Genomic DNA, 57,671 nt, shown 5'->3' with positions numbered 1-57,671 from the left:
GAGTAGAAGACATGTTTAGTTGGGAATCAATTGCAAAAAAGACTTATGACCTTTACAAAAATGTCATCGAAAATTACAAAAAATAAATTGATTTTTTGAGAGCCTAAAGGCTCTTTTTTATTGTGCCATTTACTTTTAAATTTTGCGATAAAGTTGTATACTATTATTAGAAATTTTTGATTGGAAGGTAATTATGGAGAACACTAATATCTTATACAGCTTAATAATAGATTACGGTTACTTGGCATTGTTTCTGTCATTGTTGGTTGAAGGCACTGGGATGCCGGGACCTGTGGAGATACTTTTTCTTGCGGCGGGTTACCTTATATCAAGAGGACAGATGAGCTTTTTGGCTGTAGTTTTGATTGCAGCATTAGGGAATGTGTCAGGTAATGTATTAGCGTACATAATAGGTGCCAAATCAGGCAGGACTTTTGTAGAAAAGTATGGCCATTTTTTAAAGATAACTGTTAAAGACTTAGAAGGTATGGATCGGTGGTTTTCGAAGTATGGTGGTGTTACTAACCTTTTAGGGCGCCTCATAGGGCTGCCAAGGACGCCTGCTATCTGGGCTTCAGGCATAACAAGGATGGATTTCAAGTCGTTTTTTGTGTTTTCTGCCATTGGCGATCTTTTATGGTCACTTTTTTGGACGTCTGTTTCGTATTTAGTGTCGATGCAGATTTTGAAGATAGATTTAATCGGCAGGACGTACCCATGGTGGAGTTATTTGTTAATGCTTGTAGGCTTTATCCTATTTATGTACGTCGTTTGGAGGATATTTTTATGGATGAAAGAAAGATACTTGACATAGAGATAAAGATAGTGAGGGACGTAAAGACTCTTTTAAGCATCAAGGATATATGGCATCAACTGGAGGAGAATTCTAAGGTGTACCCTTTCAACACTTTTGAATGGGTCGTGAATTGGTGGAAGTATTTTGGCGGCGGCAAAAAACTGTGGATTCTTTTGGTGGTTGGCGATCAAGGCCCTATTGGAATAGCTCCTTTTATGATTACATTTGGTGAGATGGGACTTCCTATAAAGAGGATAAAATTCATAGGCTCTAATAACAGCGATTACCTTGACTTTATAGTGAAATACGGATATGAAGATATTTTTTATCGTTCACTTATAAAGTATCTGGAGTCTGCGATAGATAGATTTACGGTATTAGACTTGGAGCACCTTCCAGAAAGCAGCGGCATATATCCGTATATAATGGATAGCTGGCTTTACTACGATTACGATATTCAAGATGTATGCCCATATATAAAGTTGCCGGCAACGTGGGATGAATACTTAAGCACTCTTGACGGCAAATTTAGAAGAAATATAAAGTATGAGATCAAGAGATTTTTCACAAAGTGCGATGGAAGTTTTATGAGCGTCGCAGATGAAAATGATATAGACGATTCAATGGATAGACTAATAGAGCTGCATCAGGCAAGGTGGAGAAAAAGACATATGCCGGGTGCATTTTATTCTAAAAGGGTTAGGGATTTTCATAAGGCTTTGGCATTTGACTTTTTCAATAGGGGTATTTTAAGCTTGTTTGAATTAAAAGACGGCGATAAAATCGTAGCGAGCTTATTAAGTTACCATGTAGGTGGAAAAAGGTATTACTACATAAGTGGATATGATTTGGATTACAGCAGATTAAGCGTTGGTGCTGTAACATTAGGTTTATCGATAAAGCGCTCAATAGAAGTCGGAGATGAAGTCTACGACTTTTTAAGAGGAGACGAAAAGTACAAAGAAGATTGGACTAAGGATAAAAAGAGGAACATGAGGCTTGTTGCTTCATACCCTTCTGTTGCAGGCAGGTTTTACCTTTACTATATCATCGCTGAAAATAAAATAATAAACAAGATAAAAGATAGGTTCAGTCATGACTGAACCTATCTTAATAAAATGTATTAAGGTAAGAGGCAAAGTTAATTTGTCGCTTTAGCGTATTTTAAGCTTATGGGATCTGTGTAGGCAGGGACTACGATGTTTTTAGATGTCTGTATGTCCACTTTTATCCCATAGTATTTAAGAGTGTCTACAATGCCACCTTTAAGGTTTAGTGAAGCTTCTAATGTGTCAGGATTTCCAATTGCTTTTATGACGTATGGAGGGGCATATCTTGTAGAATTTATGTTGATGGTAGGTCCTACACACCTTATTTCAGATGTAGCTATAAGCCTTTGGTCATTTATAGATATGGCTTCAGCACCACCTGCTTTTAGCTCGTTTACTACTTTTATCAGGTCTTCATCGTGTACCAAAAACATATTTGGATCTTCTCCATCTTTTGGCTGAAGGTCGCTGTCGTTTAAAGTGACTATGACTCCTGGACCTGTCATGGCAGTAAAACCTGCAAGCTCTTTATACTTTTCTACATCTTGTGACAGAGCATTTAGAGTCGCTTCGTATTTTGAAGATGAGCTGTTTAATTCATCAAGCTTTTGATTAAGATCTGCCACTTGCTGCTTTAAGGCATTTCTTTCGTCAGTCATGTTTTGCAGTTCGCTGCTTAGCTCATCAACATTTACGCTGCTTCCGCGAGATGTATCTGCTGCAGTCTTTACACTGCCTTGTATTGTCTTAAATTCCATTGATATCATAAAGCCCATCATTAAAAACACCATGACAAAAGAAACAACCTGAAAAACCTTACCCTTCATTTTTTCATCCTCCCCATGGGCTGATACATCAATTTATGAAAACTTCATTTTCATTCTATATATAATAATATCACGTATAAAGATAAAATTTATTAAAAAAATATTAATATTGTGTAACACATCGGTAACAAAAATTTATTTTTATGAAAATTATTGCTTTTGTTCGTTTAACTTATTTTCTTCAGTCGTATTTTTTAAAGCCAATATCTCCTCTAAATCTTTGTTGTACTTGTCGATTTTAAGCATAGTGCTTTTGTATGCCAATATGTCTTCTTCGTTTTTCTGTATGCATTTTATCAAAGATTTTTTCACGCTATCAAAGAGAGTGTCGTAGCTCATATAGTCGTGAATGTCTAAATCCTCTATTTTTTCTGTCACCAACTGGTCATTTTCTACTTTATAAAGGTAAAAGCTTCCGTCTGATTTTAAGATTATTTTTTCGTCTATGCCTCTATCGTAGATTATGATTCCTTCCCCGGTGGTGAATGTTTTGCCGCTGTAGCTTCTTAATGTTACATTTTCATTAGCTATGTATTTTTTTAATGTCAGCAGTATTTCTTTTACCTCTCTAATGGATTTGCTTAATACTTCCTGCATCTTTTTGCTGGCTTCCTCTTTGTCTTTTTCGCTTTCTGTAAGTCTTTCCATCAATTTTTTTATCTCATCTATATCGCTCATTTAAACTCAATCCTTTCACAAAGCATTCATATACTTACTTCTAATATTCCACTTGTGTTTATTTTTAAACCAATAATATTTCAAAGCAATAAGGACAAAATAAGATTAAAATTTAGACAATTTCACCAAAACTATGTTATAATATTATTAAGAGAAAATACATATTATTTAGGAGGCGATTTCATGAGTAAGGTAGCGATAATAGGATCTGGTTTCGTCGGTGCAACATCGGCATTTACGTTGGCATTAAGTGGGACTGTAACAGATATCGTATTGGTAGATTTGAATAAGGACAAGGCTATAGGTGATGCACTGGACATAAGCCACGGCATACCGCTAATACAACCAGTAAATGTGTATGCTGGCGACTACAAAGATGTGGAAGGGGCAGATGTAATAGTTGTGACAGCAGGTGCTGCTCAAAAACCGGGAGAGACGCGGCTTGACCTGGTGAAGAAAAATACTGCTATATTTAAGTCTATGATACCTGAGCTTTTAAAGCACAATGACAAGGCTATATATTTGATTGTGACAAATCCTGTAGATATACTTACGTACGTTACATACAAGATTTCTGGACTTCCATGGGGTAGAGTTTTCGGTTCTGGCACTGTTCTTGATAGCTCGAGGTTTAGGTATCTATTAAGTAAGCACTGCAATATAGATCCAAGAAATGTCCACGGAAGGATAATCGGTGAGCATGGAGATAGCGAGTTTGCGGCATGGAGCATAACAAACATATCTGGAATATCATTTAATGAATACTGCAGCATATGTGGTCGCGTTTGCAATACGAATTTTAGGAAAGAAGTAGAAGATGAGGTCGTAAACGCTGCTTACAAGATAATAGACAAAAAAGGTGCTACATACTATGCTGTCGCAGTTGCAGTGAGAAGGATTGTTGAGTGCATCTTAAGAGATGAAAATTCCATCCTCACAGTATCATCTCCATTAAATGGACAGTACGGCGTGAAAGATGTTTCATTAAGCTTGCCGTCTATCGTAGGCAGGAATGGTGTCGCAAGGATTTTGGACTTGCCTTTATCTGACGAAGAAGTGGAGAAGTTTAGGCATTCGGCAAATGTCATGGCAGATGTCATAAAGCAATTGGATATATGATTAAATATTTTTTGAGGCTTCACATATATGTGGTGAGGCCTCTTTTTATGTATATAAGGGATGCAATATGGAAAATCTAATAACGGTGATGCAAAATGCAGAATATGAGCCCACAGGAGATAATATCGAGTACCTTTAAAAAGGCTAAAAATTACGAAAATGTGATACACAAAAAGGCAAAAGATTACGGCAAAAACATACCAGATAGTCAAGTTAAAGGAGTATTAAAGCAGATAGAGATTACTGCTTTAAACCATGTGGACAAGATAGTCGCTGCTGAAAAGACGATGCGGATAGATTCCCTTGTGAAGAAAAATATGTCTTATGATATGATGGACGCTTTGCAAGATATAGAGAAGGATCTAATAAATCAGCAAATGTTTTACAACGAGAATCTCATAAGCATAACTAATCCATACGTAAGGCAGATATTCACCCAGATGAGGGATGATGAGATGCGATTTATCACTATCATACAGCAGAACATAGAATCGTTAAAGTCAAAGCCGACTGAGCCCAACAGCATAGTATATACGACGCCGAGGGAAAATAAATGAAAGTAGCTATTATAGGTGCAGGTTCAGCAGGCTTAACTGCAGCCATAAGGCTTGAATCTTATGGGATAAAGCCTGATATATTTGAGAGAAAATCGAAAGTCGGCGATGCTTTTAACCATGTAGCAGGACTTTTAAATGTCATAAATAGGCCAATAAACGATCCTTTGGAATACTTAAAGAATAACTTTGATGTAGCTATTGCACCGCTTAACAACATAGACAAGATTGTAATGCACGGGCCAAATGTCACTCGCACTATTAAAGGCAGAAGGCTGGGATACTTTATGCTGAAAGGGCAAGGAGAATTGTCTGTAGAAAGTCAGCTATACAAGAATTTAAAGACGAATGTCAACTTTAATGTCCATGCAGACTACAAGAATCTAAAGGAAGTTTATGATTATGTCATTGTAGCGACTGGAAATCATCAGATACCAAATGAATTAGGATGTTGGCAGACGCTGGTTGATACAAGGCTTAAAATAGCTGAGGTAATCGGTAAATTCGATCCAAATGCACTTATAATGTGGATGAACACAGTCTACTGCAAAAGCGGTTATGTATACCTTGCACCTTTTGACGATAAAAGGGCAGTTTTAGCACTCATAGTTCCTTACATCACAAAGGAAGAAATAGACAAATACTGGGAGATGTTTTTAAAAATAGAGAAGATTAGTTATGATGTGGTAAGCGTGTACGACTATGAACACATATCAGGCAATGCATTTCCACATACATATGAAAACATGTACTTTGTGGGAAACGCAGGAGGCGCCATTGAGCCATTCTTGGGTTTTGGTCAATTTGCATCAATTTTAGGTGGCGCATTAGCAGCAAAAAGCATTGCAACAGGCTGTAACTTTGAAAATGAAATGGCGTATCTTTCAAATGCAAATTTGAAGCTTTTAGAGTTCAGGAAAGCCATTGACACTGTAGATAACGATAAGATAGACAGGCTTATAAAGTTTTTGACAACGCCACTCATAAAGCAGCTTATTTACGATACAAATTTTAACATAGTAAAGTATTCTTCATTCATAATACGATACGCCGTCAATGAATTATTTAAGTTTTGATGTTGATAAAAACTACATGAAAGGAATTTTATGCTATGAAGGTTGCCATAATAGGAGCGGGAATATCAGGACTTGCATGTGCTCATGAGCTTGAAAGGCTTGGAATAACGTGTGTGATTTTTGAGAGAAAAAATGCTATAGGGACGATTCAGCCTAACATCGGTTCATTTTTAAACATGGAAGATAGGCCGATTAAAGATCCTGTCTATTACTTTAGGCGTACTTATGGCATATCATTGACGCCTGTTGAGAAGATGACAAAAATCATCATGCATTCTCCAATGTACACTTCAGCAGTAAAAGGAAATCATGGATATTTCGTCTTAAGAAGCAAAGATGCGGATTCACTTGACAATCAGTTGGCGATGGGAGTAAAGTCAAAGATAAACTTTAATGCAGACCCTGATTACAAAGAGCTATCAAGAGAATTTGACTTTGTAGTTGTAGCTACTGGAAATTCCGGGATACTGGAGAATCTTACAGAGTGGAGGACTACTGTTACGACGTGGATAAAAGGTGCCACAATCTTAGGAAATTTTGAACCACATACGGCAGAGATGTGGTTTAACATTGATTACGCAAGATCTGGGTACGGATACATCATGCCCTTTGATAAAACCAAAGCATCTTTAGGACTTATAACAACCTATGCACAGCACGGCGAGATAGACAGTTTATGGCAGCTTTTTCTAAAAACCGAGAAATTTAGTTATGAGATGGTGGAAACCTATGAATTGGAACTTAACGCAGGTATTGCTAAAGAGCACAAAATCGACAATGTATATTTCGTTGGAAATGCCGCTGGATTTTTAGATCCACTTTTAGGGCTTGGAGCATTTCACGCTTTAGAAAGCGGCATTTACGCTGCAAGATCAATTGCAACAGGCGAAGACTATGAAAAAATGGTCAAAACTATAACTGATAAGGTACAAATGCTTTCAGATTACAGAGATAAACTGGATAAATTCAGTAACAGCGATTATGACAGGATGGTTAAGATATTAGGCATGCCGCTTATTAGGCATATAGTGTATAACACAAATATAGACGTGATAAAATACGGACACACGATGCTAAAGTTTATAAAGTAAAAGCTTAAAAGGCGTTAAAAACCTTTTAAGCTTTTTTTCATAGATTCCAAAGAGATAATCCGGTGTAGTCATCATCGACTCTTTCTAAGTTGTTTTCGCCATAGTCTACGATGACAAATTCAGCAGCAAATATTTTTGTGCCTTCCATGAGATGACCGCCAAAGGCATTTCCGTTTTCGTCAGCAAGAATTATATGTACGTGTGGAAACGGCTTGCCATCTTTTAAGGATATATTTCCTATGGCACTCAGTATTTCCATGTGCTCATTTTTCTCGATAAATTTGTATTCCTTTGTAGATTGGTTAAAGTAGCCGAACCGGGCCTTTTTTACTGCACCTATAATCCTTATCTCGCCAGATCTTATATTCTCATTTGTTATGAAAGTCGTTATCTCCTGCAAAAGATCGTTATCGTACTTAAACCTGCCCATAAACCTTCTTTTCACATCTATATTAATATGACCCATACAAAAACCTCCTCGATTGTATTTATGTGAGCGTTTTTATTGTATCAATTCTTATACATATTATACCACAGCGTATTCTGAAAAAATATGTCAACGGGCTTTTTTGTGAATATAATGGTAAAAAATTAAATGAAAGGTTGTGTTACAATGCCATATTGTCCATCGGGAAGGTATTACACTGTAGAGCCAGGGGATACGTTGTGGCTCATATCTCAGAAAATCAATAGGCCTGTAGACGACATTATAAGAGTGAACCCTGGAATAGATCCAAATAGATTGATGGTAGGACAAGTAATATGTTTGCCGCCAATAATACCTTATGGCAAAACGACAGAATGTCCAACAGGTATATATTGGGAAGTAGCACCTGGTGATACGCTTTATAAAGTTGCAAAAACCGTAGGAACTACTGTCGATAAGATTATTGAATTAAACCCGTATATAGATCCAAATAACCTTGTGGTAGGACAGGTGATATGCTTGCCTTCACCTGGATAAAATTACCCTGTTAAAAGCAGGGTAATTTAAAGCAAAAAAATTTTTAACATTAACTTGACAATCTCCGTTGGCAGTAATATAATTAAATTAAACAAATGTTAACGTGAACAAAATTTCGTGGGAGAGCTGATTTTATGAAGAATTTTATGGATGACGATTTTCTGTTAAACAACGAAGTTGCTGTTAAACTATTTCATGAATATGCATCAAAGATGCCTATATTTGATTTTCACTGTCATTTGAATCCTAAAGATATTTACGAAGACAAGAAATTCAAAAACATCACGGAAGTTTGGCTATATGGTGATCACTATAAGTGGAGGCTTATGAGAAGCAATGGCGTCGATGAGAAGTACATTACAGGCGATGCTGATGATTACAGCAAATTTTTAGAGTTTGCAAAGACTATGCCTATGGCTATTGGCAATCCTGTTTTTCATTGGACACATTTGGAGCTTCAAAGGTACTTTGGTGTTAATGAGCTTCTAAATGAGAAAACAGCTCCAATGATATGGGAAAAAGTCAATTCAGTATTAAGTAGCAGCGAATTCAGCGTCAGAAACATCATTAAGAAGTCAAACGTAAAGATACTGTGCACAACAGATGATCCTACAGATAGCCTTGAGTATCACAAGCTTTTGAGGGATGATGAAAGCTTTGGTGTAAAGGTTTTGCCTGCATTTAGACCAGACAAAGGTATAAATATTGAAAGAGACGATTTTAGAGATTGGGTCAAAAAGTTTGGAGAAGTAAGTGGGAAGACTATTGAAGATTACGAAGATTACTTAGATGCCTTAAATTCAAGAATAGAGTACTTTGACAGCTTAGGCTGCAGATTGTCAGATCACGCCCTTGACTTTGTGTTTTATGAGGAAAGCACAAAGGGCAAAGTGGATGAAATATTCAAGAAAGCTTTAGAAGGCGAAGAACTTTCTGAATTTGAAATTGACCAATACAAGACAAGTGTTCTTCAGTTTTTGGCAAGAAAGTATAAGGAATTAGGATGGGCTATGCAGCTTCACATTGCAGCTTTAAGAAACACAAATACCAGGATGTTTAGAAAGTTAGGGCCTGATACTGGATATGATGCAATAAATGATGTAGATATAGCACAAAAACTGGCGAAGCTTTTAGATTCATTAGATTTAACTGGCTCATTGCCGAAGACTATATTGTACACGCTAAACCCCAAAGATAACTATGTTTTAGCTACAATTATGGGGTGTTTCCAAGGTGAAGGGATTCCAGGCAAAATGCAATTTGGCTCTGCATGGTGGTTCAATGACAACATCGACGGAATGAGAGAGCAGATGAAGACGCTGGCAAATGTAGGGCTTTTAAGCAAATTTGTTGGAATGGTTACAGATTCAAGGAGTTTTCTTTCGTATCCAAGGCACGAATACTTCAGAAGGATACTGTGCAATTTGATTGGCGAATGGGTAGATAGAGGCGAGGTGCCTTACGATATAGACTTATTAGGAAAGATAGTTCAGGACATATCCTACAATAATGCAGTCAATTATTTTGGAGTATAGTCTTCTATAATGAATGTGGAAGGTGTTTGAGATGAGCGTTACAATAAAGGATATAGCAAAACTTGCAAATGTATCACATACTACAGTTTCCAGAGCTTTAAACGACAGTCCGCAGATAAAAGAGGAGACGAAAGAGAAGATAAAAGAAATCGCAAAAAAGCTTAATTACGTGCCTAATTACAACGCTAAAAGTCTTGTTCTCAATAAATCATATAATATCGGTTTGTTCTTTTCTACAATCTTCAAAGGAACATCTCCCAGTTTCTTCTATGAGACTGTAAGGGGTGTAAACAGTGCAATCAAAAAAAATTACAATCTCATCATAAGAGGGATAGACGAGTACAAGGACTACTCGTCTATCGAGAAAAACCGTTTTGACGGAATCGTACTTACAAGCCAAAGCGAAAGCGATAATGAATTTATGTACTACGTCATGAGAAAAGGTATACCACTGGTTGTCCTAAATAGGGAAGTCAACGAAAAATCTGTCGTAAATATACTAAGTGAAGAAAAGACGGGAGCTTACAATGCAGTGAAGTACCTGATTGAAAATGGACATAGGGATATAGCCATAATTGAAGGCAAAGAAGGCTTCAAATCGACTGTGGATAGAAAAGACGGATTTTTGAAGGCACTTATTGAAAGCAAGATTTTGATAAACAATGATTACATCGTAAGCGGGGAGTACGACATAGAAAGTGGCTACAGTGCCATGAACAAGCTTTTGAAGCTAAAGAAAAAACCGACAGCCGTATTTTGTTCAAATGATGACATGGCTGTAGGTGCTATAAAGGCTATATATGAAAAAGGTCTTAAAGTTCCTGATGACATTTCAGTAGTGGGCTTTGATGACAGTGAATTTTGCAGGTATTATATACCTGCTCTTACAACAGTGAGAAAGCCTATAAAAGATGTTAGCCAAAAAGGTGCAGAAATATTGATGAACATGATTGAAAATGACGAAAACAGCGGAGAAAAGATATACGTACCTACAAAGTTAAAGATAAGAGATTCTGTAATGGCAATAAAATAATTTTTGCATAAATCCAGTTAACGTGTGCAAAGCAGTTTAAATGAAAAGCTTTAATCGAAAATTGTCGCTGGAAATTGAAAAATCATTTGGAGGATTGAAAGCTTTGAACAAAGTTGAGAAATTTATAGATGGCTACATTAAAGATTACAAAAGCTACAAGCCATCGTGGAATTACGAAGATGGATGTGTACTAAAAGGCGCACTTGATCTGTACAGTGCAACAGATGATGAAAAGTATAAAGCATTTGTATTGAAATACCTCGATGAATTTATAGAAAAAGACGGAGAGATAAAAGGCTACAACATGGAAAATCATCATTTAGACGATATAAATTCGGGCAAAGTGCTATTTGATGTTTATAAAATGACAGGTGATGATAAGTACAAGAAAGCCATAGAGACGATTTTTACTCAAGTTAAGACACAACCAAGGACAAACGAAGGAAATTTCTGGCACAAAGATATATATCCATATCAAGTATGGCTCGATGGATTGTATATGGTGATGCCTTTCTACATTAAATACATCAAAAATTTTGGCAACATTAATGACTTATCTGATATTGTGAATCAGTTTGTTAATGTGAGAAAGCATATGTATGACACCCAAAAAAAGCTTTACTACCATGGGTACGACGAAAGCAGAAAAGAAGCCTGGGCAGATAAAAAAACTGGTGTATCCCCGAATTTTTGGGGAAGAGCTGAAGGCTGGTTTGTCATGGCCCTTGTTGATGTGCTGGAAGAGATGGACGAGAGAATGAAGCCTGAAAAAGATGCCATTATTAAGATATTTAATGAAGCAATAGATGGACTTTTAATTTACCAAGATGAAGAAAAAGGCATGTGGTACCAAGTTTTAGATAAGAAAAATGAGAGAGGAAATTATCAGGAGACATCTGCCACGCTGATGATTTCATACAGCATACTTAAAGGTGTAAGATTAAATCTTTTGCCACAAAAATATAAAGAGCATGGGGTAAAGGCATTTGAAGGTACAGTCAATAAATACCTTGTAGAAGATGAAGGGAAATTGATGCTTGGAGGTATATGTTCTGTTGCGGGATTAGGCAATACTCCATACAGAGATGGAAGTTACGACTACTATATATCAGAAAAGGTTGTTTATGACGATCCTAAAGGCGTAGGAGCATTAATGATGGCATACAGTGAAATAATTAAAATACAATAAATTATGCATTTGAAAGGGGTGATAAAGGGAGGTCAAATTCAACATCTTTGTACATGCAAAAATAAAAAAATTTTTAAGGAGGATCATCTATGAAAAAACTAGTAGCATTAGCACTTGCGGCAGCTCTAGGTATTTCCACATTACTTACAGGATGTGGCTCATCAAACAATTCAACGAGCCAGAAAAATACAAATAGCAGTACAAAGACATCCGAAAGTCAGCCAGCAAAACAAGTAACGCTGAGATTTTCATGGTGGGGCGATGACACAAGGCATCAGGCAACATTAAATGCTATAAAGCTCTTTGAGCAGAAATACCCAAATATAAAGATACAAGCAGAATATGCTGGTTGGGATGGATACCTTGACAAACAGACAACACAAATGGCAGGTGGCACTGCTGCAGACATAATGCAGATAAACTGGAACTGGTTGCCACTATTTTCTAAAGACGGTAATGGTTTTTACGATTTAAACAAGCTGTCAAGCGAACTGGGATTAGACAATTATTCTAAAGATATTTTGGCTACAGGAACTGTTAACGGTAAACTGAATGGCATACCAGTAGCTATGACTGGAAGAGTGCTGTACGTAAATAAGACGATGTACGACAAATACGGTGCAACGATACCTAAAACATGGGATGACCTTATTAATGATGCTTCAAAGTTCCCGAAAGGCAGTTACCCAATCGTAACAGGTTCTTATGATTCTTGGCTTTTATCTATGACTTACGCAGAGCAGGAGACAGGAAAACCATTCCTCACAACAGATGGCAAGCTTAATTTCACTCAAGACGATATAAAGACAGCATTATCGTTCTACAAGACTTTATTAGACAAAAAAGTTACTACTCCAATTCAGTCAATAGCTGCAGAAGGCGGCAATGGGCTTGCACCAATAGCACAGCTTCCAAGCTTCTTAAATGGCAAATTTGCAGGCTTGTTTGAATGGACAAGTGCAATATCAAAAGAAGCAACTCCAATAAAGCAAAACAACATGGAACTTGTGACAGCAGGACTTCCTATGAATTCTGATGCTAAGACATCAGCGGCTATATTAAAGCCATCAATGCTTTTTGCCATCAATAAAGACTGCAAATATCCAAAAGAAGCAGCTACATTCTTGAATTTCATCTTGAATGATCCACAAGGCGTAGAAGCAATGGGTACCAGCAGAGGAATACCTGTAAGTAAATCCGCTGTAGATACACTTAAAAAGGACGGAAAAATATCAGGATTAGAGTATGAAGGTTTGCAGATATTGGAGTCAAATCCAGGTTTGCCATTAAGCCCATATCTGGAAGATCCAAAGCTTCAACAAGTATATGATCAGACTATAGACAAGATTTCATACAACCAAGAAACGGTTGATCAAGCCGCAAAAGAGATGTATACAAATCTTCAGAATGTGCTAAGTCAAATAACAAAATAAAACACTGTGGTCAATTTGTGGAACTACAGAGAGAAAACTGTAGTTCCACGCATTTAATTAATTGCATCCACTTTGTATTGATAGGAGGGTTCTGATGGAAAACAGGCGCATAGGGCTTTTATATATACTGCCGTGGCTTATTGGACTTTTGATATTTACCATATATCCGTTTGTGACATCTTTAATATTGAGTTTTACAAATTACAATATTATTAATGCACCGCAATTTATTGGTATTCAAAATTACGTCAATATGTTTCATGACAGCACATTCTGGACGTCATTTACTGCAACACTGGAGTATGTTGTAATTACAGTACCGCTAAAGCTTATATTCTCGCTTTTTATAGCTTTTATCTTGAATTACAAGCTAAGAGGAATAAATTTTTACCGTACAGCGTATTATGTCCCATCGATTCTCGGCGGAAATATTGCTATAGCTGTTTTGTGGAAGTTTGTATTTGCAAATACAGGGCTTGTAAATCAGGTTTTGGGGGTATTTGGCATAAAACCAGTAGGTTGGTTTTCCACAGGTTTAGGAGCAATATTCACCATAAGCGCTTTAAGAGTATGGGAATTTGGCTCTACCATGGTTATTTTCTTGGCAGGTTTAAAAGACATACCGCAAGAGCTTTATGAGGCAGCTGCAGTTGACGGTGCAGGCAAGATCAAAACATTCTTTAAAGTCACCATACCGCTTTTGACACCTATAATATTTTTCAACTTGGTAATGCAGCTAATACAAGCTTTCCAAGAATTCAACGGACCTTACATGATAACGCAAGGTGGTCCTTTGTATAAGACGTATCTTTTGCCAATGATGATTTACGACAATTCATTTAAGTTCTTCAATATGGGATATGGCAGCGCTATATCATGGTTCCTCTTCATAATAATAATGATATTTACAATGTTCGTATTTTCATCGTCGAAGTACTGGGTGTTTTATTCAGATGAAGGAGGAGGCGAGTCATAATGAACAATGAGACAGCATTCAACAATGTAAACCTTAGGATGGATAAGGGGTATAGAAAGAGAGAGTTTAGGAGGAAAGTTAACTTAGCTGTGAGATATGCGATACTGACAATTGGCGCAATTATAATGCTGTACCCCATTGTCTGGCTTGTAGGAGCGTCATTTAAGACCAACAGCGAAATCTTTTCGTCAATAAGCTTCATACCAAAAAGGATAGATTTTACGCCGTATATAAAAGGATGGATAACAGGCACTCAGTACACATTTGCAACGTACTACTTGAATACTTTTAAGTACGTCATTCCTAAAGTGGTGTTTACAGTAATTTCATCTGTATTGACAGCATATGGTTTTTCGAGGTTTGATTTTCCGTTTAAAAAGCCTTTGTTTGCGATACTGATTTCAACGATGTTTTTGCCACAGATCGTTTTAAGGATACCCCTTTATCTGTTTTGGAAGCAATTGCATCTGCTGGATACATTTATTCCGCTGTACGCCAATGACATATTTGCAGCAGAAGCGTTTTTCGTGTTCATGATTATACAGTTTATGAGGGGAATACCAAAGGAGCTTGATGAAGCCGCCAAAATCGACGGATGCAATTCATTTACCATATTGACGAGGATATTGCTGCCGGTGATAACGCCAGCCATTGTGTCTGTAACCATATTTCAATTTATGTGGTCTATGAATGACTTCATGGGACCTCTTATCTATATCTCGACTGTCAGCAAGTACCCTGTCTCAATAGCTTTAAAGATGGCTATGGATGCTACGTCAGGCAACTTTGAATGGAACAAGATAATCGCAATGTCGGTTATAGCTCTTATACCTTCAATCGTAGTATTTTTCTCGGCTCAAAAGTACTTTGTTGAAGGTATATCTACAAGCGGATTAAAAGGATGATTCTTTAAAGAAAGAGTGATTCGATTGGAAGAATTAAAAGTAATATCAACTACATCTACCACAATTTCATTTGAATTGAAAAGTTCAAAGCCTTATTATTTAGAGAAAAAGTATCAGTTGTACGTTAATTCAGATTATATGGGCGATGTCGATAGGAGTGTGTGGACGGTAAAAAATTTACAGCCGAGCGGACAGTATGAAATTACACTAAAGAATGAAAAAACAGGAGAAAGATTAACTGTATTCCAACAGACAAAACCAGAGACAGCGTATATTAATGTAAAGGACTTTGGTGCTGTTGGTGACGGAAAGCGTCTTGATACTTTTTCTATACAAGCAGCCATAATGGCGTGTCCTGATGGAGGAAGGGTGTATTTTCCTGAAGGTGTTTACTTGATATACCCGATTTTTTTAAAAAGCAATATAACTATAGAATTAGGTAAAGGTGCTGTGTTATTAGGAGCAAAAGAGAGGGAAATGTACCCTATCCTTCCAGGGGAGATAGATAGCCAAGAATTTAAAAATGGCTATTTGGGATCTTGGGAAGGCGAAACAAATAATATGTTTGCAAGCCTCATAACTGGCATTTCTGTGGAAAATGTTAATGTAATAGGCGATGGTATTATAGACGGCAATTCCAGTTTTGATACATGGTGGTACGACGCAAAGGTTAAGAGAATCGCATGGAGACCGAGAACAGTTTATTTAAACAAGTGCAAAAACGTATTGATAGAAGGCATCACAATAAAGAATTCGCCGTCGTGGACGATACATCCTTTGATGTCACAAAACCTTAAATTTGTGAATTTGAACATTGAAAATCCGAAAGATGCACCAAATACTGATGGTCTCGATCCTGAGTCATGTAAAGATGTTCTCATTGTAGGCACCAGATTTTCCGTTGGTGATGACTGCATTGCCATAAAATCAGGAAAGTTGTCTGTAAGCCAAAAGCTTCCTATGCCATCGGAAAATCTTATCATAAGAAACTGTCTTATGGAATACGGTCACGGTGCTGTCGTAATAGGAAGCGAGATGTCAGGCGGTGTAAAAAATGTCCATGTAGAGAATTGTATATTTAGAAAGACTGACCGTGGCATACGCATAAAGACCAGAAGAGGCAGAGGTAAGACTGGAGTCATCGATGAGATACACGCTTCCAATATTAGAATGGAAGGAGTTTTGACGCCTTTTACAATAAATAGCTTTTATTTTTGCGATGCTGATGGCAATACTGAATACGTGTGGAGCAAGGAAAAGCTTCCTGTAGATGACAGGACGCCGTATGTCGGCAATATTTATTTAAAAGACATAACATGCATTGATACTCAGGTTGCAGCAGGATACATGTACGGGCTTCCTGAGAGAAAAATTGAAAGAGTAGATATGGAGAATATTTATGTAAACTTTGACTCGAATGCGAAGCCTGATTATCCTGAGATGCTTAGCTTTGTAGAAGAAATGTGTAGAAATGGATTTTACTTAAACAATATTAAAAAGTTGAAATTAAAAAATGTAATAGTAGAAAATGCGGCGACAGAGCCTTTTATAAAGTTAAATATCGATGAAGAATATGTAGAGTAAATATCAAAGAAAAGGGGCATTTTGATGAGGTATGTTGATGATAAAGCAGTAGATTTAAAGATAGCATACATTGGCGGTGGTTCTAAAGAATGGGCTAGAAAATTAATGTCTGACCTTGCACTTGAGGAGTCTTTGGAAGGAACAGTGTATTTATATGATATAGATGTGGAATCAGCCAGATTGAATGAGGCTATTGGAAACAAGTTAAACAGCCAGTGGAAATATAAATGCGTTTTAAGCATCGAAGAAGCTCTGAAAGATGCTGACTTTGTAGTCATATCAATACTTCCCGGTACGTTTAACGAAATGATGTCAGATGTTCATGCACCTGAAAAATATGGAATATATCAATCTGTTGGAGATACAACTGGTCCAGGTGGATTGTTTAGGGCTTTAAGAACGATACCTATATATGTTGATTTTGCTAACAAAATCAAGGAGTATTGTTCAAATGCTTGGGTAATTAATTATACAAATCCAATGGCGTTGTGCGTCAGAACACTTTATGAGACTTTTCCAGACATAAAAGCTTTTGGTTGCTGTCATGAAGTTTTTTCAACACAGTCTCTTATTACTAAGGCTCTTAAGGAAATGGAAGGAATAGAGTGCAAAAGAGATGACATCTATACAAATGTATTAGGAATTAATCACTTTACTTGGATAACAAAGGCCCATTATAAAGGGATAGATTTATTTCCTGTATATAGGAAGTTTGTAGAAAAGCATAAAGACGATGGATATGAAGACAGGGGCGATTGGCAAGACAGCTATTTTAATTCAGCAAATTTAGTTAAATTTGATTTGTTTGATAAATACGGTTTCATAGCAGCTGCAGGTGACAGGCACCTTGCAGAATTTACTCCTAAGGACTATTTAAAAGATCCAGAGACAGTGGAAAAGTGGAAATTTCACTTGACACCTGTATCATGGAGGATAAAGAATAGAGAAAATCTTATAGAAAAAAGTAGAAGAATTGCGAAAGGGGAAGAAGAATTTAAGGCTGTTCCTTCAGGTGAAGAAGGAGTGAAACAAATAAAAGCACTTTTAGGACTAGGCGACCTTATTACAAATGTAAATATTCCTAATAGAGGACAGATTGGAAATGTCGATTTTAATACAGTTGTAGAGACAAACTCTTTGTTTACGAAAGACGGAGTATACCCTATATTTGCTGGGAATATTCCCGATAGAGTAAAACTACTCATGGGACCTCATATATTGAATCAAAAGATGATTTTTGAAGCGGCAGTAAAGAAAGATAAAGATTTGGCGCTTCAGGCTATGCTAAATGATCCTATTGTCAATTTAACATATGAAGATGGTAAAAAGTTGTTTGATGAGATGATGGATAACACGAGGGAATATTTAAAGGATTGGCATTGATATAATATTAGAATTTTCATGGCATACACGACAGTATATTTTTTTTAAAGTAAAATGTTCACGTGTGCTAAAAATCGAACTAAGGAGGAAGAAAATGATGAGGTTATCGTCGAAGGTATATAAGGATTATAAAAGATACCCAGAGAAAGTCGTACAGTTTGGAGAAGGGAATTTTCTAAGGGCGTTTGCGGACTGGATGATTGATGAGATGAACGAAAAAGGTGTTTTTAATGGAAGCGTCGTCGTTGTGCAGCCTTTAAGAGGTGGATTGGTGGATAAATTAAATGAGCAGGATGGACTTTACACCCTCATACTTCAAGGAATAAAGGATGGAAAGGCTGAAAGGTCTTATAAGGTTGTAAACAGCATAAGTAGAGGTATTAATCCCTATGATGACTACGAGGCGTTTTTAAAGGTGGCTGAATCAGAAACGATAAGATTTGTGATATCCAATACTACAGAGGCAGGCATTGCATTTGATGAAAATGATACGTTTGATGCTATCCCACACAACAGTTTTCCTGCAAAACTCACTGCTTTCATGTACAGAAGGTATAAATATTTTAATGGCGGCAGTGATAAAGGGCTTATAATTTTTCCTTGTGAGCTTATTGACAGAAACGGTGAAAAGCTAAAAGAGATGGTTCTTAAGTATGTAGATTATTGGAATCTTGAAAAAGGATTTGCCGACTGGGTTTTGGAGAGGAACGTTTTCTGCACGACTCTTGTAGACAGGATTGTGACAGGATACCCAAAAGAAGATGCTTTAGAGATTGAAAAAGAGCTTTGCTATGAAGACAGCTTGATTGATGTAGGAGAGATATTTCACCTGTGGGTTATAGAGGGACCAAAATGGATTGAAAAAGAGTTTCCTGCGGGGGAGATAGGCTTAAATGTAAGATTTGTTGATGATGTGACCCCATATCGCGACAGAAAAGTGAGGATATTAAATGGACTTCACACTGCTATGGTGCCTGTGGCGTACCTTTATGGAATTGATACTGTTGGAGAAGCCATGGAGGATGATGTTGTAGGAAAATTCATTAAAGGTGTGGCTTACGATGAGATCATGAAGACATTGGATTTGCCGGAAGATGAAGTTAAAAAATTCATTGAAGAAGTGTTTGATAGGTTTAAAAATCCTTACGTTAAGCACTACCTTATGAGCATTGCTTTAAATTCCATGTCAAAGTTTGAGACGAGGGTCTTGCCTTCACTTCTTCAGTACGTAAAAGCATATGGAGAACTGCCTAAAAAACTGGTATTTTCCCTTTCTGCATATATAGAGTTTTACAAAGGGCAAAGGGGCAGTGAAGTTATACCATTAAGCGACGATCCTGACATTCTAAAGATGTATCAAGATCTGTGGAAAGACTTTGATGGCAGTTATGATGGAATAAAAAACATTGTAACAAATGTTTTAGCGTACGATAAGGTGTGGAAGATGGATCTAAACGGTGTAACTGGGCTAAATGATGCTGTTACTGAGTATCTGTATTCGATTGAGAAGAATGGCATAAAAGAGTCTTTAAAAGAGGTGCTGAAATAAATTATGAAAGATTTCATAAAAATAAATTCTTCAGACAATGTGGCTGTTGCTTTGAGAAATTTGAAAAAAGGCGATGTTATTCCGTTAGGCGATAAGGCATTAGTTATCGTTGATGATGTGCCAAAAGGTCATAAATTTGCTTTAAAGGAGATTAAAAAAAGACATGATGTTGTAAAGTACGGTTACTCTATAGGGCATGCACTTTCAGATATACCTGAAGGTGCATGGGTTCATACCCACAATATTAAAACTAACTTAGGGGATATTTTGAACTACGTTTATGACAAAAAAGAAGCTGTTGTGGCTAAAGAGCATGAAGAAACCATGACATTTAAAGGGTACAAAAGGAAAAGTGGCGATATTGGCATAAGAAATGAGCTTTGGATCGTACCTACGGTAGGCTGTGTAAATGGCATAGGAGAGATGATAATAGAAAGATTTAAAAGAGAAGTCAAAGTTGAAGGAATCGATGATATTCAGATATTTAAACACAGCTATGGATGCTCCCAGTTGGGAGATGACCATATAAATACCAGAAAAATTTTATCAGATATAGTGAAGCATCCAAATGCCGGCGGTGTCTTAGTCTTGGGTTTAGGCTGTGAAAACAACAACATACCTTCTTTTAAGGAAAATTTGGGCCAATACGATGAGGAAAGGGTGAAGTTTCTCATTGCCCAAGAAGTTGATGATGAGATCGAAGAAGGAGTGAGGCTCTTAAAAGAGCTGTATCAGAAGATGAAAGGCGATGTAAGAGTCGATATAGACATAAGTCAGTTGGTTGTTGGGCTTAAATGTGGCGGCTCTGATGGATTTTCAGGTATAACTGCGAATCCATTGTTAGGCGCATTTACAGATTTTATGGTATCCCATGGAGGTAGTGCAGTATTGACAGAAGTGCCGGAGATGTTTGGGGCAGAGCAGATTCTAATGGAAAGGTGTCAAGATGAAGATGTCTTTAACAGGACTGTCAACATGATAAATGGCTATAAGCAGTACTTTTTAGAACATCATCAACCTATATACGAAAATCCATCGCCTGGAAACAAGGCTGGCGGTATAACTACATTAGAGGAGAAGTCCTTAGGCTGTGTTCAAAAAGGTGGAAAATCAATCGTGGTAGATGTCTTAAATTATGGAGATACAGTGAAAAAGAGAGGACTTAATCTTTTGTACGGCCCAGGCAACGATCTTGTGTCTTCTACAGCTTTAGCTGCATCAGGATGTCATTTGATACTTTTTACAACAGGAAGAGGGACGCCTTTTGGCACATTTGTGCCTACTGTAAAGATTTCTACAAATTCAGAGCTTTATAGGAAGAAGAAAAATTGGATCGATTTTAACGCAGGAACGCTCATAGAAGATGAAGGGATAGATGTAGTCTTAGATAGGTTAGTAAACTATGTTTTAAAAGTAGCCAGCGGCGATAAAGTCAACAATGAGAAGAATAATTTCAAAGAAATCGCCATTTTCAAGTCAGGTGTGACATTGTAAATTTAAAAGCAAAGGTGAATGATGTGAGAATATTTTACTACATTTTGACATCTGATATTCTTCCTATATTTTTGATAATATTTATAGGATATGTCCTTGGCAGCAAGTTTAAGTTAGACGTAAATTCTTTTAGCAAAATAAATTTTTACGTTTTCGTTCCAGGATTTATATTTGTAAATATTTATACGACTAAGATTCCGCTAAACATGATGAAAGTGTTGGTATTTGCTATAACTATGCTTCTGGCAAATGTGGCAATCGGCAGCATTATAGCTAAGTTAAGAAATTATGACAAAGGCTATAAAAATGCTTTTAGGAATTCCATCATGTTCTACAACTCTGGCAATATAGGGCTGTCGCTTATAACACTTGTGTTTACTACGGGTCCGTATTTGATACATGGAAAGACTCCTTACGCCAATATGGCGATTACCGCACAGATAATGGTGCTTTTGATACAAAACATATCTACAAACAGCATAGGATTTTTTCTGGCCAGCAGTGCATCTATGGACTTTAAAGACAGCATGAAAAAGATATTTTCTATGCCAACAATTTACGCAATTCCAGCGGCTTTGCTTTTAAAACTGTTGCCTGTTGATTTGACAAAAATACCAATATGGCCTGCTGCTGAGTACATCAAAAACGCTTTTGTGCCTTTTGCACTTATATCTTTAGGTGCTCAACTTTCGTATACAAATATAAGCTTTAAAAACAAGGAAGTCTATTTATCAGCAGTCACAAGGCTATTAGGTGGCCCTATAATCGGATTTCTTTTAATAAAGATATTCGGTTTTTCTGGCGTTGTGGCACAGGCATTGATGATATCATCTTCTACACCTTCCGCAGTAAACACTGCTTTAATTGCCGTAGAATTTGATAATTGCAAAGACTATGCGTCGCAGTTAGTCATGGTTTCTACACTGCTTAGCACTATCACTTTGACTTTGGTCATTTATGTATCAAGGGTAATTTTTCCAGTTTGAATTTAGCTAAAAGGATGTTAATAGATGGTTATCAAAAAAGACATACTTAAACTTATTGGACCTATAATAACGGAGCAGACGTTTATAAGCTCCATGGGAATAATAAATACCATACTTGCCAGCAGACTTGGGAAAGAGGCGATTTCATCCATAGGGATGGCTGATTCTATAAATAACATTTTAATAGGATTCTTTTCGGCTCTTGCAGTTGGTGGCACTGTCGTTGTAGCGCAGTATGTGGGGCAGAAAAATCAAAAGGCGGCAAATGAAGCCAGCAAACAGATAATGTACTCCGGCGAGCTTATTACAATATTTATTACGATTCTAATATGGATTTTAAGGCATCCTATAGTGCTTTTGCTTTTTGGCAAAGCAGAAAAAATCGTATTTGACAATGCCATATTGTATTTAAGCATAAGCCTTGTAACATATCCATTTATAACAGCTCAGTTGGTAGCATTTGGGGTATTAAGAGGTGCTGGCGATACGAAAACGCCTATGTATATAAACGTGTTTATAAATGTCCTAAACGTCATATTAAGTTACGCATTCATATACGGCATAAAAATCGTTAATCTGAAAGGCTTAGGTGTGGAAGGTGCTGCAATAGGCATAGGATTGTCCAGACTCATTGGTGCTATAGTAGCATTGTATATCTTGATTAAAGGTACAAGTGTTGTGAAGCTTTACGATTTGTGGCACTACAGACCTGACATAAAAATGCTTAGATCTATCTTTAACATTGGACTTCCTGCCGGACTTGAATCGCTTTTGTTTAGCGGCGGTAAATTGATAACGCAAGTATTTGTTGTGCTTTTTGGCACTGCATCAATTGCAGCAAATTCCATAGGTTTTTCTGTACAGCAGATATTCAATATTCCCGGCAACGCTTTAAGCATAGCTTCTACTATAGTTGTAGGACAGGATATGGGCAGCGGCGATCCTGTAGCCGCAAAAAAGTCCCTTTACTACATGACTTGGCTTGCCAGTATATGTATGGGTATACTTGGTGCAGTGTCGTTTCCTTTTGCAAGATTTCTTGTATCTATATACACCACAAATCAGGATGTCATAGATATCGCTGTGAAAGTCGTGAGGCTTAATTTGGCTTGTATGGTTTTATGGTCATTGTCATTCGTGCTGCCTGCAGGCTTAAAAGGCGCAGGAGATGCCAAGTACACATTGATGACATCTATAATAGGCATGTGGGCCTTTAGGATAGTTTTAGGATATGTACTTGGAGTAGTGATGAAATTTGGACTTGTAGGAGTATGGATAGGCATGTTTACAGATTGGGCAGTAAGAGGCACTCTTTACCTTATAAGGCTTAGGGGTACCAAGTGGCAAAAAGCAATTGTGTAGAGGTGCATTTTATGAATTTAGGAATAAGGGCACATGATCTAATAGGATTATCCTTGGAAAGATTGCCTGAAGAGGTTTCGAAATTGGGACTATCTTCAGTCCAATTGGCTTTAAGTAAATCATTTCCAGAGCTTCACATCAAAAATGGAAGTTTGACACCGGGTTTGGCTAACTATATAGGCAGCCATTTCAGAAATCATAACATTCAAATAGCAGTGTTAGGATGCTATGTAAACATCATTCATCCAGATTTAAGCGAAAGGAGGTTGTTATTAGAGCTTTTTAAAGAACATTTAAGGTATGCAAGAGATTTTGGCTGCAGCATTGTTGCTACAGAGACAGGCAATGTGCATGAGAAGATGGGATACACGACTGATAATTTCACAGAAGAGGCTTACAATGAAGTGGTGAAAAGCGTATCTGAATTAGTTGAGGAAGCCGAAAAATTTGGAGTCATAGTAGGCATAGAACCTGGCGTCAACCATCCTATTTACTCTCCCAAAGTCATGAGGAGGCTTATAGATGATGTAAAGTCCAGCAATTTGCAAGTCATATTTGACCCGGCCAACCTTTTGACTGAGGAAAATTACAAAAGCCAAAAGATTATTTTTGAAGAGGCCTTTAAATTGTTTGGAGATAGGATTGTAGCAGTACATGCTAAAGATTTTTCGATAAATGAAGGAAAGTTTGAATTTGTGCCTGTAGGTGAGGGACTGCTGGATTACGAAACAGTATTCAAGTATTTAAAGGACACAAAACCGTATATAAACATCTTGATGGAAAACACAAAAGGCACATTTATAGAAAATGGGATTTCGTATCTTAAGGGTAAATATGAAATCATAGTCCAATAATTCCACAAAAACCACACAAAAAAATTTGGATTTTTGAGAGGAATTATTGGTTTTACGTCGAATATGTGTTAATATATAGATAGAAAAATGATTATCATTGATTTGATGATGAATTGGTATATGCCTTTAATATAGATGATAATTTTGTATAGGATGGTGTCATATGCTGGCTTCCACGAGAAGAAATAAGATAAAAGAAATACTCATGAAGGAAAAATCTGTGAAAGTATCTGAGCTTTGTGAGATGTTTCAAGTGTCAGATGAGACCATAAGACGGGACTTAGATGAGCTTGAAAGAGAAGGGCTTATAGAGAGAAACTACGGCGGTGGCGTGCTGAAGAAAAACATCGTTGTTCCTCCACTTTTATTCAGGATGGAAGAAAACATCGAAGAAAAAGAGAAGATAGCCAATAAAGCAATAGATGTGATTAAAGAGGGAATGAGTATTTTTCTTGATGCAGGGTCTACTACTTATCAGTTAGCACGGTATATTAACTACAAAGGCTTAAAGAACATCACGGTTATAACCAATGGACTTAACATAGCTGCCGAACTTGCAAGAAACACAAATATAACTTTACACGTGACAGGCGGAAATCTTAAAAACGTCAATTATTCTTTGATAGGTCCAGATGCTGTAGAGTACGTAAAAAAGTACAATGCTGACATTGCCTTTCTCGCAGCAGCGGGAGTGTCGTTAGAAAAGGGATTTACCACGTCTGATATCTTTGAGGCAGAAGTCAAAAGGTCTATGATTGGATCTTCAAGAACATCGATTGTCGTCGTCGACAGCAGTAAATTTGGCAAAGATGCTATGGTGTCATTTTGTAATATAGGTGATGTGGATAGGGTTATAACGTCAGGAGTGCAAAACATGGATGTGATAGATGATTTGAAAAATCATGTTGTAATAGATTTGGCTAATTAGCATGTTTTTCGATTTGAAAGGAGAGATGAGAAATGGTTGGAAATGTATCATCTGTGCTTAAAGAAAGTGGGTTTCAGATATATCCAGATTCTTTAAGGAAGCTTGGTGAAAACACATATATATTTGTGGTGAAAAAGCAAAAGGAAAAAATGATCGGCATACTGTCTAATGACGAGTTGAAGCTTAAAGAACCATACTTTTCAGAGAATAAGAAAATAAGCGATAACCTCCAATTTAATGTTTATTCTTTTACCTTCGATAACTATGTTACGCTAAACGGCAGATTTCATATAGGCCCTACTATATGCAGGGAAAATGCTTCGTTTGGCACAGGTGACAGGCTTGGGCTGGCAACAGCAGCACAGCTTGACGCTTTAAAAAAATTCAATGTATTCCCTATTTTGGCGCAGCAATCCCCAAGAGAGCTTGTAAAGACAAACAGGGATTTTAAAGATGTGCTTTTAAAAGTAGTATTGGGAGTTTTAGAGACCGGCTATATAGGCCATTATGGAGCTGATGCGGACCATATAAAGGATGAGAAGTACCTTTTAGAAGGCATAGATGCCGGTTACACCATGTACACGCTGGACTTAAGTGAACAGCTTTTTGATGTAAGCGGTGCAACACCATTAGAAATCAAAGAAAAAGCAAAGACATTGTCAGATGTAAGCAGAAAGATTGTGGAAGACTTTTCAGGCAAATCTCTAAATGTGGGTTTTGGTGGTCATTTAGTCTCAGAAGACGAGCTTTTAAAATCTGCAGTTGCATATGAGGCTGCAATGAAGTTTGTTGAGAAGGTTAATGACATCTTAAAAGAAAAACTTAACGACTTTGACCTTGAAATCTCTATCGACGAAGGCGGAAAAGTGACGACTTTGGAGGATCACCTTTTTGTAGCAGAGTATCTCCATCGGAATGGCATTCACTTTTTCAGCATAGCTCCTAAATTTCCTGGGGAATTTGAAAAAGCCATTGACTACGTAGGAGACGTAAATGAATTTGAAAGAGAGCTTAAAAAACATTACGATCTTACGAAGTTAATAGGCGGTTATAAGCTTAGCTTACATTCAGGCAGCGATAAATTTAGCATTTACAAGGTTTTCAGCCAGACAACTGAGAAGAATTTTCACATAAAGACGTCTGGCACAAGTTGGCTACAGGCTGTAAATCTCATTTACAAATCTGACAAGGAGTTCTATAGAGAACTTTACAAGATAGCTTTATCAAATCTGGAAGAAAGCAAAAAATCGTACAAGGTTTTGATTAAAAAGGATGACTTTAAAGATGAACCTGAGCTTGATAATCCAGAATTTATGATTAGACCAGAGATAAAGCAGCTTTTCCACATATCTTTTGGCGTTTTGCTTGACCTAAAAGGAAAAGAGATTAAGGATATGCTTTACGATTATGAAAAAGAACATTATAAAATGGTTTCTGATAACATAGAAAACCATTTGAAAGAAATATTCTATGAAAAATAAATCTTAGGAGGAGAAAAAATGGGTGTGAAAATAGCTATTGTAAATTCCAGTAGTTTTGGGAGAAATTTTCCTGAGCATTTAGAGAAGCTAAAAAAGTTTGGGGAAGTTGACAGGTTCCAATTTCCTTACGACATGCACGGCAAAGAATTGGCAGAGAAGCTTATGGGATATTCTATCATTGTTGCAAGCGTCAAGCCTTACTACGATAAAGAGTTTTTTGAGTATAAGGATAAAACGCTGCTTATCACAAGGCATGGCATTGGATACGATAATATCGACATAAAAAGTGCTCAAGAGAAAGGCACATACGTCACAAAAGTTGATGGGTATGTTGAAAGAGAAGCTGTAGCTGAGTCGGCTGTGACGCTTTTATTGGATGTGGTCAGGAAGGTAAGAGGAGCATCGCTTAAAGTGAAAGATGGCAAGTGGAGCGAAAGAGCCAGCTTCATGGGTGCAGAGCTAAGGGATAAGGTTATAGGCATAATAGGCATTGGCAATATAGGAAGCAGAGTTTGTGAAATACTCAGGTATGGGTTTAATGCAAAAGTTATAGCTTACGATCCGTACGTACCATCTGGTTTGATACGTGAAAGAGGTGCTGAGCCTGTAGAAACATTAGAAGAATTTTTAAAAGAGGCAGATATGATATCTCTAAATGCATCACTTAATAAGGGCAATTATCACATGCTATCATTTAAGCAGTTTTCTATGATGAAAGATGGTGTCTACATTGTGGATACAGCCAGAGGGGAGCTTATAGACAACGAGGCTTTGATGAAAGCTCTTGATGATGGAAAAGTGGCAGGTGTGGGATTAGATGTTATAGAAAACGAGCCTATAGACGAGAATCATCCACTTTTGAAATATGAGAATGTGGTGATAACTCCTCACATATCTGCATACACAAGAGAATGCTTAAAAGGCATGGGCGACAAAGTTGTATCAGACATAGAGAAAGTATTGAATGGCGAAGAGCCTGACGGAGTGATAAAATTATAGTCGTGGAGGATTAATATGGATAGGGGATTAGCTCTTTGTATAGATATAGGCACCACAAATCTTAAAGCAGGTGTTGTAGACAAGGAAGGAAATGTATTAAGCCTTTATAGGTGCGAGATACCGCTTTTTAAAGGGGACGACGGGAAAGCGGAACACGATCCTGAAGTCTTGTTTTCTACATTTGTGAAGGCGGCTAAAGAAGCGTCAAAAGGTTACGAAGATGCGATTTCACTTGTTATACCATCAACATACATGTTTGGTCTTGTACCTGTCGATGAGGATTTAAAACCATTGACGGGGATAATGACGCTTCTTGATACGAGGTCGAAAGAAACTTACGAAGAATTGCTAAACGATATTGACGTAAATGAGATGTACAAGAGGACTGGATTTGCTCCTACGTTTCATGCGCCGCTTTTTAAGATATATTGGCTTAAGAGAAAGAGGAGAGATATTTTTGAAAAATCAAAATACTTTTTAAGCTCAAAAGACTACATCATATCAAAGCTTTTAAATAAGCCGTATACAGAGCCCAGCATATCATCTGCCACAGGAATGATGAATATAAATACGCTTAAATGGGATAGCTACTCACTTGGTGCTTTAGGTATAGACGAGGATAGACTTCCTGAGATTGTGCCTTCAGATGTGATTTTAGCTGACCTTCCAGACAAATCGAAAGAGCTTTTAGGGATGAATGGGGATGTAAAACTGCTGCCTGGCGTGTACGACGGTGGTGCTGTAGGAATAGGCATTGGAGCATTTGACGATGGAGTTGGCGCAATAAACATAGGCACAACAGGAATGTTTAGAGTTGCGTATCCAGAAGCCGTTTTAGATAAAGAAGATTTAATGAGGCTTCAGACATACTACCTTTCATCAGGAAGGTGGTTTGTAGGAGCAGCTATAAACAATGCAGGCATAATTTTAAGATGGCTTAGGGACAATATCTTTAACATGAGTTATGATGAATTAACAAAGGAAGCATTAAATGCTGACACTTCCAATCTGTTTTTCCTGCCTTATATCACAGGAGAGAGGGACAAAGAGATTGGCAACATAGCTTCTGGCGTCTATTTTGGATTGAAAAACAGTCACACAAAAGGGCATTTGATAAAGGCAGGTTTAGAAGGCGTTGCATATTCATTGAGAATGCTTTTTGAGGCTGTAAAAGACAATAATATAAATATAAAAGAGATAAGAGCTGGAGGTGGTGGTACAAACTCTGAGCTTTGGATGGAAATTTTCTCATCTGTATTGGGACTACCTATAAAGGTGTCGAATGTGGAAGAACCTGAGCTATTAGGTTCAGCTTTGCTGGGCTTTTGTGCATTAGGAGTCTACAAAGATGCATTAGAGGCAACTTATAAGATGGTGAAGATTAAGAAAGTTTTCATGCCTCAAGAGGAAAAGGTCCAGCAGTATGAAAAGGGATTTCAATTCTTTAAACTTATGACAAGGGATCTCAAAAACTTGTTTGAGGTTCACAACAAACTATAAAAATTGGAGGTAAGAGAAATGAACAATATTGGATTGATAGGCCTTGCAGTAATGGGACAAAACTTGGCTTTAAACATAGCCAGAAAAGGCTACAGCCTTTCTGGGTACAACAGATCACATGAGACGACTGAGAAATTCATTAAAGAAAAAGTGAAAGATGAAAAGATCTATCCGTACTATGACATAAAGTCATTCGTTGAGTCTTTGGAAAAACCCAGGAAGATAATACTCATGGTGAAGGCGGGAAAGCCAGTAGATGACGTTATTCACGAGCTTTTGCCATACCTTGATGAAGGCGACCTCATAATAGACGGAGGAAATTCATACTTTAAAGACACTGACAGAAGAATAAAAGAGCTTAAGGACAAAGGGATACATTACTTAGGCATGGGTGTATCTGGCGGAGAATTTGGCGCATTAAACGGACCGTCACTGATGCCTGGCGGAACAAAAGAGGCTTACGAAATGGTAAAGGAGTTGCTTCTTAAGATAGCAGCAAAGACTGATTCTGGAGAATGCTGCACATATATTGGAAATGATTCTGCAGGGCACTTCGTAAAGATGGTGCACAACGGAATAGAATACGCTATAATGCAGTCAATATCAGAAGTGTACGACGTAATGAGAAAAGTCTTGAAACTCACCAGTGAGGAAATCGGAGAGATTTTTGAGAAGTGGAATAACGGAGAGCTTAATTCATTCTTAATGGAAATATCTTACAAGATAATGAAACACAAAGACGACAAGACAGGTAAACCTTTGGTAGAGCTCATACTTGATGAAGCAGAGCAAAAGGGCACAGGCAAGTGGACCGCAGAGACGTCTCTTGATTTAGGTATTCCTACGCCATCTTTAAATCTTGCTGTTGTCGGCAGAACTCTTTCCTTCTTTAAAGATGACAGGGTAAAGCTTTCGAAAATGGTAAGCAGAAACTACCCTGAAAATGCCTTAAATAAAGACGAAGTCGTAGAAGATTTGAAAAATGCGCTGCTGTTCTCAGTATTTTCATCATTTTCGCAAGGCATGTGGCTTATATCAGAGGCGTCAAAAGTCTATGGCTACGGCATAGACTTAAAAGAAGTTTTGAGAATCTGGAAAGGTGGTTGCATCATAAGGGCAAGGCTTCTGGACTTTTTGATGGAGATAATCACAGAAGACAATGCCAACTTGCTTCTTAACCCGAAATCCGTAAAATTCTTGGAAGAAAAAATAGATGCAGTTAAGAAGGTGACAAAGCTTGCTAAAGACAATTACATCCCTATGCTTACAGTAAATGCTTCTCTTGATTATTTCTATAGCATGTCAGAAGAAAACCTTCCTGCTAATTTGATACAAGGGCAGAGGGATTTCTTTGGTGCACACACTTACAAGAGGATTGACATGGATGGAATATTCCACACCGAGTGGCAGCAGGATTAAAATGAGGGGGATTAATTTATGAAATTAAGAAGGACCGAACTAAAGGATATAAAAAAATGGGAAGATGCAGGCATAAAGCTTCCGGAGTTTGACGTAGAAAAAGTAATTGATGTCACATCTAAAAGGCCTACATGGATTCACTTTGGCGCAGGCAACATATTCAGAGGGTTCATAGCAATGCTTATGCAAACCCTCTTGAATAAAGGTCTTATAGACACAGGAATAATTGCAGTCGAATCTTACGATTTTGAAGTCTCTGAGAAGATATATAAGCCTTACGACAATTTGGGATTGAGAGTCATCATGAATGCCGATGGTACACTGGAAAAAGAAGTCGTAGGAAGCATTGCCGATATTGTAATGGCAGATCCATCAAACGAAGGTCAATGGTTTAAATTAAAGGGTATTTTCAAAAATCCATCACTGCAGATAGTAAGCATGACAATAACAGAGAAAGGCTATAATCTTAGAGATTTCTCAGGCAATTTTATAAAAGAAGTCACAGAAGATATTGAGGATGGTCCTGAGAAGCCGAAAAACGTAGTGTCAAAGCTTACTTCTCTGGTTTATTCAAGGTACAAAGATGGTGAACATCCACTGGCACTTGTAAGCCTTGATAACTTCTCAGGAAATGGCGATAGACTTAAAAGTGCAGTTATGACTATAGCGGAAGAATGGGCGAAGAAAAGCTATGTAGAAGATGGATTCCTTAAATACTTAAGCGATCCGTCGAAAGTTTCTTTTCCTCTTAGTATGATCGATAAAATCGTCCCAAGGCCGCATGAGATAGTCAAGAAATCTCTTGAAGATAGTGGCTTAGAGGATATGGACATAATAACAACTTCGAAAAATACCGTAATTGCGCCTTTTGTAAATGCGGAAAGAGCTCAATACCTTGTCGTAGAAGATAAATTTCCAAATGGGCGCATGAAGTTAGAAGAAGCTGGAGTGATATTGACAGATAAAGAAACTGTTGAAAAAGTCGAAAGGATGAAAGTCACCACTTGCTTAAATCCGCTTCACACAGCATTGGCCATATACGGATGCCTTTTGAACTACAAGACGATTGCTGATGAGATGAAAGATAGTTGTCTTAAAAAGCTTGTTGAAAAAGTGGGATATGTGGAAGGCATGCCTGTTGTCATAGATCCTAAAGTGCTTAATCCAGAAGAATTCATAAAAGAAGTAATCGAAGTAAGGCTGCCAAATCCGTATATGCCTGATACGCCACAGAGAATTGCTACAGATACATCGCAAAAGATGGGTATAAGGTTTGGAGAGACGATAAAATCATATATGCAAAGAAGCGATCTTGATGTAAAAAGCTTAAAGTATATACCATTAGTCATAGCAGGATGGTGTAGGTATTTGATGGGTATTGACGATAACGGCAATGAGATGACCTTAAGCCCAGATCCGCTTCTAAATGATTTAAAATCCCATGTGTCAAATATAAAATTTGGGGACGTAGAATCAGTTAAGAACAACCTAAGGCCTATTTTATCAAATAAACAAATATTTGGACTCGATTTGTACGAGGCAGGAATAGGCGAAATGATAGAAAGCTACTTTAAGGAACTTATATCTGATACCGGCGCAGTGAGAAATACTCTTAAAAAATACCTTGAATGCTAAAATAATATGGTTAGTGCAGAGGACGATTTCTTCTGCACTTTTTATTTGCGCAAAAATAAATTATAATAAAAGAAAAAATAATAATAACGGTGGTGTTGAAAATGGATAATACTTTGAAGAAGAAGGTATTGGACATTATTGAAGAGTTACCTGAAGATAAGATCGCAGAAGTAATTGATTTTATTGAATTTTTAAAATTAAAAGATGAAGCAGAAGATGATGAAATACTTAATGATAAAGAATTGATGGAATCTATAGAAAGAGGATTAAAAGATATAGAAAACGGCAATGTGTATGACTTTGAGGACGTGTTCAAAGGTGTATAAAATTCAACTTTATTATAAAAAGGGTGGATTAGTTTGGTTAACATAAGAGATGTGGCAAAATACTGTGGAGTCTCAGCCATGACTGTATCGAGAGCATTGAATAACAGCGGCCAAATATCAAAAGAGACGAAAGAAAGAATATTGAAAGCTTGTGAAGAATTAGGATACAGGCCTAATTTTGCTGCCAGAAGCCTCGTCACAAAGAAAACTAACATGATAGGACTCATTATACCTGATATAACAAATCAATATTATTCACAAGTAAGCAAAGGTGTCAGCTCATATCTAAGCCTTCATGGTTATGGGCTTTTGCTTTGCAATAGCGACAGAAAAAAAGAAGAGGAAAAAAGGTATCTCGACTTTTTGGCAGGAGGCAGAGTTGACGGCATAATTATTTTTCCTGTAAAGCCAAAGAAAGAGGATTATGAAGGAATTTTAAAGGAAATACCGCTTGTTATGGCAGATAATTATGTGGATGGGCTTAATGCAAACTTTGTCGGCAATGATAACTATCATGGAGCATCAGAGGTAATACGACACATGGTAAAACAAGGATTCAAAAAGATTGGGGTTATACTTGGACCAACAAGCTCCAGTGCTTCAAATGAAAGATTGAGAGCATACAAAGATGTGCTGGCAGAAAATAACATAGAATACCTAAGTGACATTGTATTAGAAAGCGATGCCACATTTGATGATGGATTTAACTTGGCAAAAGTTCTAATTGAAAAAGGCGTTGACAGTATATTTGCCATAAATGATACTGTGGCATTAGGAGTAATAAAGTACTGCTATTTAAACAACATTAATATACCTTATGATATAGGTATTGCAGGATATGACAATATTCAGCAATCGTCCATGTTACCTGTCCCATTGACTACGGTGGATCAAAACGGAAGCCGAATGGGAAAAGTAGTCGCAGAAACGATGTTGAATCTATTAACAGGCGGCGCGATAATTTCGAAGAAAATAATTCTCAAACCACAGCTTGTGATAAGAAAATCTTTAAGGGAAAGTTGATAGTGTCATTGACTATTTCCAAGATAAAGAGTATACTTTATTTAGACGTTACGTTAACGGTAACAGAAAAATCAGGAGGGATTTTTATGGAGATAAGGTATGCGAGTCATTATGAAGACGTTAAGCACTATGATACATCTGAATTGAGAAGACATTTTTTAATCGAAAATCTATTCGAGACAGGTAAGATTAATATGATCTACAGCCATGTAGATAGGATAATCGTGGCAGGTGTTGTACCGATAAATGAGGTGCTTCGCCTTGAGACAAGCAAAGAATTAGGGACAGATTATTTTTTGGAGAGGAGAGAGATGGGCATAATTAATATAGGCGGAACGGGCATCGTGAATTTAGATGGCGAAAAGTATGAGCTAAAAAATAGCGATGGATTGTACGTCGGCATGGGGGTAAAGGAAGTAAGCTTCGAAAGTGTAGATATTTCAAAACCTGCGAAGTTCTACATCAATAGCGCTACAGCTCATAAAAGCTATCCTACGGTCAAAATAGGTTTAAACGATGCAAATAAAGTAAAAGCAGGCACTGATGAGGAGTGCAATAAGAGGACTATAAATCAGTATATCCACCCTGCGGTATGCCAAAGCTGTCAATTAGTGATGGGCATGACCATATTAGAACCTGGTAGTATATGGAATACAATACCGTGCCATACCCATGACAGGAGGATGGAAGTCTATCTTTATTTCAATATGGACGAAGATAATGTTGTATTTCACTTTATGGGTACACCAAATGAGACAAGGCATATTGTCGTTAAAAATGAGCAAGCGGTCATATCACCAAGCTGGTCGATTCACTCGGGCGTAGGTACAAAGAATTACACATTTATATGGGGAATGGTAGGCGAGAATCAGGCATTCACAGATATGGATACTATACCTACAAAAGATCTAAGATGAGGAGGTTAAATCATGTACAGCATTAATGACTTTTCAATGGACTTTTTCAGATTAGATGGAAAAGTAGCAATCGTAACGGGTGGCAATACAGGATTAGGACAAGGGTATGCGGTGGCATTGGCGAAAGCCGGTGCTGACTTATTCATAGTTACCCATAATGACCGCTTTGATGAAACGAGAGATCTTATCGAAAAAGAAGGGAGAAAGGTAGAATTCTTTCAGACAGATTTATCGATCAGAGAGAATATAAATGCAGTTGTAGACAAATGTCTTGAGTTTTATGGTAAGATAGACATACTTGTAAACAATGCAGGTACAATAAAAAGGTCTCCTCTACTTGATTATAAAGACGAAGACTGGAAAGCAGTTCTCGACATAAATTTGAATGCAGTGTATTATTTAAGCCATGAAGTAGCGAAGGTAATGGTTAAACAAGGTGGCGGGAAAATCATAAACATAGCTTCGATGCTTTCGTTTCAAGGCGGAAAATTTGTGCCGGCATATACGGCATCAAAGCACGGGGTTGTAGGAATTACAAGGGCTTTTGCAAATGAATTGGCAGATAAAAACATACAGGTAAATGCAATAGCCCCAGGATATATTGAAACCAACAATACTGCTCCAATAAGAGCTGATGCAAGCAGGAATGCCGAGATACTTTCGAGAATACCTGCAGGGAGATGGGGACATCCGTTTGATGTGATGGCAGCATTAGTGTTTTTGGCAAGCAAAGCTTCAGACTATGTAAACGGACACGTATTGGCTGTTGATGGAGGCTGGCTTGTAAGATGATAGGAGAATGGCATGGCAAAAACCATGCTTTTTTTAATGCACTTTATAAAAAAATTTAATTAAATACTTGACGTCCGACTATAAAAATGATACAATTTATCTCAAGATGAGAAGCTGTTTTTGTGAATGATACACAACAGAATTTTATATTTATAAGATTAATTAGAATATTTAATTAAGTGAGGTGTTGTATGCGTTTAAATAAGTTAATGTTTTTAATTAATTATTAAGTTTGATTATGACAAAATATTAATATCTTTGCATTGAAAAAGTTTAAAATATCAACTAATATTCTGTAACAGAAGGATATTTGAATCATTTTCAACTTTATGGAAACATTGAAAAACCAAGAAATGTTTTTGATTAAGTAAACGTAAAAATTTAATTTTTGAAAGAAGGTGATATGCATTAGCAGCCAATGTCTAAGCGTTTACTGTCTAAATTTTTACAAAATACATTAAAAAGAAGGGAGAATTTATTTATGAAAAAAGTTTTAACTTATTTAGTTTTAGTAGTTCTTGTTCTTTCAGCATTGCTCACAGGATGCGGAAATACAAGCAGTAATACTTCATCAAACAATTCATCAAATAGTTCACAGCAATCAAGTAAGACAACTTCTACTTCAAGTAGTAGTAAACAGCCCAATATAGGTGTAGCAATATACAAATTCGACGATACTTTCATGACAGGTGTTCGTAATGCAATGGTTGCAGCGGCGCAAGGTAAGGCAAATTTAAACATGGTTGATAGCCAGAATTCACAACCTACACAAAACGATCAGGTAGATCTTTTCATAACTAAAAAGATGGATGCACTTGCAATAAACCCAGTTGATAGAACTGCAGCAGGTACAATTATTGACAAAGCAAAGGCTGCTAACATTCCTGTAGTGTTCTTTAACAGAGAGCCTTTGCCAGATGATATGAAAAAATGGGATAAAGTTTACTATGTTGGTGCTAAGGCAGAACAATCTGGTATATTACAAGGACAAATAATGGCAGACTATTGGAAGTCACATCCAGAAGCAGACAAAAACCATGACGGTGTAATGCAATATGTTATGCTGATGGGTCAACCAGGACATCAAGATGCAATATTACGTACTCAGTATTCAATACAGACAGTTAAAGATGCAGGAATAAAGGTTCAATGTTTAGCACAAGATTATGCAAACTGGGACAGAGTTACAGCCCATGATAAAATGGCTGCTTGGCTTTCATCATACGGAGATAAGATTGAAGCTGTATTCTGCAACAACGATGATATGGCGTTGGGAGCAATTGAAGCTTTAAAATCAGCAGGTTATTTTACAGGAAATAAATATATACCTGTTGTTGGTGTTGATGCTACAGCACCTGGAATACAGGCTATAAAAGATGGAACATTATTGGGAACTGTATTAAACGATGCTAAGAATCAAGCAAAGGCTACATTTAATATCGCTTATGAATTGGCGCAAGGTATAACACCTACAAAAGACAATATTGGATATGACATTACAGATGGAAAATATGTCTGGATACCATACAAAAAGATCACAAAAGACAACATAAGTGATGCAGAGCAATAATAACTAAAATCATAACTTGTAAAGCAGGGATATTAAAATATCCTTGCTTTACAAAATTTTATTGATTATTATACGATGACGAAAGTCAGGAGGCATTGATAATGAATGCAAATGAGTTTATTCTTGAGATGAATAATATTAGCAAGGAATTTCCGGGGGTAAAGGCTCTTGACAACGTGACATTAAAAATTCGTGCTGGAACGGTCCATGCGATAATGGGGGAAAATGGAGCAGGAAAATCGACGCTTATGAAATGCCTTTTCGGCATATATAAGCCAGATTCTGGTGAAATCATATTAGACGGAAATAAAATAAATATTAGAGATTCTAAAGAAGCTTTAAACCATGGTATATCTATGATACATCAAGAGCTACACCCTGTGAGATTTAGAAATGTTATGGAAAATATCTGGCTTGGACGTTTTCCGATGAAAAATTATGGAATTGTTAAGCTGGTAGACGAAAAAAAGATGTACGAAGATACAGAAAAGCTTTTAAAAAGTATAGATGTGGACATAAAACCGACTGAAATCGTCAGAAATTTATCTGCATCTAGAATTCAGTATATAGAGATTGCAAAGGCATTATCGTACAATGCAAAGATAATCATAATGGACGAACCTACATCTTCATTGACTGAAAATGAAGTTGACCATCTTTTTAATTTGATTAAAAATCTTAAAAAGAATGGTGTAGCCATAATATACATTTCACATAAAATGGACGAGATATTCCAAATCTCAGATGAGGTTTCCATAATGAGAGATGGGAAAATGGTGGGAACGTGGAATGCCAGTGACTTGACGGAAGACATGATAATATCAAAAATGGTTGGCCGTGAATTGACAAATAGATTTCCAGTAAGAGATGTTCAACCTGATGGTGTAGTATTGAAAGTTGAAAATTTATCGTCACCGTTTCCTAAGTCGTTTAGAAATGTATCATTTGAACTTAGAAAAGGTGAAATTTTAGGTATAGGTGGATTAGTTGGTTCTCAGAGGACGGAATTAGTGGAAGCATTATTTGGACTTAGATCGATTGAATCAGGGAAAATATATATCCATGGCAAGGAAGTTTTAATAAAATCGCCTATAGATGCAAAAAAATATGGCATGGCTTTATTGACAGAGGAGAGAAGGTCAACTGGTATCTTTCCTGAGCTGAATATATTAGAAAATTCAACTATTGCAAATATAAAGAAATACAGAGGTAGTTTCATGCTTTTAAATGACAAAAAAAGAAAAGATGATACTAAAAAAATGGTAGATACTTTGAAAGTTAAAACACCTTCGCTAAGAACGTTAATAAAAAATCTTTCGGGCGGTAACCAACAAAAAGTTCTTTTGGCAAGATGGCTTCTCACTTTACCTGAAATACTTATCCTTGACGAGCCAACGCGTGGCATCGACGTTGGTGCTAAGTATGAAATCTATACAATCATGAATGAACTTACGAAAGAAGGGAAAAGCATAATCATGATTTCATCGGAGATGCCTGAGCTTCTTGGTATGGCTGATAGGATCATGGTCATGTGTGAAGGACATTTGTCTGGCATTTTGGACAAGAAGGATGCGACAGAAGAAAAAATAATGAGATTGGCAAGTAAATATACAGATTAACACGGAGGAGATATGGATGCAAAATAAGTTTAAAGATTATTTATCACAATATGCAATTTACTTTGTCTTATTATTACTTATTATAGTAATTGCTATTAAAAATCCTGCTTTTATTTCATTAAGGGTTCTTAGAGATATATTATCACAAAGCTCTACAAGGATAATTGTTGCACTTGGTGCTTCGTTTGCTATCTTAATAGGTGGTGCAGATCTATCAGCAGGCCGTATGGTAGGCTTTGCTGCTGTGCTTTCGGCATCTTTGCTTCAAACAGCTAATTATCCAAATAGGTTTTTTCCAGGATTGCCGCAATTGCCTATAATTGTACCGCTTTTGCTAACAATAGCTGTCGGTTTCATATTCGGATTATTGAATGGCTTTGCGATATCGAAATTTAGTATACCACCTTTTATTGCTACATTAGGTTCAATGGTAGTCATTTATGGTGCTGATAATATTTATTTTAGTCAACCACCGAATAATTCACAGCCGATTGCTGGATTAAGGAGTGATTTTACTAATATAGGCACAGGAAGTATATTCGGAATTCCATATTTGATTATTATTGCAGCCGTTATGACTATTATAATGTGGATAATTTTAAATAAGACTAGCTTTGGAAAAGATTTATATGCAATTGGTGGAAACAGAGAAGCAGCAATAGTATCTGGTGTTAATGTTAGACGCAGAATCTTATTGATGTTTGCGATAGCAGGTGCTCTTTATGCACTGGCAGGTTTTTTAGAAGCAGCAAGGACAGGTGGAGCTACCAGTGAATACGGTAATATGTATGAATTGGACGCTATAGCTGCCTGTGTTGTTGGTGGATGGTCAGTATCTGGTGGTGTAGGAACAATACCAGGAATAATAGTAGGTGTGTTTATATTTACAGTCATTAACTATGGTTTGACATTTATAGGTATGAATCCTTATTGGCAATTAATTATTAAAGGTTTGATAATTGCTTCAGCAGTTGCTGTAGACATAAGAAAATATTTAGCAAAAAAATAAAATCAAAGAATATGGGAAGCTCTCTTTTGATATTTTCAAAAGAGAGCTTTTTAAATGTATATTTTTGTAATTTTTATTTAAAAATAAACAAGGTTATATTTTTTCTTTTTTTACAAACAATATTGATTGGGGAGGCGCATATTATGAATGGAAGAACTACAAGTTGGGTTGTTACTGGTGTTGGAGCCGCTGTGACGGCTGCAGGACTTATGACAGGTGGAATGCTGGGTGCTGGAATTACTGGCTTTGGATTGGCTCACGTCGTATTAGGAGTTTTAGACATGTTTAGACCGACAGTACAAAGATAGCACAATATCTCCTCAGTTTTTTGCTGAGGAGATTGTTTTTATTGCAATAAAATTTCAAATGCGATTATTGTCCAAAAATTTAAAAAATGATTGACAAATCCATTTTATTGCTGTATAATGATAAAAAATAAAAGATTCTTCGATGATCAGGAATAGTAGCTTAAGCGACTAATACAAGCGAGTCAGGGATGGTGTGAGCCTGATTATTATAGCTTTAGCGAATGGGCCTGTGAGATGTGAGGTGAAGTGTAGTAGCCGAGCCGGTAAACACCGTTATATGTGATGCACATGTTGGTGTGCTTAGAGATAAGACATATTGTCTTAATAAGGGTGGCACCGTGGAAGCATAGCCTTTCGCCCCTACATTTGGGGTGGAAGGCTTTTTAATTTGCATTTTTTAAGAAGGGGGGTGAAGAGTTTGGATACAAGAAAGACGTTGAGAGAGTTTGTACTTTGTGCACTGCTTATGGCTATTGGTGTAGTGCTGCATTTTATCACACCTGCTTTCATGCTAAATATGAGGCCAGATTTTATGCTTTCAATGCTTTTCATATCACTGATGATCGTTGACGATCTAAAAATCAATTATGTAACAGCGATCATCGCAGGAATATTGACGGCATTGACAGGATCTATGCCTGGGGGACAGATTGCAAATCCAATTGATAAACTTGTCACATCTACAATCATAATTTTGATGCTTAAAGTGTTGAGAAATAGAATAAATGATGGAATTATCGCTGGAGTAGTTGGTATCATAGGGACAATCATTTCAGGTTCTGTTTTTTTAGGCGTTGTATCAATTGTAGCAGGACTGCCGGGTCCATTTTACCTATTGATGTTGACGGTTGTAATACCTACAGCAGTAGTAAATACTATAGTTACAGTCATTGGATACTACATCATAAAAAAAGTCTCCAGGTCCACACTTGCTATAAATAAATAGCACTTTGACATATATTAATCCTCGAAAGAGGATTTTTGTTTTTGTGTAGAATAAAAAATATTGTGTGACATTAACTTAATATGTGGCTATTGAAAAATTTCAATCCCTGTTGTAATATTTAGGGGTAGGGGGCAAGAGATAATTATGAAAACGTTGCATAGCATCTTTAAGTTCTTTAAGAAAAATATAATATTGATATTGTTAACGCTAATTGCAATATCAAGTATTTTTTTATATAAATTTCAGCAGATCGAAGAACCTGTTTTATCAGGTAAACCGTTATATCACTTTTATTTAGTAGCACAAAATTCAGTGGATCCGTTTTGGAAAGAAGTGCAAAAAGGTGCGGAAGATGCTGCAAAATACTACAACGTCGCTGTCGAATTTAATGCTCCAAAGTTTAATAATATTGACGAAGAATTAGAGTTTCTTGATATAGCAGTTTTATCAAAAGTAGATGGTATTATAACACATGTTTCATATGATGGGGACTTCAATACGTTGATAGATGAAGCGTATGCAAACAATATACCTGTTGTTACGATTGAAAATGATTTAAAAGACAGCAAAAGGAAATCTTTTGTAGGTGCCAACAGCTTTATTTTGGGAGAAGAAGCTGGAAAGCTTATGAAACAGTCTACAGGAGGCAAAGCCAATATAGCTGTTATCATGAGCAATGATGTAGGAAATGACACAACAAGCCAGAACTTAAAACTGAATGGATTCTTAAGCATTATAAACAGTGTACCGGGTATGAAAGTTTCAAAAGTATATACGTCACAGTTAGGTGCTTTAAGTGCAGAAGAAATAACTCAATCCATCATAAATAGCAACAATGGTATAAATGCTTTGTACATTACAGATTCTGTGGATACAATTGGTGCCGCACAAGTGGTGGTGGATTTCAGCAAGGTAGGTGAAATATCTATAGTTGGGTATGGTGATACACCTGATATATTAAGGTACGTTGACAAAGGCATAATTTACGGTACAGTTGTGAGCGATCCATATAAGATGGGTTATGAAAGCATTAAAGCCATGATTGAGATCAAAAAAAATAACAATGTTTCTACTTTTATAGACACAGGTGTAAATATAATAACTAAAAGCAATGTAAAAGAGTATGAGGATAAGATAAAACAAAAAGATTAGTAGGTGTTATGGTGAATAAGAGTTTATTTCAGTTTAAAGGAATAAGAAGAAAAATATTTGCACATCTTTTGATAACTATACTTATTATGGGGATTACAAGCATATACTCTTATTATAATGCGAAAATTGTAATAGACAGGTTAAAGTCTATTTTTACTGATTATGTGTACTTAAACAGTCTAAATAACGACATAAATTCTCTGGAGACAGAAGTTGAGAACTATCTTTCCACAAAATCTTCCGATTCGCTTCTAAATTATTATACCATTAGCAACAAGCTAAACAATAGTGCTGAAGACATGATGAGCATATCAGCATATGATAATGACAGCCTCATGCAAAAGGACATTGGCAATATGATAATAAGCCTTCTATCTGAGACAGATAAAGCTGTAAATGCCAAGAGAGGCAGAATAAGCAGCGAATATATAGAGTATTTCACAAGAGCTAATAAAATAAATGATTATATAAAATTGTACATCAATAATTTAATGTACAATAAACTTCAGGAAGGTACAATAAAATACAACAAAATATCTAAGAATATGGTTTTTATAAGCTTTTTAAATATTTTTCTGATAGCTATATCTGTGGTTTTAAATATCGTGTTGGGAATTATATACACTTATAGGATAACAAAGCCGATTTCAGAGTTATCTGACACAGCATTGAGGATTTCAAAAGGGGATTTTGACATAGATCCAATTAAAATAAAGACAGATGATGAAGTTAATATCTTGGCTGATGCTTTTAACAATATGGTTACTAACATTAAAAATTATATAGATGAGATAAAAATGCAGGCTAAAGTAGAAAAGCGTCTTAAAGAACAAGAGATGCAGAACCTTAAGATGAAAAATATCTTGAGAGAATCGGAATTAAAGGCACTTCAGTCCCAGATAAATCCACATTTTTTATTTAATACTTTAAACGCAGCATCACAAATTGCTATGATGGAAGGCGCAGAAAAATCATCTGAATTTATAGAAAAGGTGGCGGATCTTTTCAGGTACAATCTCAGAAAACTTGATAAACCAGTTACGCTGAAAGAAGAAATAGACAATGTGTTTAATTACATGTACATTCTAAAGACAAGATTTGGCGATAAGGTGGAATTTCAGGCGGACATAGATGAGAAACTTTTAGATGTAAAAGTGCCTTGTACAATTGTTCAGCCTGTTGTTGAAAATGCATTCATTCATGGTATAGAAGACATGGAGGGAGATGGCCATATAAAGATAGAGATTAAAAGAGTAGGAGATAGTATTCATATTGATGTCATAGACAACGGTATGGGAATGTCTAAGGAAAGTATTGATAAGATTTTGGCTGCGGATGATCCTGACAACGATGAGAATAAGCATGTCACAGGCATTGGAATGCACAATGTGATAAACCGCTTAAGGCTATACTACAATAAGCCCAATATAAGTGATGTCATAGAGATAGAAAGCCGCATAGGATATGGAACAAGGGTGACTTTAAAGATTCCTGATGGAAGGGGTAGTGCAGCATGATAAAAATACTTATAGCAGATGACGAGCAGATAGTGGTGGATTCTGTAAAATTTGTCATTGATAATAACTGTGATGATGTGGAAGTTGTAGATTTTGCAAAATCGGGAAGAGAAGCCATAGAAAAAGCTAATATGTTAAAACCTGATGTTGTATTCATGGACATAAGAATGCCTGGCATAGATGGCATAGAGGCAATTAAGAGAATTAAGGAAAGCCACAATGATATAGAGTTTGTCATAATCACAGCTTATGATTATTTCAACTATGCAAAAGAGGCAATAAACCTGGATGTAGTAGACTACCTTTTAAAACCGCTAAATAAAAACAAGGTCATAGATACAGTCAAAAAAGTCAAAAGATTGGTAGAAAAAAAGCGCGAAGATATGGCAAAAGAATTAGAAATGAAGGAAAAAATGACAGCGATACTGCCATATATTGAAAATGAAATGATATATTCCTTATCATCGTCTAATTTTAAACAGGAAGATATTGATTTTTATGGAAATATATTTAATATTAAATTGGATATGGGTTTTGCCGTGGTCGTTTTGATTGATAAAGACAGTACAGATTCGGATATCTTTATGGGAAATGTTAAAGTGCACGAAAAGCTGATGCACCTTAAAGAATATATAAAAAGTTTAAGAGATTGCCTTGCAACTATTTTGCTTGACAGGATAATAGTCTATGTTCCTACAGTAGCTTATGATGATCTATATATAATTAAAAATGATTCAATTAGCTTTTGCGAAATGATTTTAAAAGAGATGAGAAACATCGAGATAGGAGTCAGAATAGGCATAGGCAGACCGTATGAGACAGCTTATTTTTCGAAGTCATATGATGAAGCTTTATTTGCCATAAAGACAGGTTCTGACGCTATAACACATTTTGATGACATTAAGTTATCTGAAACAAAAGAACTTGATTTAAATTATGATACGGCTGAGCTTGTAGAAAATATCATATCCAATAGCATTGACGGAGCTTTAATTAATGTCAACAGTATTTTTAAAAAATTGCAACATAATTATGAAGATAGTATAGAAATGATTAAATCGAAGGTATTTAGCCTTCTTATTGAAGTTATGACTAAAATCAACACGTACTGTGATGTTACGTCAGTATTAGAAGAAAATTTGATTATTGATATTTTAAAGGCCGACGAAATAGATAGCCTAAAAGGCATGTTTTCAAAATTTGTATCAAACGTTATAACGAAATTGCACAAAAATAGGGAGAAATACTACACAGGACTTATTGCAAAGGCTATTGATTATATAAATGAAAATTACCATAAAGATATAAAACTTTACGATGTGGCCCAGATGCTAAGCATAAGCTATCACTATTTCAGCAAGATGTTTAAAGAAGAGACAAATTGCAATTTTGTTGATTACATCACTCGAGTAAGAATAGAAAAGGCGAAAGAGTTTTTGCAGGACGAAACCACAAGTGTAAAGGAGGTTTGCTTTAAGGTAGGATACAATGATCCTAACTATTTTAGCAGGATATTTAGAAAGGAGACAGGCATGACTCCTACAGATTACAAAAATAGAGTATCAAAAGGAGGTGTTGCGTTTGAAAGTTAAACTAAGAGATGTGATATTAGTGCTGCTTACGTTGATATTGATAGTTCTTCTGGTGTTATTAGGAAACAGGATATACAAATATTATGAAACTAACAAATATGTCGACGATACAAGTGATAAAAATGTGATAAAGATAGGATTTTCTCTTGGCACTTTAAAAGAAGAAAGATGGGTAAAGGATCGGGATATATTCATGGCAAAAGCGAAAGAGTTGGGAGCAGAAGTTTTTGTGCAAAATGCAAACAATGATGACGAGGATCAGATAAAGCAAGTGAGATATTTGCTGGACAAGAAGATTGATGTACTTGTTATTGTTCCAAACGATCTTAAGAAAGCTTCTGCAGCGGTGGAGATGGCTAAAAAGGCAGGTGTCAAGGTTATTTCCTACGATAGGCTTGTCTTAAATTCAAATGTAGATTTATATATTTCATTTGATAATGTAAAGGTCGGAAAGCTAATGGCAGAATACCTGATTAAAAGGTATCCAAAAGGCAATTATCTCATAATAAATGGTGCTACAAATGACAACAACACAAAGATGCTTAAAGAAGGGTATGACAGCGTATTGCTTCCAAAGGTTAAAAGCGGAGACATACACATATTAGGGGAGGAATGGTGTCCAAACTGGATGTCAGAATACGCATTTCAATCTACTGAAAAATATATACAGGAAAATTATAAGATAGATGCAATAATTGCTGGTGACGACGGATTGGCAAATGGCATAATTGAAGCATTGTCAGAACACAGGTTGGCAGGCAAGGTGGCTGTTGTGGCGCAAGATGCTGACCTTGCCGCATGTCAGAGAATAATAGAGGGTACTCAGCTTATGACTATATACAAGCCAATTGATAAACTTGCTGGAGATGCGGCGAAGTTGGCAGTGAAATTGGCAAAAGGGGAGAAATTAAACGTAGGCAATACGATTTACGATGGGAAGTACAATGTTCCATATTACAAGCTGGAGCCAATAGCGGTTGATAAGACTAACATAGACGATACTGTGATTAAAGATGGCTTCCATAGCCGCGACGATGTTTACAGATATACCAATTGATTTTTTTAAGGCTTAAAGCCTTTATTTTTTTGTCATAAAATAATCCAGATAAAATTTTAAATAAAATTATTTAAAGCAAAAAAATGAATAAAAACAAAAAATGTTTTAGAGGCGAAATAAAGATGTTTGTAGAATATATATAGCGAAAATACAAAAAACAGAAAGGGGATAGTATTTATGAAAACATTTAGGTTATGGCTTGTAGTTGCTTTGATGGTTTTTGCAACTTTCGCATTTGCAGGTTGTGGGAATAGTACAAGCTCAAGCAGCACAGGCTCAAGCAATACAAGTTCAAGTAATACAAGTTCAAGCAATACAAGCTCAAATGCTGCAGGTAAGTATTCAAATGTTGGTATAGTGCTACCAACAAAAGCTGAATCAAGATGGCCAATGGCACAGAAACAATTTGAACAAGCATTGCCAGGTGCGACAATTCTTTATAGTAATGGAGATACCGCTACTGAAAAAACAAACGTTGAAAGTCTTATATCTAAGGGCGCAAAGACGATTGTTATATGCCCACAGGATGCAACTGCAGCAGCGGCTGAAGTAAACGAGGCTCATGATAAAGGTGTTAAAGTTATTTCTTATGACAGACTTATAATGAATACACCAAATGTTGACTACTATGTAACATTTGACAGTGTAGCTGTTGGTGCAGCTCAAGCCCAATATTTGGTTGATAATGCTAAGGGTACAGGCAATCACTTGTATTTATATGCAGGTGCTCCTTCAGATAACAATGCATTCTTATTCTTCCAGGGTGCATGGAGTGTTCTTCAACCAAAGATTGCTGATGGTACATTCGTAATAGAAAATTCAAGTATTGCTGATTCACTGAAAAACACAGCAACACTTAATCACAGTCAATTAGCTCAAATTATAGGTCAGATTACAACAAACTGGGATCCAGCAACTGCTAAGACATTAGCACAAGCTAACTTGGCAAAAGCAAAAGCAGATCAGAAGGGTGTTGTTTATGTTCTTGCTCCAAATGATGATACATCACGTGCTATAACAGATACATTCAGAGCAGACAAAGATGTTACTCAGATTTACTCAACAGGTCAGGACTTTACACAGGCTTCATTGCAGTACATCTTAGATGGTAAGCAGAGCATGACAGTTTGGAAATCAGATGCAAAACTTGTTGCTGACGTTAAAGATATAGTTGATTCTATTAACAATAATGAAAAGCCATCATGTATCGTAACAACCTACAATAATGGTAGTAAAGACGTTCCTGCAACGAAAGCTCCTTTGACTATCGTTACAAAGGATAATGCTGAAAGTATTATTAATTCTTCAGGATTGTATAAAATAGACAACGGTAAAGTTGTTCCAATACAATAATAATAGACTGTTTATTATTACGTTATACAAGTTGGAAGGGTAGGATAAACGCTTGCTTATCATGCCCTTCGACTTTAATTTAGGAGGTGCAAACTCTTGAAAGATGCTGAATATATTCTTGAAATGGATAATATCGGGAAAACATTCCCTGGTGTTAAAGCACTGGATGGTGTAAACTTCAAGGTTAAACGAGGAGAAATTCATTGCTTGGTGGGTGAAAATGGTGCAGGAAAATCAACGTTGATGAAGATTCTATCTGGTGTTTACCCATCAGGTACATTTACCGGAAGAATTATTTTAAATTCTACTGAACAACATTTTAGAAGTATTGAAGATAGTGAAAAAGCAGGAATTGCCATAATACATCAGGAGCTTGCTTTAATACCGGAACTCACAATTTATGAAAACATATTTTTGGGACACGAAATCAAAAAAGGTTCGTTTATAGATTGGAATGAAACGATTATTAAAGCAAAAGAAGTGCTTAAAAGAATTCGCGTAAATATTAATCCTGAAACTAAAATTAAGGATGTCGGTGTTGGAGTTCAACAGCTTGTTGAAATAGGCAAAGCCTTAAGCAAAGATGTTAAACTCTTGATTTTAGATGAGCCGACAGCAGCGCTTAGTGAAGTAGATTGTGATAATTTGCTACAAATTTTAAGAGAATTAAAGCAACAAGGCATAACATGTATAATGATCTCACATAAATTAAAAGAAGTTATTTCTATTGCTGACACAATCACGGTTTTAAGAGATGGAAAGACAATTACGTCGATTGATGCCACTAAACGCAAAGTTGAGGAAAAAGAAATAATTAAGTATATGGTCGGTAGAGAGATAGAAGATATTTATCCAAAGAGGGAAGACGTTAAACATGGAGATGTATGTTTTGAATTGAAAAATTGGACAGCTTATGATCCAAGCAAAGGGCGTGAAATTCTTCATAATATTAATTTTAAAGTCCATAAGGGTGAAATTGTTGGAATTGCAGGACTTATGGGTGCAGGGCGTACTGAAATGGCTCTAAGTATTTTTGGCAATACAAAGCATTATAATATAAAAGGTGAATTATATATTAATGGAGTCAAAAAGCATTTAAGTTCTCCAGAGAAAGCTATTAAAGAGAAAATTGTATATGTTACAGAAGATAGAAAAGGGAATGGCCTTGTATTGATTCAAGATATAAAATTTAATATAACCCTTTCCAATCTCAAGCAGTTATTGAGTGGGCTTTTTATTGACCAACATAAAGAAGTAAATGCTGCAAATAAATTCTTTAATGAGTTAAATATTAAAGCACCTTCTATCGAGCAAATTGTTGGGACTTTGTCTGGTGGTAATCAGCAAAAGGTTTCAGTAGCTAAAGGACTTTTTACTTTGCCAGACTTGTTGATATTGGATGAGCCAACGCGAGGAATTGATGTTGGAGCCAAGTTTGAAATATATACAATTATGAATGAACTTGTTAAGAGGGGTATGAGCATCATAATGATTTCCTCTGAGTTACCTGAAATATTAGGTATGAGCGATAGGATATATGTTATGTCTAATGGTACTATGACCGGTGTTATAGATGCTAAGGATGCAACAGAGGAGAAAATTATGGAAATGGCTACGGCCTGATATTTTGAGGAGGGATATTATGAAAGGACTAGGTGTAATTCTTAGAAAAAACATACGTGATTATGGTATGTTTATTGCATTAGCTGTAATTTTCGTTTTATTTACTATTTTAACTAAAGGTACGTTTATTTCTCCATATAATATATCAAGTTTAATAAATCAAACGGGTTATATAGCAGTGTTAGCTACTGGTATGACGCTTGTAATTATTGTTCGGCAAATTGACTTGTCAGTCGGTTTCCTTTCAGGTTTTTTAGGAGCTATAGCTGCAATATTAATGATGAATTATCATGTTCCAGCTATTCTTGCAATCCTTATTGTACTGGCTTTAGGTGCAGTTATTGGTTTGTTCTTTGGTACACTGATTGCAAAGGTTGGTATACCTGCATTTGTCGTAACTTTGGCAGGTATGATATCTTCCCATGGATTATTGTTACTTGCTACTCAGGCAGGCGGTACAATTAACATTACTGATAAATTCTTTAATGAAATAGGCAATGGGTTTATACCAAGTTTTGGAAAAATCGGTGAGTTTACAGTATCAACTCTTGTAATTGGTTTAATTGGTATAGTATTGTTTATTTACTTTCAAGTTAAGGCTCGTAACACAAAGAAAAAATACAATTTTGAAGTTTTACCTATGCCTTTTTTTATAGCTAAAATCGCTTTTGTTGTTGCATTGATTGCAGCATTAATGCTTATTTTAGCAATGAATAATGGTATTTCTTGGACATTTGTTATTGTCTTTGTAGTTGTTTCAATATTTACGGTGATATTAAACAAAACAACATTTGGACGTCATATTTATGCTGTTGGTGGTAATCCTGAAGCAGCTGAACTTTCAGGTATCAATGTGGCAAATGTTTTAATTTACACATTTGTTATTATGGAAACTTTGACTGCACTTTCAGGAATACTTTTTGCATCAAGAATGCAAAGTGCTTCACCAACAGCAGGTACAGGTTTTGAGCTCCTGGCAATTGCCGGTGCATTTATCGGTGGATGTTCTGCAAACGGCGGTGTTGGTAAAGTTACAGGCTCATTAATAGGTGCCTTGGTTATGGCATCATTAACCAATGGCATGGATTTAATGGGACTTGGAAGTTCTATTCAATACGTAATACAAGGTATAATACTTGTTTTAGCTGTTGTATTTGACATCCTTACACGTCGTTCTCAAGCTGTTGGCTGATTAAAGGTGCCTATAAAAGCGCATTCAATTGATCAGGAGCTGAATAAAATTATTTTGTCAGCGTCATCAAAGTGTTTTTTTATAAGGGTCGTATTGAGTATTTGGCTATTGGATATTCTCCAGTAGCCTTTTCTTATATTGCGTATGTCTATGCTTTTTATCTCTTTACTCTTAATTTCGTACTTTTTTAGTATTGATAGTTTGTATTGAAGCTTTTTTACCATTTGAAAGGTACGTTTATGCGATTGGTGGATTGCAGTGTACTTATTGTTCTTGTCATCGCAGTATTGGTAGATATTTCTACAAAAAAGAGAGGATAAAGATTATGATGCTTTAAATTGTTGAAATTGTGTATTATAATTGAATCAAGAGTTTTTATAGAAAGTGGGGGAGCATGGTGGATTTCGAAGATAGAGTTTCAAAGCGTGCAAAATCTATAGAGATATCTACAATAAGATATTTTTTTAATATGGCAAAAGAAGTGTCTGGTGCTATATCGCTGACGATCGGGGAGCCGGATTTTGTCACACCAAGGCACATAATCGATGCAGCGTATGCCTCATTATTAGAAGGTAAAACTGGATATACTGTAAATGCTGGGCTTATAGAATTACGGCAAGAGATATCAAAATATCTTAAAAGAAGTTGTGATGTAGAGTATAAGCCTGATGGTGAGATACTTGTCACAATCGGTGCGACGGAGGCTATTTACATAGCATTGAATACTCTTGTGGAAGATGGAGATGAAGTTTTGATACCTGAGCCGTCATTTGTGGCTTATGATCCGTGTACAAAGTTAGCTGGTGGCAAATCTGTCTTTGTCCCTACATATGAAAAAGATAACTTTGTCTTAAAAGCAGATGTGTTAGAAAAGTATGTTACGGAGAGATCGAAGGTTTTGATTTTGCCGTATCCGAATAATCCAACAGGAGCTGTCATGCCTTATGAGGAAATGGTGAAATTGGTTGAAGTAGTATTAAAGCACGATTTGCTGGTTGTGACGGATGAGATATACTCTGAACTGGTTTACGATGGCTTTAAGCATGTAAGTTTTGCGTCACTGCCTGGAATGTGGGAAAGGACTGTTTTGATAAATGGCTTTTCTAAGTCTTATGCCATGACTGGATGGAGGCTTGGCTATATAGCAGCACCGGAGTATTTTGTAAAGCACATGACAAAGATACATCAGTACGATGTCACATCAGCATCGACCCAATCGCAATATGCAGGATTGGAGGCTTTAAGAAATGGCGATGGCGATGTAAAATTTATGCGGGAGAAATACGATGAAAGAAGGAAATTTTTGTATTCAAGCTTAATTGATATGGGCTTTGAGTGCTTTGAACCTAAAGGAGCATTTTACATTTTCCCATCGATCAAAGAGACTGGACTAACATCGTTAGAATTTGCCAAAAAGCTTTTATATGAGGCGAAAGTTGCAACAGTGCCAGGAAGCGCATTTGGTGAGCATGGCGAGGGATACATAAGGATGTCTTATGCCACATCGATGGAAAATCTAAAAGAGGCAGTAAAAAGGATAAGGGAGTTTATGAAGAAGTTTTAAGGAGAAAACCCATGGATATAAGTCCATGGGTTTTAAACTTTTTTGCGATAGAAAAGAAAACATTTAGATCGATTTAACAATTAATTTACTAAAAGTTGCCGAAATGATATATAGATTAACAAACAGATTGAATGTTTCGTACAGGAGGGATTGAAAGGATACAGGTAAAAAATAAACCATCTACAGATTACACAAATATCCAAGATACCATATATTTGGTATCTTATTAAATGTAACAATATAATCATTTTGTTACTTATTACAACATATTCTCTTATTCGACAGAAAAATCTAAAATCCTGCATAATATAACAAAATTTTAAAGATTTTATTACAAAAATTTCTATGACATTTTTTGCTTAAAATTGAACCAATGTATATAATTCATCTTTCTGTTCTTGATTTACGCCGATATATCTTAAAGTGATTTTTTGGGAACTATGATTAAAAGTATCCATTATTAAGCCTATATTATAACGCGATGTTTTATAACTCCAATAACCCCAAGTTTTTCTCAAACTATGAGTACCAAAATTTTCGACACCAACAATTTCAGCGGCTTCTTTTAAAATTCTGTAACTTTGAATTCTTCCTATATGTCCGCCTTTATTGCTTGGAAATAAATAATCATCATATTTTAAGCATCTTAATTTTATGTATTTATCAATTTCCTTTTTTAATGATTCATTAATTTTAATTTTTTTCTCTTTTTCAGTTTTTTTCTCTTTAATAGTAAGATATTCACGAAAATTAAAATTGCTTGTATAAATGTCATTGACCTTTATAGGTAAAATATCACTAATCCTTAAGCCAGTATTTAAGCCAAATTTAAAAAGCAAACCGTATTTAGGATCTTTACCTTGTAAATAATAATACATTTGCTTTATTTTAACTTTATCTCGTATAGGTTCAACTGTCATAATTTTTCCTCCTAATTATTAATAATTTAACTATAATGTCAAAATGATTACATAGTTATTATAAAAAAGATACATTGATTTGTATATAGATATATATAAAAACACTAAATTAATTGTTTAAAATGCTTATGTATCAAATATATTATAATCTTATTAAATGTAACAAAATGATTATATTGTTACATTATACTATTTTGAATAACAATATGAACTTGAAAAGAGCAAACTTATCGAAAGATAAGGACGCAAAGCCACGGGTCTAAAGCAGATTCTGCTAAGATGGCCGGGTTGCCAGCTTACTAATTGAAATAGGGCAACCATGTGGTTATCCTATTTTTTTATTTGTAAATCAATGAAATTAGAGTAGAAAAGATGATGCAATAAAATTAAATATTATTTGTGATGGAGGTGAAAGCATGAAATGGATTCAAAAAATATGGAAATAGATATATATGATCCATTAACGGGCCTTTACACCAGAAAATATGTTGAAGAAAAGCTAAGCGAATTAGATAATTTTAAAAACACTTCAATGGCAGTAGTTATGCTAGATATTAATGGCATTAAAATGATTAATGATACATTTGGGTATAGAGAAGGTGATAAGCTTTTAAGAAGTCTTGCAAATGAGTTGAAACATGGTTTAGGAAATAATGATATTATTGCAAGATGGGGAGAAGATGAATTTTTAGTACTCATGCATGACAGCAACATGGAAAATGCAGCAAAAAAAATTGAAACAATTGTTTCAACTAAAATAAAGTTAATCAAAAAAGATGAACAGTTGAGTGTAGCTGTTGGAATATCTTCAAAGCGTAGTTCTGAGAATTCAATTATTCAAGCAATAAAAGATGCAGAAGAAGAAATGAATAGACAAAAGTTTGTAATGAACACGAGTCATCGAAGTGTTGTTGTCAATGCAATTCTTGCCACATTACATTTTAAAAGTTGGGAAACGGAGGAACATGCTAAGAGGCTAAAAGACCATTGTCTTATTATTGGAAAGGAAATGAACCTTTCAATGAAAGAACTTAATGAATTAGCTCTTTTGGCAATATTACACGATATAGGCAAAATAGGCATAAGCGAAAGTGTTCTTAAAAAGCGTGAACCGTTGACAGATAGTGATTGGACCGAAATAAAGAAACATCCAGAAATAGGATATGAAATTATTTCAAATATACCAGAGTTAAAGACAATAGCAAAATACATATTGTACCATCATGAAAGATGGGATGGAAATGGATATCCTCATGGGTTGAAAGGAGAAAAGATCCCATTGTTTTGCCGTATTTTGTCAGTTGCAGATGCCTTTGATGCTATGACAAATGACCGCATATATAGAAAAGCACTAAAAATTGACCAGGCAATTTTAGAGATAAAAAAGAATGCAGGAACTCAATTTGATCCATACATAGCAGAACTTTTTAGCAAAATTTATAGAGATATTAAAAGTTAGTATGATTTGCTTTCTGAACTTTGCTTAAATATTTTGTTGGAGGGAATTTGGTTTGAATGAATTATTAGATTACCAATATGTTGTATGTGAATTGTGCGGAGAAAAATATGCAATAAAGATAAATGAAGTGTATGAAATTATCCGATTTAAAAAAATCACTTATTTGCATAATAGCAAAGCATATTTAGAAGGTATTATAAATTTGCGTGGAAAAATTGTACCAGTCATTAATGTACATCGAATATTGGGACTTGAAGATTATTCTGATACTAAATCAACACGTATCGTAATATTAAGATTTGATGACGAATTAGTTGGCACAATCGTTGATAGAGTAATTCAGGTCACAAAGTTTTCCGATATTCAACCGACTCCTGAAACAGTAGACGAAATAAGTGGAAATTATTTTGAAGGGTTAGGAATTACACAAGATGGCGAAGTTATAGCAATAATGAAAATCGATAAATTGTTAAATGCGGAGCATTGACAGGCAGGAGGTGTATAAATTGTATGATACTCCGGAATTCATCAGAGCTTTTCTTGACGAAGTTGATGAGCAACTGCAACTTTTTGAAGAAAATATTCTTAAATTAGAACAAAATGCAAATGACGATGAAATAATAAAAACATTATTTAGGGTAGCACATACACTAAAAGGATCGTCTGCAGCAATGGGATTTGAAAAAATGAAAATTTTGACCCACGAAATGGAAGATGTGTTAGACAAGATACGAAGCGGTAACATTAAAGTAGCAAAGCCAGTGATAGATGTTCTTTTTAGATGTTTAGATGTGTTGAAAAGTCTAAAAGAAGAATTTTCTTCAAATGGAGAAATGAAAACTGATATAACTTTAATATTATCGGAGTTGCACAAATACATGTCAGACGATCAATTATTGAAGGAAAATATGAATTCAGAAACAAATAAAGAATTTAAACTCGATTTAGAACAACAAATTCAAGCACAACAAGCTGCAGCATCTGGTTTAAATGTGTTTGTATGTGAAGTGAAATTAAAAAAAGATTGCGCTATGAAAGCTGTACGTGCTTTTTTGATTTTAAATTTTTTAAATCAATTGGGTACTGTTATTAAAAGTGAACCTGATATGACAGATGTGAATGATAATATTGATGTAGAAAATATTTCGTATTTGTTGATTACTGAATTTGATAAAGAAGAATTAAAAGTTAGAGTTTTAGATAGAATGTTGGAGATTGAAAGCTTTAATGTAGATTTGTTTGATTTAAGTTTAATAAATAGCCAATCAGATAATATCAGCAACGTGACAAAATCTAATGGTTATGAAGGACAAACCCAAAATGAGACAAAAAATAAGGCAAATCAAACAGTTAGAGTGGACATAGGCAGATTAGAAAAAATGATGGAGATGGTTGGCGAACTTGTAATTGAGAAATCAAGAATTACTCAAATTGTTAGTTCATTGCATGAACGATACAATTCAGATAATTCTTTTGAGGATTTAGAAGAAATTTCAAATCAGATATCAAGGATAACAAATGAGCTTCAAGAATTAGTATTAAAAGTTCGCATGCTGCCTATTAAACAATTATTTAGCAGAATACCACGTTTAGTAAGAGATTTATCAAATTCTCTTAATAAAGAAATTGAGTTAGTTATAGAAGGTGAAGATACAGAATTAGATAAAACTATAATTGAAGATTTAGCAGATCCATTAGTACATCTAATCAGAAATGCTGCTGATCACGGAATAGAAACACCTGATGAGCGCTTAAAAGCAGGTAAAAGTCCTAAGGGCACTATAAGAGTCAATGCATATCATCAAGAAAATCAGTTTATTCTAACAGTTCAAGATGATGGACGTGGAATTAATTTGAATAAGGTTAAAGAAGTCGCATTAAAAAAGGGAATAATTTCACGTCAGGATGCAGACTTATTAAATGAAAAAGAAATTTTAGAGCTAATTTTTAAACCTGGATTTTCTACATCTCAAAGTGTCAGTGACATTTCTGGGCGTGGAGTAGGGATGGATATTGTTCGCAATAATATTAATAAACTTAATGGAGTTATAGAAGTCGAAACAAAAGAATGGGAAGGTACAAAGTTTATAATAAAACTTCCATTGACGTTGGCTATTTTGAATGGACTTTTAATACGAATAAATAATGAAATATATGCTATTCCAGTAAGCAATGTAATAGAGATTGTACGGTTAAATGAAAAAGAAATAAAAAAAGTTAAAAAGCAAGATGTTGTAATTATTAGAGAAAGAACAATTTCACTAATTTGGCTGCATGATTATTTTAGAGTACCTAGAAAGAGAAAAAATAAAAATATTATCATCGTAATTTTAGGTATTGCCGAAAAAAGATTTGGACTTGTCGTTGATGAACTTATTGGCAATCAAGAAATTGTAGTTAAAAATTTTAGCTCATACATAGGAAAACTTGATATTTTTTCTGGAGCAACTATTTTAGGTGATGGAAATGTAGCATGTATTTTGGATGTTGCTGGAATTGTGAAAACAACTGCGTCCAAAAAAAATCTGTGACAAAGAATTTGTATAAAAATATTAAATAAAAATTTGAGGAGGTACAGCAATGAGTTTTAAGGAAAATGTTGCAAAAAAATTGATAAAAGGTACGACATATCATGAAAATTTAAAGAGAGCAGTTTATGCTGTAGATGATATTGACAGCAAATTGGGAAAATTTACAGATATAACCAATAAGATACTTAGCGGATTAAAAGAGCAGTCAACAACAATAGAATCAACTAAAATAGGTACTGAAGAGTTAGCTGGATTGATTAATGATGTAGAAGAAAGTGTAGGGCAATTAGTTAAGTTTGTCGATAAGGCTAATAATTCTTTGGAAAAGTTATACAGTCTTACTAATCAAGTAGCAGGCAATAGCGAAAGTACAGCAAGTTCAGTAGAGCAGATATCAGCATCGATAGAGCAGATAAGCAAGTCGATAAAAGGAGTAGCAGGGAATGCAGAAAGCTTGTCAGCATCAGCAGAAGAAACATCAGCGGCGATAGAAGAAATGGTAGCATCAATAAATCAAGTAGCAGGCAATAGCGAAAGCACAGCAAGTTCAGTAGAGCAGATATCAGCATCAATAGAGCAGATAAGCAAGTCGATAAAAGGAGTAGCAGGGAACGCAGAAAGTTTGTCAGCATCAGCAGAAGAAACATCGGCAGCGATAGAAGAAATGGTAGCATCAATAAATCAAGTAGCAGGCAATAGCGAAAGTACAGCAAGTTCAGTAGAGCAGATATCAGCATCGATAGAACAGATAAGCAAGTCGATAAAAGGAGTAGCAGGGAACGCAGAAAGCTTGTCAGCATCA

At 35.8% G+C, this 57,671-nt stretch carries 51 protein-coding genes, 1 pseudogene, 1 riboswitch and 1 other annotated feature (1 of these 54 cut by a window edge); of the genes and pseudogenes, 48 read left to right on the top strand and 4 right to left on the bottom strand.

Going from position 1 to position 57,671, the window contains the following annotated elements:
- The 3 genes from glgA to HNR52_RS02475 all read left to right on the top strand — a co-directional run.
- Window positions 1-86, top strand: the 3' end of a protein-coding gene (glgA, locus tag HNR52_RS02485; RefSeq protein WP_435619610.1) for a glycogen synthase. It extends 1,081 nt beyond the left edge of the window; the window shows 86 of its 1,167 coding nt (coding positions 1,082-1,167); its start codon lies off the left edge, out of view; the stop codon is at window positions 84-86.
- Between the two features lie 107 nt (window positions 87-193).
- On the top strand, window positions 194-814 hold the full coding sequence (locus HNR52_RS02480; protein ID WP_041592127.1) for a DedA family protein: 621 nt from the start codon (window positions 194-196) through the stop codon (window positions 812-814).
- Window positions 787-1,899: a GNAT family N-acetyltransferase gene (locus HNR52_RS02475; protein ID WP_435619609.1), complete on the top strand. Its 1,113-nt coding sequence runs from the start codon at window positions 787-789 to the stop codon at window positions 1,897-1,899. Before HNR52_RS02480 ends, HNR52_RS02475 begins: the two co-directional genes overlap by 28 nt.
- Window positions 1,900-1,937: 38 nt before the next feature.
- On the opposite strand, the gene HNR52_RS02470 is transcribed toward HNR52_RS02475, so the two are convergent.
- Together HNR52_RS02470 and HNR52_RS02465 are read right to left on the bottom strand one after the other, a co-directional pair.
- On the bottom strand, window positions 1,938-2,672 hold the full coding sequence (locus HNR52_RS02470) for a DUF881 domain-containing protein (RefSeq protein ID WP_013788807.1): 735 nt from the start codon (window positions 2,670-2,672) through the stop codon (window positions 1,938-1,940).
- Window positions 2,673-2,822: 150 nt separating this feature from the next.
- Window positions 2,823-3,350: a hypothetical protein gene (locus HNR52_RS02465; protein ID WP_435619608.1), complete on the bottom strand. Its 528-nt coding sequence runs from the start codon at window positions 3,348-3,350 to the stop codon at window positions 2,823-2,825.
- 183 nt (window positions 3,351-3,533) lie between these two features.
- Between HNR52_RS02465 and HNR52_RS02460 the strand changes: the two genes are divergently transcribed.
- The 4 genes from HNR52_RS02460 (at window position 3,534) to HNR52_RS02445 (ending at window position 7,190) form a co-directional block, all read left to right on the top strand.
- Window positions 3,534-4,469 carry an L-lactate dehydrogenase gene (locus tag HNR52_RS02460; protein WP_435619607.1) on the top strand — a complete coding sequence of 312 codons (936 nt, stop codon included), beginning with the start codon at window positions 3,534-3,536 and terminating at the stop codon, window positions 4,467-4,469.
- Window positions 4,470-4,564: 95 nt separating this feature from the next.
- On the top strand, window positions 4,565-5,026 hold the full coding sequence (locus tag HNR52_RS02455; RefSeq protein ID WP_013788804.1) for a hypothetical protein: 462 nt from the start codon (window positions 4,565-4,567) through the stop codon (window positions 5,024-5,026).
- Complete coding sequence (locus tag HNR52_RS02450; RefSeq protein ID WP_435619606.1) at window positions 5,023-6,099, top strand: FAD-dependent oxidoreductase; 1,077 nt, start codon at window positions 5,023-5,025, stop codon at window positions 6,097-6,099. The genes HNR52_RS02455 and HNR52_RS02450 overlap by 4 nt, the downstream gene beginning before the upstream one ends.
- Before the next feature lie 35 nt (window positions 6,100-6,134).
- Entirely contained in the window at window positions 6,135-7,190 is a 1,056-nt protein-coding gene (locus tag HNR52_RS02445) for an NAD(P)/FAD-dependent oxidoreductase (RefSeq protein WP_013788802.1), read from the top strand.
- 37 nt (window positions 7,191-7,227) lie between these two features.
- Here HNR52_RS02445 and HNR52_RS02440 read toward each other — a convergent pair whose 3' ends face one another.
- On the bottom strand, window positions 7,228-7,656 hold the full coding sequence (locus HNR52_RS02440) for a PPC domain-containing DNA-binding protein (protein ID WP_013788801.1): 429 nt from the start codon (window positions 7,654-7,656) through the stop codon (window positions 7,228-7,230).
- A 129-nt stretch (window positions 7,657-7,785) separates the two neighbouring features.
- Here HNR52_RS02440 and HNR52_RS02435 point away from each other — a divergent pair, with 129 nt between their 5' ends.
- The 37 genes from HNR52_RS02435 to HNR52_RS02255 all read left to right on the top strand — a co-directional run bounded on the left by HNR52_RS02435 (window position 7,786) and on the right by HNR52_RS02255 (window position 51,959).
- Window positions 7,786-8,154, top strand: coding sequence for a LysM peptidoglycan-binding domain-containing protein (locus tag HNR52_RS02435; RefSeq protein ID WP_435619605.1), 369 nt, complete (start codon window positions 7,786-7,788; stop codon window positions 8,152-8,154).
- Between the two features lie 134 nt (window positions 8,155-8,288).
- Window positions 8,289-9,689, top strand: a complete 1,401-nt coding sequence (gene uxaC / locus HNR52_RS02430; protein WP_435619604.1) for a glucuronate isomerase — start codon at window positions 8,289-8,291, stop codon at window positions 9,687-9,689.
- Between the two features lie 31 nt (window positions 9,690-9,720).
- On the top strand, window positions 9,721-10,722 hold the full coding sequence (locus HNR52_RS02425; protein WP_435619603.1) for a LacI family DNA-binding transcriptional regulator: 1,002 nt from the start codon (window positions 9,721-9,723) through the stop codon (window positions 10,720-10,722).
- A gap of 40 nt (window positions 10,723-10,762) precedes the next feature.
- Window positions 10,763-11,911: a glycoside hydrolase family 88/105 protein gene (locus HNR52_RS02420; protein WP_435619602.1), complete on the top strand. Its 1,149-nt coding sequence runs from the start codon at window positions 10,763-10,765 to the stop codon at window positions 11,909-11,911.
- Window positions 11,912-12,000: 89 nt separating this feature from the next.
- Complete coding sequence (locus tag HNR52_RS02415; RefSeq protein ID WP_013788796.1) at window positions 12,001-13,344, top strand: ABC transporter substrate-binding protein; 1,344 nt, start codon at window positions 12,001-12,003, stop codon at window positions 13,342-13,344.
- Between the two features lie 94 nt (window positions 13,345-13,438).
- Window positions 13,439-14,320, top strand: coding sequence for a carbohydrate ABC transporter permease (locus HNR52_RS02410; RefSeq protein WP_435619601.1), 882 nt, complete (start codon window positions 13,439-13,441; stop codon window positions 14,318-14,320).
- On the top strand, window positions 14,320-15,225 hold the full coding sequence (locus tag HNR52_RS02405) for a carbohydrate ABC transporter permease (protein ID WP_435619600.1): 906 nt from the start codon (window positions 14,320-14,322) through the stop codon (window positions 15,223-15,225). Before HNR52_RS02410 ends, HNR52_RS02405 begins: the two co-directional genes overlap by 1 nt.
- A gap of 24 nt (window positions 15,226-15,249) precedes the next feature.
- Window positions 15,250-16,809 (top strand): glycoside hydrolase family 28 protein, encoded by a 1,560-nt coding sequence (locus HNR52_RS02400; RefSeq protein ID WP_435619599.1) that lies wholly within the window; start codon window positions 15,250-15,252, stop codon window positions 16,807-16,809.
- Window positions 16,810-16,833: 24 nt separating this feature from the next.
- Window positions 16,834-18,192: a family 4 glycosyl hydrolase gene (locus HNR52_RS02395; protein WP_435619598.1), complete on the top strand. Its 1,359-nt coding sequence runs from the start codon at window positions 16,834-16,836 to the stop codon at window positions 18,190-18,192.
- A gap of 97 nt (window positions 18,193-18,289) precedes the next feature.
- Complete coding sequence (locus tag HNR52_RS02390; protein WP_041592258.1) at window positions 18,290-19,741, top strand: tagaturonate reductase; 1,452 nt, start codon at window positions 18,290-18,292, stop codon at window positions 19,739-19,741.
- A 3-nt stretch (window positions 19,742-19,744) separates the two neighbouring features.
- Window positions 19,745-21,235, top strand: a complete 1,491-nt coding sequence (locus HNR52_RS02385) for a UxaA family hydrolase (protein WP_435619597.1) — start codon at window positions 19,745-19,747, stop codon at window positions 21,233-21,235.
- Between the two features lie 14 nt (window positions 21,236-21,249).
- Entirely contained in the window at window positions 21,250-22,221 is a 972-nt protein-coding gene (locus tag HNR52_RS02380; RefSeq protein ID WP_435619596.1) for an AEC family transporter, read from the top strand.
- A 24-nt stretch (window positions 22,222-22,245) separates the two neighbouring features.
- Window positions 22,246-23,583, top strand: a complete 1,338-nt coding sequence (locus HNR52_RS02375; RefSeq protein ID WP_435619595.1) for an MATE family efflux transporter — start codon at window positions 22,246-22,248, stop codon at window positions 23,581-23,583.
- 11 nt (window positions 23,584-23,594) lie between these two features.
- Entirely contained in the window at window positions 23,595-24,437 is an 843-nt protein-coding gene (locus tag HNR52_RS02370) for a sugar phosphate isomerase/epimerase family protein (RefSeq protein ID WP_435619594.1), read from the top strand.
- A gap of 163 nt (window positions 24,438-24,600) precedes the next feature.
- Window positions 24,601-25,365, top strand: coding sequence for a DeoR/GlpR family DNA-binding transcription regulator (locus HNR52_RS02365; RefSeq protein WP_435619593.1), 765 nt, complete (start codon window positions 24,601-24,603; stop codon window positions 25,363-25,365).
- Between the two features lie 32 nt (window positions 25,366-25,397).
- On the top strand, window positions 25,398-26,846 hold the full coding sequence (locus HNR52_RS02360) for a tagaturonate epimerase family protein (protein ID WP_435619592.1): 1,449 nt from the start codon (window positions 25,398-25,400) through the stop codon (window positions 26,844-26,846).
- A gap of 18 nt (window positions 26,847-26,864) precedes the next feature.
- The gene (locus HNR52_RS02355; RefSeq protein WP_435619591.1) at window positions 26,865-27,845 is read left to right on the top strand and encodes a D-isomer specific 2-hydroxyacid dehydrogenase family protein; all 981 of its coding nucleotides are present in this window, start codon (window positions 26,865-26,867) and stop codon (window positions 27,843-27,845) included.
- Between the two features lie 15 nt (window positions 27,846-27,860).
- A complete protein-coding gene (locus HNR52_RS02350; protein ID WP_435619590.1) occupies window positions 27,861-29,345 on the top strand; it encodes a gluconokinase in 1,485 nt (494 codons plus the stop codon).
- Window positions 29,346-29,363: 18 nt separating this feature from the next.
- On the top strand, window positions 29,364-30,764 hold the full coding sequence (gene gnd / locus HNR52_RS02345) for an NADP-dependent phosphogluconate dehydrogenase (protein WP_435619589.1): 1,401 nt from the start codon (window positions 29,364-29,366) through the stop codon (window positions 30,762-30,764).
- Between the two features lie 18 nt (window positions 30,765-30,782).
- The gene (locus HNR52_RS02340) at window positions 30,783-32,399 is read left to right on the top strand and encodes a mannitol dehydrogenase family protein (protein ID WP_435619588.1); all 1,617 of its coding nucleotides are present in this window, start codon (window positions 30,783-30,785) and stop codon (window positions 32,397-32,399) included.
- Window positions 32,400-32,500: 101 nt separating this feature from the next.
- On the top strand, window positions 32,501-32,725 hold the full coding sequence (locus tag HNR52_RS02335; RefSeq protein ID WP_013788782.1) for a DUF2281 domain-containing protein: 225 nt from the start codon (window positions 32,501-32,503) through the stop codon (window positions 32,723-32,725).
- A gap of 33 nt (window positions 32,726-32,758) precedes the next feature.
- Window positions 32,759-33,748 carry a LacI family DNA-binding transcriptional regulator gene (locus HNR52_RS02330; protein ID WP_435619587.1) on the top strand — a complete coding sequence of 330 codons (990 nt, stop codon included), beginning with the start codon at window positions 32,759-32,761 and terminating at the stop codon, window positions 33,746-33,748.
- Between the two features lie 86 nt (window positions 33,749-33,834).
- On the top strand, window positions 33,835-34,665 hold the full coding sequence (gene kduI, locus HNR52_RS02325) for a 5-dehydro-4-deoxy-D-glucuronate isomerase (RefSeq protein WP_435619586.1): 831 nt from the start codon (window positions 33,835-33,837) through the stop codon (window positions 34,663-34,665).
- Window positions 34,666-34,677: 12 nt separating this feature from the next.
- The gene (kduD, locus tag HNR52_RS02320) at window positions 34,678-35,457 is read left to right on the top strand and encodes a 2-dehydro-3-deoxy-D-gluconate 5-dehydrogenase KduD (protein WP_435619585.1); all 780 of its coding nucleotides are present in this window, start codon (window positions 34,678-34,680) and stop codon (window positions 35,455-35,457) included.
- 481 nt (window positions 35,458-35,938) lie between these two features.
- Window positions 35,939-37,027, top strand: a complete 1,089-nt coding sequence (locus tag HNR52_RS02315; protein ID WP_435619584.1) for a galactose ABC transporter substrate-binding protein — start codon at window positions 35,939-35,941, stop codon at window positions 37,025-37,027.
- A gap of 101 nt (window positions 37,028-37,128) precedes the next feature.
- Window positions 37,129-38,646 (top strand): sugar ABC transporter ATP-binding protein, encoded by a 1,518-nt coding sequence (locus HNR52_RS02310; protein ID WP_435619583.1) that lies wholly within the window; start codon window positions 37,129-37,131, stop codon window positions 38,644-38,646.
- A gap of 16 nt (window positions 38,647-38,662) precedes the next feature.
- A complete protein-coding gene (mglC, locus tag HNR52_RS02305; protein ID WP_435619582.1) occupies window positions 38,663-39,655 on the top strand; it encodes a galactose/methyl galactoside ABC transporter permease MglC in 993 nt (330 codons plus the stop codon).
- Window positions 39,656-39,798: 143 nt separating this feature from the next.
- Window positions 39,799-39,963 (top strand): hypothetical protein, encoded by a 165-nt coding sequence (locus HNR52_RS02300; RefSeq protein WP_013788773.1) that lies wholly within the window; start codon window positions 39,799-39,801, stop codon window positions 39,961-39,963.
- Window positions 39,964-40,096: 133 nt separating this feature from the next.
- Window positions 40,097-40,328, top strand: a binding site (T-box leader).
- A 53-nt stretch (window positions 40,329-40,381) separates the two neighbouring features.
- Complete coding sequence (locus HNR52_RS02295) at window positions 40,382-40,909, top strand: tryptophan transporter (protein ID WP_013788772.1); 528 nt, start codon at window positions 40,382-40,384, stop codon at window positions 40,907-40,909.
- A 144-nt stretch (window positions 40,910-41,053) separates the two neighbouring features.
- Entirely contained in the window at window positions 41,054-42,061 is a 1,008-nt protein-coding gene (locus tag HNR52_RS02290; RefSeq protein WP_013788771.1) for a substrate-binding domain-containing protein, read from the top strand.
- A gap of 11 nt (window positions 42,062-42,072) precedes the next feature.
- Complete coding sequence (locus tag HNR52_RS02285) at window positions 42,073-43,578, top strand: sensor histidine kinase (protein WP_492226506.1); 1,506 nt, start codon at window positions 42,073-42,075, stop codon at window positions 43,576-43,578.
- Complete coding sequence (locus tag HNR52_RS02280) at window positions 43,575-45,170, top strand: response regulator (RefSeq protein WP_013788769.1); 1,596 nt, start codon at window positions 43,575-43,577, stop codon at window positions 45,168-45,170. The genes HNR52_RS02285 and HNR52_RS02280 overlap by 4 nt, the downstream gene beginning before the upstream one ends.
- Complete coding sequence (locus HNR52_RS02275; RefSeq protein WP_435619580.1) at window positions 45,160-46,227, top strand: sugar ABC transporter substrate-binding protein; 1,068 nt, start codon at window positions 45,160-45,162, stop codon at window positions 46,225-46,227. The genes HNR52_RS02280 and HNR52_RS02275 overlap by 11 nt, the downstream gene beginning before the upstream one ends.
- A gap of 177 nt (window positions 46,228-46,404) precedes the next feature.
- Window positions 46,405-47,580 carry a substrate-binding domain-containing protein gene (locus tag HNR52_RS02270; RefSeq protein ID WP_013788767.1) on the top strand — a complete coding sequence of 392 codons (1,176 nt, stop codon included), beginning with the start codon at window positions 46,405-46,407 and terminating at the stop codon, window positions 47,578-47,580.
- Between the two features lie 123 nt (window positions 47,581-47,703).
- Window positions 47,704-49,203 carry a sugar ABC transporter ATP-binding protein gene (locus HNR52_RS02265; protein WP_041592256.1) on the top strand — a complete coding sequence of 500 codons (1,500 nt, stop codon included), beginning with the start codon at window positions 47,704-47,706 and terminating at the stop codon, window positions 49,201-49,203.
- A 19-nt stretch (window positions 49,204-49,222) separates the two neighbouring features.
- Window positions 49,223-50,395, top strand: coding sequence for a sugar ABC transporter permease (locus tag HNR52_RS02260; RefSeq protein ID WP_013788765.1), 1,173 nt, complete (start codon window positions 49,223-49,225; stop codon window positions 50,393-50,395).
- 397 nt (window positions 50,396-50,792) lie between these two features.
- Entirely contained in the window at window positions 50,793-51,959 is a 1,167-nt protein-coding gene (locus HNR52_RS02255; RefSeq protein ID WP_435619579.1) for a pyridoxal phosphate-dependent aminotransferase, read from the top strand.
- A gap of 359 nt (window positions 51,960-52,318) precedes the next feature.
- On the opposite strand, the gene HNR52_RS02250 is transcribed toward HNR52_RS02255, so the two are convergent.
- On the bottom strand, window positions 52,319-52,879 hold the full coding sequence (locus HNR52_RS02250; protein WP_013788763.1) for a tyrosine-type recombinase/integrase: 561 nt from the start codon (window positions 52,877-52,879) through the stop codon (window positions 52,319-52,321).
- Window positions 52,880-53,089: 210 nt separating this feature from the next.
- Window positions 53,090-53,175, top strand: a riboswitch (cyclic di-GMP riboswitch).
- 125 nt (window positions 53,176-53,300) lie between these two features.
- On the opposite strand from HNR52_RS02250, the gene HNR52_RS02245 reads away from it, so the two are divergent.
- The 4 genes and pseudogenes from HNR52_RS02245 to HNR52_RS02230 all read left to right on the top strand — a co-directional run.
- The gene (locus HNR52_RS02245; protein ID WP_435619578.1) at window positions 53,301-54,338 is read left to right on the top strand and encodes an HD-GYP domain-containing protein; all 1,038 of its coding nucleotides are present in this window, start codon (window positions 53,301-53,303) and stop codon (window positions 54,336-54,338) included.
- Between the two features lie 52 nt (window positions 54,339-54,390).
- On the top strand, window positions 54,391-54,825 hold the full coding sequence (locus HNR52_RS02240) for a chemotaxis protein CheW (protein ID WP_013788761.1): 435 nt from the start codon (window positions 54,391-54,393) through the stop codon (window positions 54,823-54,825).
- Entirely contained in the window at window positions 54,812-56,869 is a 2,058-nt protein-coding gene (locus HNR52_RS02235; protein WP_435619577.1) for a chemotaxis protein CheW, read from the top strand. The genes HNR52_RS02240 and HNR52_RS02235 overlap by 14 nt, the downstream gene beginning before the upstream one ends.
- Before the next feature lie 49 nt (window positions 56,870-56,918).
- Window positions 56,919-57,671, top strand: a pseudogene (locus HNR52_RS02230) (methyl-accepting chemotaxis protein); the annotation flags it as partial.

Origin of the sequence: Thermoanaerobacterium thermosulfurigenes, assembly GCF_051201035.1 — a bacterium.
GTDB lineage: Bacteria > Bacillota > Thermoanaerobacteria > Thermoanaerobacterales > Thermoanaerobacteraceae > Thermoanaerobacterium > Thermoanaerobacterium thermosulfurigenes.
The sequence above is the reverse complement of the archived record's forward strand: the minus strand, read 5'-3'. Positions and strand labels throughout refer to the sequence as shown.

Bases quoted from the DNA above. Each gene is read 5' to 3' on its own strand.
- HNR52_RS02480 (WP_041592127.1), top strand. From the start codon at position 194: ATGGAGAACACTAATATCTTATACAGCTTAATAATAGATTACGGTTAC.
- HNR52_RS02475 (WP_435619609.1), top strand. From the start codon at position 787: ATGGATGAAAGAAAGATACTTGACATAGAGATAAAGATAGTGAGGGAC.
- HNR52_RS02470 (WP_013788807.1), bottom strand. From the start codon at position 2,672: ATGAAGGGTAAGGTTTTTCAGGTTGTTTCTTTTGTCATGGTGTTTTTA.
- HNR52_RS02465 (WP_435619608.1), bottom strand. From the start codon at position 3,350: ATGAGCGATATAGATGAGATAAAAAAATTGATGGAAAGACTTACAGAA.
- HNR52_RS02460 (WP_435619607.1), top strand. From the start codon at position 3,534: ATGAGTAAGGTAGCGATAATAGGATCTGGTTTCGTCGGTGCAACATCG.
- HNR52_RS02455 (WP_013788804.1), top strand. From the start codon at position 4,565: ATGCAGAATATGAGCCCACAGGAGATAATATCGAGTACCTTTAAAAAG.
- HNR52_RS02450 (WP_435619606.1), top strand. From the start codon at position 5,023: ATGAAAGTAGCTATTATAGGTGCAGGTTCAGCAGGCTTAACTGCAGCC.
- HNR52_RS02445 (WP_013788802.1), top strand. From the start codon at position 6,135: ATGAAGGTTGCCATAATAGGAGCGGGAATATCAGGACTTGCATGTGCT.
- HNR52_RS02440 (WP_013788801.1), bottom strand. From the start codon at position 7,656: ATGGGTCATATTAATATAGATGTGAAAAGAAGGTTTATGGGCAGGTTT.
- HNR52_RS02435 (WP_435619605.1), top strand. From the start codon at position 7,786: ATGAAAGGTTGTGTTACAATGCCATATTGTCCATCGGGAAGGTATTAC.
- uxaC (WP_435619604.1), top strand. From the start codon at position 8,289: ATGAAGAATTTTATGGATGACGATTTTCTGTTAAACAACGAAGTTGCT.
- HNR52_RS02425 (WP_435619603.1), top strand. From the start codon at position 9,721: ATGAGCGTTACAATAAAGGATATAGCAAAACTTGCAAATGTATCACAT.
- HNR52_RS02420 (WP_435619602.1), top strand. From the start codon at position 10,763: ATGAAAAGCTTTAATCGAAAATTGTCGCTGGAAATTGAAAAATCATTT.
- HNR52_RS02415 (WP_013788796.1), top strand. From the start codon at position 12,001: ATGAAAAAACTAGTAGCATTAGCACTTGCGGCAGCTCTAGGTATTTCC.
- HNR52_RS02410 (WP_435619601.1), top strand. From the start codon at position 13,439: ATGGAAAACAGGCGCATAGGGCTTTTATATATACTGCCGTGGCTTATT.
- HNR52_RS02405 (WP_435619600.1), top strand. From the start codon at position 14,320: ATGAACAATGAGACAGCATTCAACAATGTAAACCTTAGGATGGATAAG.
- HNR52_RS02395 (WP_435619598.1), top strand. From the start codon at position 16,834: ATGAGGTATGTTGATGATAAAGCAGTAGATTTAAAGATAGCATACATT.
- HNR52_RS02390 (WP_041592258.1), top strand. From the start codon at position 18,290: ATGAGGTTATCGTCGAAGGTATATAAGGATTATAAAAGATACCCAGAG.
- HNR52_RS02385 (WP_435619597.1), top strand. From the start codon at position 19,745: ATGAAAGATTTCATAAAAATAAATTCTTCAGACAATGTGGCTGTTGCT.
- HNR52_RS02375 (WP_435619595.1), top strand. From the start codon at position 22,246: ATGGTTATCAAAAAAGACATACTTAAACTTATTGGACCTATAATAACG.
- HNR52_RS02370 (WP_435619594.1), top strand. From the start codon at position 23,595: ATGAATTTAGGAATAAGGGCACATGATCTAATAGGATTATCCTTGGAA.
- HNR52_RS02365 (WP_435619593.1), top strand. From the start codon at position 24,601: ATGCTGGCTTCCACGAGAAGAAATAAGATAAAAGAAATACTCATGAAG.
- HNR52_RS02360 (WP_435619592.1), top strand. From the start codon at position 25,398: ATGGTTGGAAATGTATCATCTGTGCTTAAAGAAAGTGGGTTTCAGATA.
- HNR52_RS02355 (WP_435619591.1), top strand. From the start codon at position 26,865: ATGGGTGTGAAAATAGCTATTGTAAATTCCAGTAGTTTTGGGAGAAAT.
- HNR52_RS02350 (WP_435619590.1), top strand. From the start codon at position 27,861: ATGGATAGGGGATTAGCTCTTTGTATAGATATAGGCACCACAAATCTT.
- gnd (WP_435619589.1), top strand. From the start codon at position 29,364: ATGAACAATATTGGATTGATAGGCCTTGCAGTAATGGGACAAAACTTG.
- HNR52_RS02340 (WP_435619588.1), top strand. From the start codon at position 30,783: ATGAAATTAAGAAGGACCGAACTAAAGGATATAAAAAAATGGGAAGAT.
- HNR52_RS02335 (WP_013788782.1), top strand. From the start codon at position 32,501: ATGGATAATACTTTGAAGAAGAAGGTATTGGACATTATTGAAGAGTTA.
- kduI (WP_435619586.1), top strand. From the start codon at position 33,835: ATGGAGATAAGGTATGCGAGTCATTATGAAGACGTTAAGCACTATGAT.
- kduD (WP_435619585.1), top strand. From the start codon at position 34,678: ATGTACAGCATTAATGACTTTTCAATGGACTTTTTCAGATTAGATGGA.
- HNR52_RS02315 (WP_435619584.1), top strand. From the start codon at position 35,939: ATGAAAAAAGTTTTAACTTATTTAGTTTTAGTAGTTCTTGTTCTTTCA.
- HNR52_RS02310 (WP_435619583.1), top strand. From the start codon at position 37,129: ATGAATGCAAATGAGTTTATTCTTGAGATGAATAATATTAGCAAGGAA.
- mglC (WP_435619582.1), top strand. From the start codon at position 38,663: ATGCAAAATAAGTTTAAAGATTATTTATCACAATATGCAATTTACTTT.
- HNR52_RS02300 (WP_013788773.1), top strand. From the start codon at position 39,799: ATGAATGGAAGAACTACAAGTTGGGTTGTTACTGGTGTTGGAGCCGCT.
- HNR52_RS02290 (WP_013788771.1), top strand. From the start codon at position 41,054: ATGAAAACGTTGCATAGCATCTTTAAGTTCTTTAAGAAAAATATAATA.
- HNR52_RS02280 (WP_013788769.1), top strand. From the start codon at position 43,575: ATGATAAAAATACTTATAGCAGATGACGAGCAGATAGTGGTGGATTCT.
- HNR52_RS02270 (WP_013788767.1), top strand. From the start codon at position 46,405: ATGAAAACATTTAGGTTATGGCTTGTAGTTGCTTTGATGGTTTTTGCA.
- HNR52_RS02265 (WP_041592256.1), top strand. From the start codon at position 47,704: ATGGATAATATCGGGAAAACATTCCCTGGTGTTAAAGCACTGGATGGT.
- HNR52_RS02260 (WP_013788765.1), top strand. From the start codon at position 49,223: ATGAAAGGACTAGGTGTAATTCTTAGAAAAAACATACGTGATTATGGT.
- HNR52_RS02250 (WP_013788763.1), bottom strand. From the start codon at position 52,879: ATGACAGTTGAACCTATACGAGATAAAGTTAAAATAAAGCAAATGTAT.
- HNR52_RS02245 (WP_435619578.1), top strand. From the start codon at position 53,301: ATGGATTCAAAAAATATGGAAATAGATATATATGATCCATTAACGGGC.
- HNR52_RS02235 (WP_435619577.1), top strand. From the start codon at position 54,812: ATGCGGAGCATTGACAGGCAGGAGGTGTATAAATTGTATGATACTCCG.